Here is a 57,671-nt window from a genome sequence, read left to right as displayed (position 1 = left end):
GTTCTATGTCACTTACTGCTACTGAGAACAATCCTGGTATCCGTTCTATGTCACTTACTGCTACTGAGAACAATCCTGGTATCCGTTCTATGTCACTTACTGCTACTGAGAATAACCCTGGTATCCGTTCTATGTCACTTACTGCTACTGAGAACAATCCTGGTATCCGTTCTATGTCACATATTGCTACTGAGAACAACCCAGGTATTCGTTCTATCTCACTTACTACTGAAAATAACCCTGGTATTCGTTCATAAAAAGCTCTCATATGAGAGCTTTTTTCATGCACTTATAACCACCTTCGTCCCGATCGGAACTAACTTAGAAAGCTCCATTACGTGATTGTTGTGCATTCGTATGCAACCTTTTGATACGTATTTTCCGATTGATGACGGATTGTTTGTGCCATGTATTCCATAGTGCGGACGGGATAGTCCCATCCACATTACACCAAATGGCCCTCCTGGATTGGGTGCTTTATTGATAATGGTGTAGGTTCCTGTAGGGGTAGGTGTAAGCATTTTCCCGACTCCAATGGGATAACGTTTAATTACTTTGCCATCCTGTGCTAAGGCGAGTCTCTTCCTGGTTGTTGATACGTAGATCACATAAGGCATAAGGTGATACCTCCCGCTTTAGCTTATGCAGGAAATAACGGTTATGCCCCTCACTGGTCGACTTGCTCTTTGAACATGAAACAGACTTCACTATGTGAGGCGGGTATTCTGCCTGTTGCTTCTAAAAAGCTTTCTGCCGTCGTTAAGCCGAAGTGTTTAAATGTTTTCTTTAGTAACTTCTGTTTTTCTACCTTTTCTTCCGGCAGCTGGTCCAAAAAAGCATCAAAGCTGCCATACTTACTTATAAGTGCTGCCACCCGTTTAGCATTTTCGATCGTGGCCTCTATCTTCTTCCGATGTCTTACGATTCCTGCGTCAGCTACTAATCTTTCAATATCTTCTTCATCAAACTGTTTGACCTTCTCAACATCAAAATCTTTAAACGCTTTCCTGAAGTTCTCCCTTTTATGAAGGATCGTTCTCCAGCTTAACCCTGATTGGAACAGTTCCAGTGTTAAACACTCAAACAGCTTGTTATTCCCTTCTGCCTTCTTACCCCACTCTTCGTCATGATAGAGCTGCAGCATCTCACTTTCTTCACTCCATTTGCATCGGTTCATCTCTTACCTCTCCTTTTTTATGTAAAAGAAAAAAGTACAGCATCGTACCGCTGTACTTTTATTGAGTTGCTCTCATTTCTGAAAATGGATAGATTACCACTTCTGAACGCCCTTCGATCGAATTAATATCGATCAGACCTAATCCATTTCTGGAATCCATACTGTTCAATCTGTTATCACCCATAACAAATACTTTGCCTTTTGGTACTTTCAACGGCCCAAAATCTTCAGTTAAGTACACACCTAGGCTTTTTGCTTCTGATTTGTTTTCCCTAAGATATGTTTCTTTTACTTTTTTATGATTAACATAAAGGACGTCACTCTTCATTTGGATAACGTCTCCCTCAACTCCTATGATCCGTTTAACATATCTTTTATCTTCACCTTTGATAATAACAATATCACCCTTTTTTGGTTCAGAAAAAGCATAAACAATTTTGTTAACATACAACTTATCCTGATCATGAAGGGTAGGTGACATGGATGCTCCTTCAACCATGTAAGGTGCGAAGAAATAAGCTTTCGTTATGAAAACAAAAACAAGTGCAAAACCGATTGCTTTAAGCCAGCTTACCCATTCACTTTTATGCTGTTGGGTCTCTTTTTCTTGTTCGATCATGTCCTCATCACCTCGGCGCTACAATTTCTATTTTAATGCGGTCTGGATCCTCAAAAAATAAAGCGTAATGCCCATCCCCTCCAGCAAAGGGATAGTTCGTATCGTATAAGAAAGATACTTTATTTTCCTTTAATTGTACACGAAGGTAGTCCACATGCGCACGTGATTTAGCCCAGAAAGCTAAATGATTCAGGCCCGTATGTTTACGATGAAACGAATATTCTTTGTATTTGGCTTCTGTTTGTGTAAAGACAAGATACGTTGAACCATTTTTATAACTTATTCCTTTGTCCCATTCTTGAAAGGGTTTGTAACCTAGTTCAGCCATTAACCAGCTGTAAAATGATTTTGTCCGTGCAAGGTCATGAACATTAATTTCAACGTGGTGAAGTCCTTGAGGTGTGCGCATTCTATGAATATCTCCCTATACAACCCTTTAAATTATAAAAAGGTAGTTATTACACTTTTAATCTTATACAAAATAGCCTACAATGGTAAAGATTTCCGTTTTTGAAACAGGAGGGTTACCCATGACCGCAAAAACCAAACACGCAGCAATCTTCCTGGCTATTTTTCTGCTTTGGATGAAAACCTATATTGTTTCTAAAGTTTCATTTACGCTCCCGGCAGATCATTTCCTGCAAGAAATTTTATTATTTATTAATCCGCTTAGTTTTCTTGTACTCTATTTTAGTTTCGTTTACTTGTTTTCACCCTCCAAAAGAAGAAGCGTCATCATGTGGATGGCTTTTATTTATAGCTTTATCCTATACGCCAATGTCGTCTATTATCGTTTTTTTACAGATTTCTTGACCATCCCTGTCCTTTTTCAAATGAAAAACGTTGGAGATATCGGCAACAGTGTGTATGAACTCGTATATCTAACAGATCTATTCTATTTTACCGACCTAATTCTTTTAGCCTGCCTTTTAAAAAAGCCTTTATGGCATTCAGACCATTCCATTCAATCGAAAGAAAGAAGAAAATTTGTTGCCTATGGTCTAGCCGTTTTGGCTGTACACATAATCTTAGCTGAAATTAATCGTCCCCAGCTGCTAACACGCACCTTTGACAGAGAGATTCTAGTAAAAAGTTTAGGAACATTTAATTATCATCTGTATGACATCATGCTTCAGTCAAAAACCTCCATGCAAAAAGCACTGGCAAATAATATCGATGCAGAGGAAATTCTGCATAAAAATAATAAAACAACAGAAAAGAATCCTAAATTATTTGGGATAGCTAAAGGTAAAAATTTAATTGTGGTCTCTCTTGAATCCACACAAAATTTTGTGTTGAATTATGAAATCAATGGTGTGGAAGTTACACCTTTCTTAAACGAACTTGCAGAATCCAGCTATTATTTCTCTGATTTCTATCATCAAACGGGACAAGGTAAAACATCTGATTCTGAATTTCTACTCGACAATTCCTTGTACCCGCTGCCAAGGGGCGCTGTTTTTCAGACCCACCCATTGAACACTTACAACTCAATACCTAAGATCTTAAAGACTAACGGTTATTATTCGGCTGTTTTTCATGGAAACAACAAAAGTTTTTGGAATCGGGATGTAATGTATAAGACGATGGGGTATGATCAATTTTTCAGTGAGGAATTCTATAAGGTTACGGAAGAAAATACGATAAATTATGGATTAAAGGATATACCGTTCTTTCAACAATCCATACCCTACTTAAAGGAACTGCCACAACCCTTTTACGCAAGAATGATTATGCTTACGAATCATCACCCTTACTTGATCAATGAGGAAGAGCAGTGGGTGGAACCCTATCCAGTAGATGATGGAACAGTAAGCCGGTATTTTACTACTGTCCGTTATGCGGATGAAGCCTTAAGGCAGTTTTTTAATGAACTTAAGAGATCAGGTCTCTACGCAGATTCCGTGGTAGTCGTGTATGGCGATCATTACGGGATCTCCGAACGCCATCATACAGCAATGGCTGATGTTCTCGGAAAAGCGTCAATTACACCCTATCACCAAGTTGAGCTTCAGCAGGTCCCTTTATTTATCCATATCCCTGGTAGAAAAGGGAAAGTCATGGAGACTGTAGGCGGGCAGATTGACTTAAAACCTACCCTCCTTCATCTTCTGGGAATTGAAGCAAAGAATGATGTTCGTTTTGGGACAGACCTTTTTTCCAAAGATCATGAGGAATTAACGATACTACGTAATGGTTCTTTTATTACGAGCGATTTTATTTACACGAATGAAACATGCTACATTAAGCCATTTGGCGCACCTGTTGATATCTCAAAATGTGAACCTTATATGGAAAGAGCCAAAGAAGAACTCGATCAATCTGATCAGATTATTTATGGTGATCTCTTGCGGTTTTTAAAAGTAAAGTGACTCGAAAGGTGAATCTCTTCTGACTTTTGGAGGGGATATTTTGATTTTAGGAAGAAGGCTATTTTATAGCATTTCTCATTCTAATCATCGAATAATGCAAAGTAGTTTTCGGCAGTTGATCGCTAAGTGGTGTAAGGGAAGGCAAGATTCTAAGCTCTACACCCTTTTTAACCAATGCTTCTAACAATGATCCTACTGGCTTCACTTCGAGAGGGTGCTCCGTTTCATAAGATACGAAATAACCTGCACCTTCATCCATAATAGTAAAGTGATCGGGGGCAAATGAATATCGATATAATTTTGTCTTTTCTAGACGTTCTAGCCAACCGCTCTCAATGGCAATGATCTTATCTGCTGAGGTTGTATGTAAATACTTTTCACGGTCTATAGCGCTTGTTTCAGGGGTCGCCCAAAATCCAATTCGAGGGCAATCACGCGGAAAAAGATATAAAGGAGAGCGCTCCCCATCGATCGCCCAAACCATAGGTGGACGGTCAGGAAAACTCTGATGTTTCCTTGGATGAAAGATATCGATAGTATCCTCTTCTGAAAAATGGTAGAGCATGTGAAACCTCCTTTTGATACAACTCTAGACGAGGGGTATTTTAAAAAAAGGAATCTTCTATTAAAGAAGATTCTGCATCCTTAAGAAGAAATCTAATTACTAGTTTGTATAAATTCGATCTCCTCACCATCTGGTCCTTCATAAAATACTGTTTTCCACCCGTTTTCTAGGTTAAAAGGTCCTTCGGATGGTGATATCCCAGATTGTTGGAGCTCTGTTATTTTATTTTCCATATGATCTACAGAAAAAGCAATATGAGTGGTGCGGGAATCAGGCATTGTTTCTGGGATTAATTCTAACCTAAAGCCGGCACCTGTTAAAAACATGAGGTCAAAGTTATTCCAATTTACTATCTCTTTTTTCTCAACAGGCAAGATGGTTTCATAGACTTGTAGTGACTTTTCAAGATTTGTAACGTATACCCCAATATGATGAAGCATGCTTATTTCTCCTATAAGATCAGATTCATATCTCCAAATTCGTGCCACAAATAACCCTGTTCGATCGCACCTTGATAAGCTTCATACAACTTATCTTGATCAACAAATGCAGAAAGGAGCTGTAGATGACTCGCTTCAGGTTCGTGCATACCTGTTATCAATCCATCACAGATTTGCAGTTTTGTATCTTTTGTAATGTATAAGTTCGTCCAGCCTGTGTGAGCCTGCAATCTCCCCTTCTTAAGAGCCACGGTTTCTAAAGCTCTGACGACCGTTGTACCTACTGCAACTACTCGACCTCCACTTTTTTTTGTCTCATGAATTAGGTTTACTGTCTCTTCAGAAACCTCATAGTTTTCAAAATTTTCATCTGGTCCCTTTTGCCACTTATCATCCAGAAGATAACTGAGTCCTGTGTGAAGTGTAATATATGCGATTCGGACACCTTTCTTTTGCAGTCGGAAAAGAAGTTCCCAACTGAATGCACGCCCTGCTGACGGCATTTCAACGGAACCCGGAATGGTTGCAAATACCGTTTGATAATAATCTAGATTCCAAGGTTCTTGAATGTACTCGTACCTCACAGGTTCTCCAAGACTATAAATCTGGTTATATAGAGAGGAGCAGCATAAGCTAAATGCGAGGGAAACAAAAGGTGTTTCGGATGATTGTTCGACTACTGTTGCCGTAAGTGTTGGCGAAAATCGAATCACATCTCCTTTCACAAGGTTTCCGCTCACCGGAAGGGCTTCCCAAAGTGACTCATTCTTTCTGTGAGCGAGTCTCACTTCGACTTCTGTTCCGTCAATCTCTCTTATACTTTTTAAAACGGCAGGAACTGTACGGCTCACATTCAGTACGAGGAGATCTCCTTTTTTTAAATAACGGTCCAGCTGATAAAATTTCGTATGTTCTGTCTGACCTGTTGTCTTATTTAATACCATCATCTTCACGTAATCTCGGCGAAGCCCCCTGCGCTCAGGTGGTTCTTTTGCATTTAATTCTTGTGGAAGCTCAAACTTCATAGCAGATTCCATCAGTTTTCACTCCCCTCAAGCTGAAACGCCTCTGCTTCGAATCTTTTGCCAGTGATATGTTTTGATGCGTCTGATGCTAAGTAGCCAAATACAGCGGTAACATCTTCAGGTTTTGCGAGCTCATAATCACAATCTGGAACCGCTCGCTCGTGCATATCTGTATCCATTTCACCAGGGTCCACCATGTTTACACGTACCCCTGAACCATTTACTTCATCCGCCCACGTTTCTGTAAGACCTTCCAATGCAAACTTTGATATGCCATACGCTCCCCATCCTGCATAGCCTGTTGCACCTGCCTCAGATGTGATGTTAATGATACTTCCCTGCTGTTTTTGCAGCATGATCGGGAGCACTCGTCTTGTTACGAGAAATGGTCCGATCGTATTAACGCGCAATACCTCTTCAAAATCTTGTTCAGGATAATCCAGCAGATACGGCATCGGGCTTGGGCCTAATATAGACGCATTGTTGATGAGCACATCAATTCTTCCGAAGTACTCTTCAGACAATGCTACAAAACGTTCCACATCTTTTGTTTTAGACATATCTGCACTTATTGCCAATACGTTAGCTCCCCATGTTTCTGCCTTCTCTTTCACCTTTTGAATCTCTACTTCATTCCTTGCACATATGGCTAGATTGTATCCTTCTCTAGCAAAAAACAGCGTAAGCGCTTTCCCTAATCCCTTTGATCCACCCGTAATCATGGCAACTTTTTTCATTTTTAGCCCTCCCAGAGTGTTTTTCATTCTTATAAACTTTTTATACATTTATGTTTACTAAGTATTTAAATTATAATTCCCAATAATTTCATCCGTCAATGAATTAGTTTTACAAATCTTTCGACAAATTCTTAACATAGAGAAAACCTTGCCGCAACAAGGTTTTATTTAAGCCGGAATGAAGCTCCATCCATAATCTCAACATCTTTTCTTTCTTTTATTTCCCTCATAAGCTGAAAAAGAGCTACATCCTTTTTCTTGGATTCAATCATGCAGTCGATATGTTCCACGCTCCCTTTTACTTCCTTTAGAAAATCAAATAACATCGAAACATCTACATAATCTGCGTGATGTCTAAACTGCTTTTCACTTTTAGGACTGGAAATGTGCATCTTTAAAGGTAGCGGGGATCGTTTCCATGATTCTACCACTCTAGGCCAGTGCTGAACCCAATTTTCATCCTGGTGGTAGGCAAGGTGATGGTGATAGTCAAATACAAGCGGTATCTGAAGTTTTTCGCATAAATAAAGAGCATCTGCCATCGTAAAAGACGTGTCATCATTTTCGAGCATAATCATCTTTTGGATCTGAACGGGAACGAAAGCCCAATTTTGTACAAATCTCTCAAGTGCTACATCTGTCTCTTTGTAGTTGCCCCCCACATGCATCACACATCGATGGGTTGGATCAATCCCCATATTTTTTAAGAGCTTATAGTGAAGCTGAAGAGTTTTTAAAGAGTTCTTCAAGACTTCTTTTTTAGGAGAATTGATCAAAACAAAATGATCAGGATGAAAATCCAGCCTCATCTTATGCTTTTGAGCAAAATGCCCCATCTCATGAAGAGCATTCGTTAAAGGACTGATATAATCCCAGTCTAGTAAATCACTGTGATTGGCAAGAGGTATCAACCGTGAAGTCATCCGATAAAAAGTAACATCATGAGCGACTGCATGTTTTAAAATCCTCAATGTATTGGTTACATTTGAAAGTGAAATTCGTTCAAGTTTTCGTAATCCCGCTTCTCTATTCTGAAGCTGGCTAAACTGTTTATATGTCATTGTCTGTGAGGGAGAAGCATTCTTCAGTTCCATGCTCATCGCAACAAATCCAAGTCGAATAATAGTCATTGGTCACACCTCTTTTCATCATTAACCAGTATGACCTTATGAAGGTGTCGTTTAACCTAATTTCATACAAAAGGGCTTAATTGCTGGCATTTTTACTTCAAAATAAAAAACACTGTCCTCCTAATCTTGAGAGCAGCGGTTTAAATCTTTACATTTGCGGTAAATATCGTCGGGCTCCTGCGTAACGATCTTTCCAATACTTTGTGTTTAATGATTGAATGCGTACCCCTTTAGAGGTAGCCGCAAATTCTTCGTTCCCAAGATAAATGCCAACAAATGAAATGCTTTTGCCGTTTATTTTAAAGAAAACAAGATCTCCCATTTTCTCCTTTCCTTTCACAACAGCCGTTCCTCCCTCATATTGTGCAGCTGTCGTTCTTGGAAGACTTTTATCCACTACATTTGTTCTAAAAATATATTGGGTAAACCCTGATGCATCAAACCCTTTAGGTGGTACCGCCCCATGGAGTCCCTTTGAAAGAGTTTAGCCGTTTCTGTTACTTCTTGATCATAGGATGGTGAAGCTTTTACTATGTTTACACCACCTAGAATTAATAATGCAGCGAGCCCTAATGAAACAAATGCGATAAGTATGCGTTTCATCTCATACATCCTCTCTAAAATTAGCTCTTACACTCTATTAGTCGATGGGCTGAAACGCAAAGTTACTTTTTTCCCATAAGAAAAAGACTGCAAATTGCAGCCTTTTTCGATATTTTTATTGATAGTGATATACATTTTGTCCTTTAATACCTTCTATTGGTTTATTTAGCTGATAAGGTCCGATGGCTTCTAATCCCGTATTGTTAAACTTGACGGTATCGTAATCATAGCTTTTCGCAGTAAGCAAGATCGCATCAATCATCATCTGATGTTCTTGATTATCTGGCTGAAGTTTAAATGAATCAGGGAATGTTATTTCAACTGAATGTTTTCCAGTTATTTTAACTTCTAATTCTAGATTTTTGGGAAGCAATGGCTTCAAACCACGTTCTTGTTCTTCATCCATAACTTCAAGGGCATCATCGAGATCAGCTGGCATGTCATCCGCTTCCTGACCTGCAGAAAAAAGGCTGACAATAAAGGTGTCTGTTGTTGGTGCATCATATCTGAAATGAGGAGCACCAGGAACTTCTAGGTTCCACCCTTTCACTAGTCCATAGTTTGGGAATTCGTAACCCGTTTTGCCTTCTGTTCTGAATTCAACTTTATATTTTTGATTTTCATTTGAGAAGGTTAAAGCAATCAGGTTTTTGAGCAATGGCTCTTCTGCTTCATAAATGGATCCTGCCGGCCAGTCGATGATTACCGTTTCCTCTTCTTCCGTAATCTTGGCGCGCTGCAATGGACTTTCCATAAGTCCAGCTGATGCTGGCTTAAATTTCTGTAGCTGTTCGTTTACTTTATCCAAGTATTGATTTGGCTTCGTTATAAAGCTTACTGGTATTGCAAGCTGGGCCTGCTCATCCAAGTATCCTACTGTAACCCAATCCCGCTCTGTCTCGGTGCTTTGCAGGGAGCTCTCTTGAATAGGACCATGATATGAAACAGGCGCTGTTTTATTATCAAATTTCAAACTAACTTCTCCGTCTGTAGTCATGGTTGTATTCATTTCATTAGACTCTTTCTTAGCTTCATGCTGCACCACCTTATTTTGCTCCTTCGTTCCACCATTCTTCACAAGTTCAGGAGCAAAAACACCAAAAATCACAAGTGCACAAGCAGTCGCAAGAGCGGGAAGACTCCATGTCGGAAGCCGCTTCCCTTTATTGTTTTTATATTCAACCTTCGCCTCTACCTTTAGATACAGTTCTTGTTTGGATTGGCGGTCTTTTATAGGCGGCAGACTTTTAAGATGTTGTTCAATTTTTTCATCGTTCCACTTAATTGGTTCCATCTTTCAATTCCTCCTCCAGGCCCGGTTGTTGATCCAGCCATTTGCGCAGTTCTTTTATGGCCCGGTGCTGGGTGGTTTTCACTTTGCTTTCTGTCCAACTTAATACTTGCGCAGTTTCTGAGATAGATAATGACTGAATGTACCGAAGCACGAGTACCTGCTGCTGATCTAACGTACAGCGTTTTAGCATTTTATATAAATCTTTATAAGACTCTTTTTTTGCTAATAACTCATCTGGAAGGGGGTCCTGATCTTTTAGCAAACTTTCACTTTCTTTAATGTCAAAGATCAAAAATCGTTTGTTGCGTCTTGATTGTTTTCTAAGCCAGTCAATGGCCACATGCCTAGCTATCGAATACAACCATGTTTTTTCTGAACTTTTTCCTTCAAAACTTTTATACGCGTTTAGTACCCTGATATAAACTTCCTGAACAAGATCCTCCGCCGATTCACGGTTTCGGACCATGTAAAAGAGAAATTGGAACAACGCGTGGTGATATTCATCGTATAACCGGTCGAACGTTTCCTTCACCAGAATGGCCCCCTGTCTATCTATATATGTAGTCGTGATTATTCGTAAAAAGTTACATTACAAACATGTTACTCTATTAGTCTACTCTTATTTCCAGCTACACGAAAGGACTATTTTGTCGATAATTCCCAACAAAAGGGGTATTTCTTAGACAAATAAAGTCGTTAATTAGGGGGGCTTTTAAAAAGCATTAAAGTTAAATTAGAGTTGCTACTGATTTACCAATCTCTACAGATTTTATGACTATTAGACCTTATATGGATATAGGGACTTTATATTCTTTCCCCTTATACACCTCTCATTTGGTTATTTAGCCAAGGGGTTTCAAATGTCTATGATATTCTTACGGGTTCATCTGGTTTCACACAACCTACGATACTTATCGTACTCATTGCATCTCTCATCATTTTTTGGGTGATTCGAAAAAGTCATTAATACCAATCGTTCATAAATTAATGAAAAAAGACGCCACTGTTGGCGTCTTTATTGCTGCACGTAGTTTAAGAACATTTCTTCTATAGTATCCCATGCAATTTTGTATTGCTCTTCTTCTCCTAAAAAGGAATAGTGCAATACATTGCCATCACGGATCGCCCAGAAGATTCGTGAGATATTCTGGGGATCGATTTCTTTCTTGATCTCTCCGGACTTCTGGCCGTCTACTACTATATTTACAATATAATCGATAAAACGGTTGTATCTCTCCGCAAGAATTTTCCTTAAATCCTCTTGTCTTGATCCATAAAGCCAAAACTCAATATAAACACGCATAGTCTGCTGATCTTCTTCTTTTAATCCTTGTTTTTTGAATCGTTTAAATAGATTTGTTAGTTTCTCTTTGGCACTTGTAAGGTTGGCATTTATCTCATCCATTTCTTCAAAAAACGAATTCGTTCGCTTTTTTAGAAGCTGTAAATATATCTCTTCTTTACTTTCAAAATAATTATAGATAGCACCTTTGCTAATATTTGAGTCTTTCACGATATCATCAATAATTGTCGCTTGATATCCTTTTTCTCCGAAACATTTTAGAGCACTTTCGAGTATGTGGTTTCGTTTCTCTTCTTTATACTGATCTGAAACTTTAGGCATGATGCTTCCTCCATTTATAGCACGTTATCCATTTCAAGTATAACAGAGTTTTCAGTCTATTCGGAAAAAGTTTTTGCTGCCTTTGTTTCTGCTACCTTTTTTAATAGGGCGTTCCATATGCACTTGTTCAACGAACGTAGTAAACCCTGCTTTCTTCAACAAGCGGCTTAAGGTATCCTGCTTTTTAGGAAGATTCATCGTCAATCTTCTTATGGCTCCTGCTTCTGGTGCAAAAGCGAAATTGATCAGATTTGCGGTTGTCTCTTCTTCTAAGTCACACTTGGTATCTATTGCACACTGATAGAGAACAATTCCTGCGAGCTCTCCCGTTTCTTTGAAGCTCTTTTTATACACTGCATACCCAACCGGCCGTCCACCATCCACTGCCAGTGCACATGAAAAGTCTTTTAAACTTTGAAATTGGGTTTGCCAGGCCGTAAGCGGCTCAAAAAATGATAAGGATAATACCTCTTGTATCGTTGCATTTTTCACTACGACATTTGAACTTGACCCTTGAATGACCGAAATCTCGCCTTCATGCAGCAAAAAAGACAGCTCTTCAAACGTTTGATAACCCATCTTCTCATATAACTTTATGGCTTTTTCGTTCTCTTTAATGGCTTCTAAACGTGCAAAATCAACGTTTTGCTCTTCGTAGATCTCCAAACAGGCTTGGATTAGTTTTTCTCCGATTCCCATTCCTCTAAAATCAGGGGCAATCGCAGTTCCGCCGTTCCATACAAATCGCTTGCCATTAATTGTTCTAAAACTATTCAGTGCAAATCCTGCGAGCTTTCCCTCATAAACAGCGACAACTGAATGTTCTAAGGAGATTCCCTCACCCGTTACTTTTTGCAAAAACCGGTTAAGGTCCATTGTCATATCTGAGAAGTAATGTTTCCAAGATTCATTCCATAAAGTTATTGCTTCTTTATAAGATATCTCATCAAAACGTTTAATGACTAGCATGGATTTCACTCCCTGATCTTTATTTAAAACGACTGGTCATTTTATTTAATTTTATTGTATAAAATGCACCGTTAAATAACTACCTAAATCGTTCGACAAAATCCTGAATCGTTTTTACCTTGAGCTTGAGCTTGCTATATCCCTTTTTCACGGTACGTGTTTTTATATTTATTACACGTTCGCTCAAAAACTTCGATCTACGCTCAAAACATCCCCCTTTTCGCTCAAGATTACTACGCTACGCTCAAACAAGATTCACCTTCGCTCAGAATCTTCATTTTTCGCTCAACCAAATGAATTCGTGCTTAAAATCCATAAAAAAAAGACCTAAGCCGGTTCGCTTAGATCATTTTTCTTCAAATAAGGCTTTAAAATGCTCATGGTATTCTTCAAGTTTTCGACCTTCCTGCTTTATAAATGCTTCTCTTTGCTCATCAGAATTAAAATCCAAAGCTTTACCTCCGAGTTCGCTTAGATCATCTAGCACTCCAGAAGTTTTTTCTCCGATTTCAATATCTTCCTTTAATAATTGGCATATTTCGGTTAAACGATTAAATTCTTGTTCAGTCCCGCTCTGTTTTTCAATGATTTGTCCGAGCATCGAATAAACAAGCTCGGCACGTTCTTTTGTCTGTGGTTTCATGGAATCACTCCTCTTTTTTATTTTTCCCCTATCTTCGATTACCTAAACTGTTTTATTCAGGAAGAGAATGGGTAAATCAAGGATAGTATCCAAAGAAAGGAAGAGTGCTGTGGCAAATCGATCAGAGCTCCGTCAGCAAAAGAAAAAGTCACGCTGGATTCGGCGAACTGCTCTTATTACTCTTATATTATTCTTATCCAGTGTATCGTTCGGTGGTGCCATGATATACGCCTATGTCAATGGTACTCCAAGATTAACAGAAGAAGCCTTAACCGACCCGCAGTCTTCCATGATCTATGACATGAATGATGAGTTTATTACTTATGTTACAAGCAACGAACGGAGAGAGTACGCAAAAATTAATGACATTCCTGAACTTGTGCAGCAAGCGTTTATCTCAACAGAAGATACCCGCTTCAGAGACCACATGGGTGTTGATGTAAAACGAATATTTGGAGCTGCATTAGCAAACGTAAAGGATGGCTTTGGAGCAGAGGGCGCAAGTACAATCACTCAACAAGTCGTGAAGAACAGTGTCCTTTCCCCTGATAAAACGCTTAAGCGTAAAGTTCAAGAGGCATACCTTGCGATTCAGTTAGAACAAAAGTACTCCAAAGACGAAATCTTAGAGATGTACTTAAACAAGATCTATTTTGGGAGCGGAGCTTATGGAGTTGCAACCGCTGCAAAAACGTACTTCAATAAACCACTGCAAGATCTAACTCCAGCAGAAGCTGCATTATTAGCAGGACTTCCTCAGCGGCCAAGCGGTTATGATCCCTTCCTTCATCCAGAGGCTGCAGAAGAAAGACGTAATACCGTACTCGAATTAATGTACAAAAATGGTGCCATCACGAAAGAACAGAAAGAAGAAGCTGTAAAGACACCCGTTAAAGAGTTGCTAGTTAAAGAAAAAGCGAAACAATTGAAATATGAATCGTTCATTCAGCAAGTCATCAAAGAGTTAAAAGAAAAAGGTGTTTCAGAGCGTGCGATCTATGAAGGCGGTCTGAAGATCTACACGACCCTGGATCCAAAAGCACAGGCACATACGGAAAGAGTGCTGTCTAATGATGAATTCGTGAAGTATCCAAGTAAGAAGTTTAAAGCGGGTGTAGCGCTACTCGATACAAAGACTGGAGTCATCCGAGCTCTAGGAGGAAACAGAACGAGCGGTGATGAAAATATCGCAAATGGATTTAACTATGCTACTGACACGAAAAGACAGCCAGGATCAACGATCAAGCCCATTCTCGATTACGGCCCTGCCATAGAAAAATTAAAATGGTCGACATACAAACAAATAAAAGATGAAGAATTAAAAATCGGTGACTGGGAAGCAGGTAACTGGGATGATGAATTCCATGGAGACGTTTCTATGCGTGAAGCACTCATGCACTCTTACAATATCCCTGCGATAAAGACCTTTATGGAAGTTGGATCTGAAGATGCCGTTAAGTTTGCCAATAAGCTCGGTATCTCGATCAAAACAGCTTACCCGGCCTATGCGATCGGCGGGTTTAAGCATGGACCTTCACCTCTCGAACTTGCAGGTGCGTATACAGCCTTTGGTAATAAAGGTATATATCATCAGCCGACGACATTGAGAAAAGTCACATTTCCTGATGGCTATGAGAAAAAGTTCGAATCAAAACCGGTAGCAGCGATGCATGACTACACCGCTTATATGGTGACTGATATGTTAAAAGACGTTGTGAAACGAGGAACGGGAACTTTAGCCGCGATCCCTGGATTAGAAGTCGCCGGTAAAACGGGTACAACCAATATGCCTGATGGACTGGACATTGAAAAAGGCTCCAGCGATTCCTGGTTTGCAGGTTATAGGACAAATTACACAGCAGCTGTTTGGACAGGATATGATAAGACGAACGCCGAACAATATTTAACACCAGAAGATCAAAAAATCGCAAAATACATCTTCAAATCCATCGTTTCAGAGGTTTCGAAAGATAAGAAGACACCTGCCTTTGAAAAGCCAAAATCGGTAGAAGAGATCTATATCAATCAAGATACTGGCTATATCACAAAAAATAAGAATGGTTCCAACACGATTAGAGAGCTTATTGTAAAAGGAACATCGATGAGGGAGCTTATCGCACCTATAAAAGAGAAGAAAGCTACAATAACGAAAAAACCAAAAAAGAACGAATACAAAGATCGAAAAGTGAAAGATGAAGAAGAAGCTAAACAAAAAGAAGAAAAAAGAAAAAAAGAGGATGACAAGCAGACAGATCCTCCACCAACTAAACCTAAGGAAGATGATGACCCAGATCCTCCACCACCACAGGACGATAAGCCGGACGATCCTGGAACAGGCCCTGAACCAGAGGATCCGCCAACAGAGCCTGAAGATCCCGAGGAGCCTGAGTCTGAACCAGACACACCTCCAACAGATCCTCCTGCAGAAGGAAATGGAACTGGAACAGAGGCTAACACAACAACAACAGAAACTCAGGCCCAAACGAATTGATCACAAAAAAGTAACCCTATCGTATCTCAGGGTTACTTTTTTATGAACTCAGATAAAAATGATTCTCCATTTCGATAAAACCTTGGGTCATAGATTCCAAGTTTATCATCCTCTTCCACTACAACGACAAATGGAGACCATTTATGAAGTGTTTTCGCTCTTTGATTCTCTTCAAATAGGGGCGCAAGATCTGCTTCATCTTTTGAGAGATCAGACGGTGCTCTATTTCAGGTTCAATAAAAATACTGTCTTTCACAATCTCTACTTGGTTTCCTTCTTTTCCGATCACTATAAATTGAGTAGGGACAAATCCTGCTGCCAGCGCAACATCCTCATACTTTTCTTTCGCTTCATTATAGATTATATATCCTTGAGCAGATTGGATAGCGATATGAGCAAGCATTAACAGCCAAACGACTCTAAATACTTTATATCTCTCACCCGCTACTTTTTTACGGGAAACAATGAAGCCCGCGATCATTAAAAACCAAAACACAAAATCGACAATAGGGATCGTACCAAAAGTAACCCGGTAGCTGGAGAAAGGTTCAATATATCCGGTTCCCCATGTATTAAACAGGTCGCTTGTATCGTGTATAAAAACAGCTAAGAGCGCCCAATAAAAAATTCGCCTGTCCTTCCCTTTAAATAATAGACGGCTTAAGTAATAAATCAGGATTCCCAGATGGGAATTAGAAAAAAGGAGTGTGTTAAGCCCCTATGCCACATTTGCTGCATGATTCGCCCTGTTTCAGTTAGATTCACAACCACATCACTATCAGGGATGTGGCTGCCTACCAATGTAGTAAACAAAAGCGCTCTTTTATGTGATTGATCCATTTTTGACTTATCTATCGCGCCATATAAGGTTAGTCCAAATAACGTATGTGTGATTGTATCCATATGCCCTCTTTGTTTCCTTTTCTTATATGGTAACGAAAAAAAGAGCTTCTGTCTGTCTAGAAGCTCTTACCATTGTTTCAATTATTTCCTGGAATAATTTCCGGGGAAATTCGACTTTATTTCCTACTGCTCTACACTTCCTGTTTCAAAACATCAATCCCCTTTAAATGAAGGAATTCTTCAATTTGTTTCTTATGATGTTCATCATGTTTCACTAAACCACTAATATATTCACATAATGTAATCATTTTTGAACCCATTTCTATTTTTTCCTGCCAAACCGTATTTGGAACTTTTCCTAATTTATCTGAAACAACTTGGCGGCATTCAATCACTTCATCCAAAAGCTGATCTTTCGATATACCAGATCTCGCTTCATATGCAGCATTGCTGTTGATTTCTTCTACATCTACTTTTTTAGGGGGAATTTCAGATCCACTCATAAAATAAGAAACTCTCTCATCCCAAACGAAAACATCCCAGGCCTTAATATGAGCAACAATTTCTCCAACTGACCATTTTCCTTCTTTAATTGGCATAAGCCAATATTCCTGTGGCACCCTTTTAAGCTGCTGAAGCCAATTCGTAAAATTTTCATAATTTGTCAGTACTTCACTCATAAATAGTCCTCCTTTAACAATCAATATTTTTTTAGTTTTAATTAGGGCTTTGTCCCTGTCACTCCTTCTTCTGGGACATACACTATAGATGAAAGCATATGGCACAAGAAAGAAGGAGGAATGACAGCATGTTTGGAAAGAGAAAACAACAACGTAACTGGGGTTACCCTGGATACGGATATGGCTGCTCCCCATGTGGCGGTTATGGATACGGCGGATATGGTTATGGCGGCGGCGGAGTATTCGCTTTGATTGTAGTGCTTTTTATCCTTCTCATCATCATCGGTGCGACGTTGAGATAAAAACAACCAAAAGGCAAGAGGATTCCTCTCTTGCCTTTTTCTTTATCCAATTTTCCGCTCGCTTAAAAATACAAAGGATTCGACTGGGACAGCTCCCTCACTGTCTTCTTCTATCTTCTTCATTTTTTTCCTGCCTGGCAATTGATCCCCGGTACGTTTAATTCCCTCCGCCATAAAGTTAAACGCCATAATAACAGCAGCAAAACTTAATACTGGAAAAAATACTAGCCATGGTGCTAATCTTAGCTGATAATAATAACCACCTAGCAAGCCCGACCATTCGTTTGAAACGGAAACGGGTATTTCGAATTCAGGTCCATATTCCCGATAGATCGTTCCTCCAAAGAAAACGCCCAATATACCAAGGTGAGCAAGCAGTAACAATACGGCAATAACCTGCTGTACATACATAAGGACAAGCTTTGGCCAAAGGTGCGGCATGATGTGTTTAAACAAAATGTGGAACTTGTTTCCTCCCATTAACTTGGCACTCGTAATAAATTCGTTCTGCTGGATTAAACTTATTTCTTCCTTCATTAATATAGCTGTATTAGGAACGGCAATGAGGACGATCAGTAAAACTTGAAAAATGGCTTTTTCCCAAAATGATATTTGTTCAACGGAAATAACAGGTCCTACTATAAAAAAGATTAAAAGGGCCGACGGAATATAATAGAATGATTGGCTTAATCCTTTGATAAGCGATAGAGCCCGACCTGCACTCAATAACAAAATACCACCCAAAAAGGACAAAACGATTCTTAATAAACTAGCAACAAACGCGATCCCTAATGTATATTTTGCACCTGAGATAATTTGATAGAATAAATCAGCTCCCATGCGATCGCTACCGAACCAATACTCAATAGAAGGTTCAAAAGGCGCTTTTTCAACAGGCGTAATGCCGTCGTAAATAATCTGGTTTTCGTAGATTTCATTATTCATGACAAAATGATGATAAAAACTGGAACTGATCAAAGCAAAAACAAATAAAAATCCGGCTAGAAAAAAGGGATTTCTCCAAACGTTCTTTATCATTTTTCACCCACCCACTTGTACGTCAAAATTCTTAAAGCGGTAAAGAATAGAAACATGGGTAAAAATAATAGGAGTATAGATATCGTAAAGATAGCAGGACTCCCCATTTCTCTTACTAGTGTTGTAACGCCATAGATATTAAATAAATATTCCACCATTAACAAATTCGAGAGCATGAACCAAAGGATATTGCGAGATTGATGAAAGACACTTAAAAGCGTGTTTGGCAACACATGCCTCCATAGAATGCGAAGCCTGCCGATTCCTTTGCCCTTCGCAGTATCAATATATTGCTTGTTGAATTCTTCTTCCATATTAATAAGTAATACCTTTAAAATAAGCAGTGTTGGCAATACCGTTAGACAAAAGATCGGGACAAAATATGTTTTCTGGTCAAATAAAGAAACGATCTGAAACAAAAGAATATTCGTTTTTTTAAAAAACCAAATAATAAAAAACTGTATACCGATCGCAATCAAAACATCAGGAATGGATTCAAACATAAATGAAAATACACGAATCTTGTCTTTTAATTGGGAAGGAAACAAAAAAATCACAATGGAAAAGAGTAGCGCTAAGAAAAGGGCAATAAAAAATGCCGAAAATAGGATGGTTAATGAATATCCGACAATGTCCCAAATTCCTGGAAAGAGCGGGTATACACCGGATTTTGTATAATAGACAATTTCAGCAGGATTCATCATCGATTTAAAGAGTTCCTCTATTCCAGTCAAATACCCCTCCGTATTAAAAGACATTCCCATAAACATAAATGGAACAGATCCTAAAAGGAAAATACCGATGACTGATAAGATGAAAGAAAGCAAACTATCTTTTACTATGTAAGGCATGACATCCCCCTATTTTAAAAATTGACCATAACCGCCTCATTTACATCCCCCTAAATCATTCAAAGAATATTCAATCTATTCATTTTAACACTTTTTACAATTTAAGGAAATGAAGCTTCTTTCATTTAGACGAACAAAAGCCCCTCTTTTATTCAAAAAGAGAGGTCTTTTTTTATTTATTTTATAATTCTAGAGTTAGCGGTGTATTTTCTTCACTGTTCATTAGTCTAATTAAACTTGGCTTGATTTTTAGCAACATATAGTTAGGATCATTAGGCCCATCAAAGTAATGAGACATTTGATCAGACCAAAACTTTTCTTTTAATCCCTGATCATCCTGAATCGTTGCAGTTCCTTCTATTTCTAAGTAAGGATCACCGTACCCGTCACCTTCATATCCCACTAATACATGCACATTAGGATTTTCCTGAATCTCTTCTGCTTTATGTGTTTCAATACTGGTTGGCGAATAGAAGGTAAGTTCATCATGGAAAAAAGTCATGTACCTGGAATGTGGCTTATTTTGTTTCACACTAGCCAGCACACCCGTTTGCCTTTTTTCTAATACGCTCAATATTTGTTGTTTCAACTGTTCTTTATCCATTTCATCCACTCCTTTCATTTACTCTACCTTCTAGGATGGAAAACAAAACATCTTGTTATGCATGGAAGGGGCAGACTACTATTTAAACGGGCGTGGATTCTTTCATCACTTCCTCCTCTACTCTATCCATAAAATCTTGAATGATTTTTTGGTTACTTTTCTCACCAGCTAGTTTAAGCATAACTTTTCCTAGAAAGTTTACTCCTTTATTCCTCCCAGTATAAATAAAGCGTGTTCTTGTTTCATCCAATTTTATGAAAGTATAGGCTGCTTCAATCTCAAAAGCTTTTCCTAAAGTAAACCCTATGCGTAAGTGTTTTTTTGATTCCGTGTTTTCATATCCGAGCGTTTCCACAATATATGTTTCTACTCTTTTTCCCTCTTTGTAAGATTGACGATGCTTGGAGCCGACGATGCCTTCTTTTAATTCGATCGGTGTATGTTCAACAACGTTTGGCATGATGCGCTGCATATTTTCATCAGAAAAGAGATCCCAAACCTTTTCAATATGTGCTGAAATTACCCGTTCTTCATTCCAGGTGACCATCTTTCATCCTCCTCATCTCTCCATTTTTAAAAGATTCACCTATTTTGCTATCACAGAATATTAAAAGTTCTTCCATTATTTTATAGTCTTCCTCATGAAGACTTAATATCCTTTTATTTAAAAAAGATTTGGCAGGAGGATAAGAGAATACTGAATTTATTGGAGGTGTAAACATGTCGTTTAAAACATCCGAAGAATTTTGGCCATTTTAGCTCCCGTTGTAGCTTATGATATTGCCTGGGTTAGTCATTTTTTTATTGAGGGAAATAAGCCGGCTACATTCGGGCATCCATTCTGGTCGTTAAGGACGGATTTTCCATGTATTGGATGATTTTATTTGGTCAGCTTTCAGAAGAGATAATATAAACTTTCAAACGAACAACGAATGTAACACTCTCTCTAATCGAAAGTCGCTTACTTAAACACATAAAATCCGAAGGCGTTCTAGTTAAATTACCAGAATCACCTTCGGATTACACTCTTTTTTTCACCAATGATTTATTGTATATCTCGATTTCGGAAACCTACAAAACTGATAATCATTAATCCTACTGCAACAATACTTAAAAGGAATAGCGGCAAAAACGTTGCTTCCTCTATAGGTACTTGTGGAACATGGCCAAATGGCGATAGTTGACCCACCCATTTCGGTAATTCCATCAAGTTTCCTATATACAGGACGAAGAATGAATAAAGAAAATAGATCCAGATAAAAGAAGTCATTTTTGGAAGAAATCCAATCAGGAATGCAGCGATACCAATCATAACGAGCATTGCTGGATAAAATACCAATGCTGAGCTGAAAACCATTCCGAATTCCAGACCTTCTTCCATTGTTGACGTTGCAGCAGACCATAGACCAAGGGCACTAAGCGAAATCATTACACCACCATTTACAATCGCTAGAATTAAATAGGACCCTATAAGCTGTGTTCTCGATACAGCCCTAGATAATAAATGGTCCAATCGATCCTTTTTCTCTTCATTACGCAGTTTATTCATAGCCATTACGGGAGGAACTGTTGCTAATAGAGAAATGACGAGCATGACGGTTGGGATAAATTGTTCAGCGATCGAAGCTCCCTCCGTTTGCTTTAACATTTGTTGATACATTTCGTTTCCTTCAAAAAATGATTCTAAATCACCAAATACAGATCCATAGGAAGCACCGAGCACATACATGCCGATTGCCCAACAGATAAACCCTGTGCGCTGTAATCGAAACGCAAGACCCAATGGACTTTGCAAAAGACGAGTGGCATTTCTCCTTCCTGGTTTAGAAGCTATAAACCCTTGTTCTAAATCACGAATACTATTCAAAAAGTTTGCAAGTATGAATAGGACGAGAGAAACACCTAGCATTAAAACTATGGGCCCCCACTGATTAGATGAATATACTTCTGCTTTCGATACCCAACCTAACGGAGAAAACCATGATAATGCTTCATTACTTATATCTGTAACAGCTCTAAAAAGGTAGAAAAAAAGCAGAATAGAAACCGACCATCCAATCGTACCCCGAGAGCTTTCTGTAAGTTGGGCAAAAACTGCTGTTACCCCTGCAAAAATCAACCCCGTCCCACCTAAAGCGATACCATAAAGGAAGGAACCTTCTAAATCCATACTTTCGATTCCCATCGCATATAACCCAAAACTGATTAATAGCGCTAAAATAATAAACGACCCACTTGTGACGATTAATGTAGCATTTAAGTAAGAGAGACGACCAGATGGTAAGGAGCGGATCATTTCAACTCGACCATCTTCTTCATCTGCTCTCGTGTGACGTGTAACGAGAAAGATTGCCATTAACCCTACAATTACCGCAGTCATTAGTAGCATATTGTGGGCAGTCATCACACCGATGGAATAATTATCGAAATCACTGGTCCCTAACATAGCAATCATTGCTGGATTTTTCATCGTTTCAGTAATGGCAGTTCTATCCTGTTGCGTTTCATATAAATTTTCAAAAGTAGGAGGTACGATGAATGTGAATATCGCTAATCCAATAATCCATAATGGGATTCTTATTTGATCTAGACGAAGAATAAATCGAGATAACTTACCTGTGTTTGCAAAGATATTTAGATCCATTCATGTACACCTCCTGATACTTTGCCCTCTGCTTTATCTTTGCTTTCATAATGACGCATAAATAGATCTTCAAGGGTCGGTGGCGTACTTTCTAACTTTATAATTCCAAACTGACTGATGTGTCTGATGGCATGGTCTAGTTCTTCCGTATCGACTTGAAATGCCAAACCTTTATTTGTTTCTTCTATATCATGGATCCCTTTTAATTCAGATAATGATGAAATAGGCTGTTTGGTCCTAACAAGGATCTGTGTACGCGTTAGGTGACGGAGTTCGTCTAAGGTTCCCGTTTCTATGATTTGACCTTGGCGAATGATCCCTCGTCTGTCCATTGTTCTTCAATGACTTTGGCGGCATTAGAACATATATGTTTAAAGGTGTTAACAATCTCTTCAACTGAAGTTGGAATATTTTCTGCATTTTCGACTTTGTCTATTTTCAATCCGAAATGAGCTAGATATTCAGGAATATTTACTGTTAAATGCCAGGCAATTATTCCTAACGTACGCCCTCCTTCGTAAACCTTTTGTTTTAATGATTCATCCGTTAAACCTTCTAATACCTTTTGAGTTAACATAGATTCACGGTTCCACTCTTTAATAAAGTCTTTCACCGTTACATACATTAAAAATCCCCCTTTACTATTCAATAATGATTTTCCTCGAACGTTTGTTCCTTTTTATATTATCAAAAATTCATACTGGTATAAATGAATATTTGCATGACATTTCGTAATTAGAAAATAAAAAAATCTGCCCGCAAAGTGCGGTGTGAGTTATACTTAATGTTGTCATTTTTAAAGCTAAATTTTATCTAATATTATAATTTGTTTTTAACACATCTTATATCTTATATTGTCGTATTTACCCCGTATTATAACTCTTTTTGTCATTTTTCGTTCTTTCATCAAAAATGTTTGCTTATTTTTTTAATCTCATAGCTTCAATTTCAGCAAGTTTTTTTAATACTAACTCGCTGGTTTGTTTAACCTTTTTCATTGGTGTAACGGCTTATAGTATTAGATGGCTCAGAGGAAATTAATACAACTTTGCCGTTATCAAAGCTTTTAAATTTACTCATTATTTCTACCTCCTATTTTAGAAAGGTTTTATATTTATTGTTTCAAGCAATTCTTGATTTCTGTATCAACAAAAACTCTAAGTTCAGGGTATCTACGTAAATAATCCACACCTAATTGAGCTTCCTTATTAATTCTTGAATAAGCCAGTTTGAAGTTACCTTCGTTTATAATTTTTGAAATTGCTACTTTGTATTTTATCTTATACTCATTTAGCATATTAGTATGTAATATTCCATTAGTCATATTAAAATTTGTTTTAATTAAATCACATATGTCAGGGTGGTTTTTCTTCATAGTGATGTAAGTTGTACCTAAGAGTTTATAAATTACTCTACTATTAGGTCTTAAATTATCCTCAATACAATTTTTAATATAATCATTTATTATAATTTTAAACTTAGCCTTTTCTTCTAATAGTTGTTCGCCTTTTTGTTGATTAATTGCATTTACTACTATTTCATTTAACCCATATTTTCTTAACGTTTTTACATTAATATCTATTCCTTGGGCAACCATTTCCAAAGTTAAGAGCCGGTTTTTCTTTAATATATCATCGAGAAATGATTCTACTCTTTTTTTCAAAATTATTTTCAGTTCTTTACTTTTATTTATTTTCCTATCACGTTTAAGATCAAAAAAAAGATACCGTTGAATTTCAGTAGTATGATAAACGAAAAAAAAATTAATATCATTCCAACCGTACTGTTCCCTTGCCATTGATCTTAAATACGGAACAGATTTAGTTTTGAAAATAAGCTTTTTTAATTGCACTTGTTTTTGATGTAAATTTCTTTTAAATTCATTTATTTCCATTATATTTATTAGTGAATGATTTAATAAATACCCAATAAGAAAGTTCATTCTAAAATCACTTAGTAAGTTATTACATTTATAAAAATCGTCTAGTTTTTTAATACCATAAAGGTTTTGTGAAGAAACTTTATAGTCTTGAATTATTTTATCAATGTTTTCCCAAGTATTATTTTTTTTATTATAACCGTACATTAAATTACATTTTTCGCATATACTTACACGTTTATAATTAGATACTCTGCCCATCTCTGCCTTTTTTAAAGTTCCATTTTTACCAAATCCTTCACACCATGGAGCTAAACAATCTCCTGATTCATCAATAGTTTTTTCCTTAATTTTCTCGATAAAACTTGAAGGTACTTGCAGCTTATAAAAATCTTGAAGTTCGACGTTAAAATATCTTAGTGTTCTAAATAAATTTATTGGTGTTAGATTTCGATTTTTTTTAAACTTGTTACCTTTCCTAATACTTGCTATTAGGTTATTATAAAAATCTCGAAAAAAAGGAATTGGGATATATTCTGTTTGTTTTTGTTGATGTATAAAATATAAATATTTAATTACTAATGAATCTTCAATCGAATACCCACTAATTTTTAGAGGTTCTACTTGTTGAGATAATAAAAATGACCAATCATTGTAAATTCTTTTTTGTTCTTCAATTTTCTCGTGGGACAATAACTCTTCCTTATTAATATTTTTTATGGAGTTTTTACATTTTCCGCAAATTTGATTTAGCATTAGATCTTTTTCAGTATTGAAATTCTATACCGCATTTTCCACATCTTTTCTGTAGCTTCACTAAATGTTCATTACATATATCAATTTCTTTCACTTGCCAAATCAATTTAAAATATTTCTCTTTACTTATGCAAAGAGGACACACTTTTCTCACAGCAGTCTCAAATTCCTTATTTAACATATTTATAAACAGATCGAATTTTGTATGATAAGGAACAATAGTCAGCGACAATAAGCTTTCAATTGATAAACCTGTAAGGTCAGCTAAGATCTCGATATTATAATTATTTTTTATAGATAAATCTAAGTTAATAATTGAAAACTTACTTGAACGTTTTTTTCCAGGTAATACAACAGTATTTGCTAGATTAATTAAATTTGTTTTATTCTCACTTGTTAATCTATATAAATAGCTTGTTAAACTTTCTCCTACCTTAGGTTTAATTCGAATAGTAAACATTTGACCTTCCTTTATGACTTTAATTATTTTAATGCTGAAGGGCATGTTTTTGAGTATCTAACTTGTAAGATATATAGTTTGTCAATTGCGGATTTTTTCTCCAAAGTATAGACCTGCTAATATTAATGTACTGATACAAACTCTTTGAAGTGATTTCTGGTTCTGGGGTTATTTCGAAATATTTATCAACCTTACTGTAAATTTCTTCTTTTAATTTTTCCATTCGATAATTTTTTTGTTTATCTTTGAATTCTTTAATTATCTCCTTAAATCCCCAATTTCTGAGTGTCTCAGTACTCACCTTTAGTTCCTTACAAATATTAGATAAGGTAATATCGTTATCTAACTCATACATTTCATTTAACAAAATAATTAAAGTCTCTTTTTTATCAAATTCTTTTTCGCTTATATATTCTTTTGGTTTATCATATTCAAAAGATGAACAAATGGCTTGAATATGATATCGATATGTTAGAAATTCATCATAACTACTCCAACATTTCATTGTCTGTATGTCTTTAATTTGGCTTCCTTTACTTACTAATTTTATAAACATATCTAACTGGTTTTTTTTAATCTCTATAGATGGGATTGGGTCACAATTAAGAGGAATTCTTGTTCGGAAAAATGCCATCACTCTTCTCAACTTTTCACGTGTAAGATTAAGTAGATCACTTAACTGAGAAAAGCTGTACTCTTTATTTGAAACCATTTTAATTTTTTTATATATACTTATGAAATTTGTTCGTTCTACAAGCTCATTCATCGCGTTAAAGGCGTATTCACAACCACATGAAGAACAAAACATATAGTATTTAAGGACTTCACCATTTGTTTGTCTTCTCAATGAAACTCCTGTTTTAACCAGCGAACCTTCCTTCTTATAAAATTCACACCATTGCGCTAGACAATGATTCTTTTTATATTTAGGAACCTTTTCACATAGTATCGTGTTAATGAACTCTTTAGGCACTTTCATATTGATAAATTCATTTATAGTGATGTTATGAGTGTAAAGTATATCTATAAGTGTTTGAAGATGAACAATTCTTTTCTGACTTAAAGAGTTTCTGCTAACTTGTAATAAGTTTGCTAATTTATTTTTTGAAATCTTATTTTTAATATAGGTACGATTAAATTTTGTTTCAAATCCATTCATTAGAAATAATAGCTTCAAAGCTACTTTTTCAGGGCTTAAATAAATTAATTGTTCTTCAAGCAGCACCTTAAAAAAGTGATATATCCACATTTGCTTTTTTATGTTTGACTCCATAAGGTTTACTTTTTGTTTTGATAAATCTGCATTACAATGTGGACAAAATCCAATTTTATGAACTACCTTTTTATCAATTGAATTAACACATTTATCACATTGGTTATTTAAAGCTATTTGATGCTTTAAACAGATATTCATTTCATCTATCTCCCAAAGTAGACGATAATACTTTTGATCTTTAAGGCATAGAGGACAAAATTTCAAGGTATCTGTGAAAATACTAGAAAAAAACCTTGAGTGAGTTAGATCATTATTTGGAGTGAAATTTACTAATCCATAATAAAAAGTCATCCTTAATGGATCACTACTTTGTCTACTAAACTTTTTCCATTTTTCAATATCAATCATTATTGTTGGATTAATATTAATTACCCTTAGTTCACTTGCTTGGATGTTTTTAACCACACCCACTTCATTATTTAAAAAAGATATGAGGTTAATATGGTTACCCTTAGAAACTCTCATCAAATAACTTAAAAGTGATTCATCTGAAAAAGGATTAACCTTTATAGGTAACTCAAACAAAATTACCACTCTCCGTTTGTTTTTTATTAATTCTTTCCAAACAAACGGAGAAGATTTCTTAAAAAGTTAAATTATCATCAAACTTATCTCCCTGAATTATTTCAAATGCTTCTTTTATTACTTTTGGACTTAACCTTAAGTTGGAAATATCATTACACTCTTCATTAAAAAGTCCCAGAATATCGTATGCTTCTTGGATTATAGGAATCAAGAACCCTAGTTTACCTTTACAAAACAAATGTAGTAGTTGTGGATACTTTAAGTTCAAATCTCCAAGTCCAATTCTTTGGGGTGGTGCCAAATATGTCTCTATTTCTTCTAATAGTCTACAAAACTCATCGTCACACTTCTCAAAACGATTTAATGATTTAGGTCTGTATCTTGACTTATATTGGTCATCTAATTCTCTTAACTTTATTGCTTCAGGAGTTCCCATAAGAACAAGAGTGACCTTAGTTTTATTGGCCATTTGTTTAATTGTATCCATGGCTTTACTAGCGTTAAATCCTGATGTCAAAATATTATTCACTTCATCAATAATTACCATCTTTACTTCTTGTCTTTTCATTAAATAATATGCCCTGGTTTTTAAATCATTTATTTTAGGTACTCCTTTTAATCTAGGTGATCCCAAAGCATCTAATAACTCATGATAAAATTCCATAAGCGTAAAAGGATGTGGGGTTTCCATATAGATTACATGTTTTACTGTTATTTCTGTTTCGTCAGGTTCAGTAATAACATACTCTGGATATTTTTTTAGATATATCTCAGCCAGTTTTGTCTTACCAATATTAGATGAGCCTGTAACAAATAAATGTCTTGTCTTTCCTGGTCTCTTCATATGAGAGTCCATTATTTTAAAAATTGACTCCATTTGTGGGTGCAGCACTTGGATATTCTTTACTCTTTGAGCAAACTCTTTGTGGGGATTCATAAAACTTTCCTCCATATATATATATTTATTTACTCATTCATTAGTTGATCTTCGTATGCTTTCATAGCTTCTTCCAATAATAAATCAATAGATGCTTCTTCTTTGGCTGAAACGTTAACTGTTGGTATCTTTACATCAATGTCTAAATTCATTCTTTTTGCTTGTTGCCTAACGCCACGATTAAGTTTGTATTTTTTATTTATCACTTCTTGTAATGCTGCCTTCGCATATAAGAGATCTTCTTCAGAGACTATTTTATTTCTCTTATTACGACCTTCTTCTGCTAGTGATTTAAGTAAAAGTTTGTATGTATATTGATTTATACCCTTCAATACATCAGCAGACGGAGAATAGCAAAATACCTTTACATACTCACTTGAATCAGGAAGTTGAATATAAATATAAGAAATATCATCGATATCATATTTCACTTTATATTTAATCTCTCTCTTATTAATCAACAGAGACAATTCACTTTTTCTATATAAACGGTTGTCTAATCTAACTCCATCTCTTGTGTATGGTTTTAAAACTGTCGGCAACAATTCAATTTTAAATTCTTCCTTCTCATCTTCTAATACAAATTCTGGATAACCGCTTAGCTGTAACCCCTCATAATAACGGACTATAGGTGTATTAGATTCTAGAGGAAGACCTCTATGTTCCTCGAAATGATAAACATCTGTAATGTATCTTGTTAATATCTCAGTGATATCCTCTAACGTCAGAAGTGCATTTGATTCAGCGTCATACTCGCCTAAGTCCTCAATATTACTTTTTCTAGTACCTTTTAATTGATGGATTAATTTCATATTTATTGTTCTGAAAAGCCTTTCGATTGTACCACCATATCTAGGAGTTGCAATTGGTCTAAAACGTATATTTGATTTAAGCACTTCATCTACTATTCTTTTAACCTCTGCATTATTAAATTCTGTACCATTATCAAATACTATACTTTTGGGAATTCCAAATAAATCCCATTCCTTTAAAGTATTATATTTCTCTTTTGTGCCCTTAAAAAGTACCCCTTGTTGAATTGCTTTTCTTACTTTATTTGCAGATGGTGGCTCAAAAGAAATATGTAAGCACCATACCATTCTTGTATAAAGATCAATACCTAAAGTGATCCAGGGTCGTCCGGTTACATTTCCTTTTTCATCTAGTACATCTATATCTAACTTAGTATGATCAATTTCTACTACGTGGAGTGGAAATAAGGCTTCTTCATTTGCATATCCTCTTATGACATCCTCGTACTTTTGTCCAGCTTTTGTTCCATATCTCATTCTTTCAACTATTTTAGAAGGAATTCTGTTCAACAGTTTATAAATTGTAATTTCTTTAGGGATTTTAAGCTTCATTTGTAAACATTGAATGGCAATTAGATCATATATTTTTCTTTTGCTAATTTTATGGGTGTTTAGATACTCTTTTTCAATTACCGATTTAATAATAGAGACATATTTTTCGTCGAGACGAGTATGAAGAGTATGTAAGATTAAGTCTGGTTTATTAGGATGGCAGAGATCAATCACTTTGTTATCCGTACGATATTTATACCCTTCCCCCCCTTGAGATATTAAACCTTCCTCACCTTTATTTGGTTTTATCGCGTCCATCTTTTTATAATTTGATAAATACCGCTGAATACTCCTTTTTGATATCCCAAAATGGCTTTCTAATTTTGTAAGCAGCTGCTCTTGATTCAAATATTCAACATCATTATTCTCATCTAACAAATGTTTATAATTATTTATAAACTCTACATATGCTGTAAAATCACCAGACTTTAACTTTTCGAATACTAATAAGGGACGAATAATCAAGAACCGTTTAGATACTTTTTCTCTTTTGTTTTCATTAAGGTTATCTAAAATAGAATAATAATTCTCATTATCTTTTTCGATAGTATTCAAAATATGATTGCTAGGGATAAAAGACTCATTTGTTATTAAATCATAGTAATTAATAATTATTGGATCAGTCTTACCATCCTTTTGAAATATGGTAATATTGGGAGGGTTTAGAGCGAGTATAATGAACTTGAGACCGAAATATTCGATTTCTGAATTAATTTTCAAACTCGTAATTTTCACTATATCTATTCTCCTCTAAAATATTTAGTTGCTCCATAATTGATCCAATCGCAACTTCACTTTCCCTATTAATTAACTTTTTTAGATCCACCAAAAGAGACCCATTTGCTATTAAATAATATATAGCAGGTAATGCCATTAATTTTTCATGGCTATCTTCTAACATATTTAGTAAATTTTCTATTGTTATCACACCTTCGGAATTTACTTTGCTAATGATGTCGCCTACAAGACTCTTAAAATAGCTTCTTTCTTTACGATTACTGTGTAAAAACTTTATATTTTTCATAATGACTTTAGGGATGTTTACAATATCAACAACTTTATAGTTCCAATTTTGTTTTGCGGAATACAATTCACAGTATTTATTAATTAACACTTGTCTTTTATCTTCCAAAATTTCATATTTAACCTGAAATAACGTTGGATATGTTTGATCTTCCCATCTTACTAAAACATCCGGAACATGTAGCCAAAACCCACTTTCTCCCTCTTTGTTTTTTGTTGGAATTTTAATCTCTACTGGCTGAGGATAAAAAGCTTGAACATTGGGATTTAAGTCTAGAAAAAAATAAAAATAACATTCACTTAAAGATTCATAGTGAATAACGTTTTTCATTTTACTACTATAAAACGACCCAACAATGTGGGGGACACTTCTACTTTGTTTGTTATTCACTTTCCGAACGGGAGGATAACTTGAATTTTTCATGCTTTAACTCCTTTATTATTATAGTTATATCTATATTATGTATAGATTTATCTATATTATTCAATGTGTAAAAAGTAATAATTCTTTATAGCACAAAGTCCCTACTCTAACTATTGATAAAATTTACTGATAATATAAAAACAGCTATAATTTTTAATATATTTAACACCTGTAGGAGTTAAATATAGGGGCGCATTAAAAAAGTTTGAGAAAGGGTGTTTGTATGTGCGATATCGCACTACGCTATAAGGAATTAAGGGAGGTGAATAGACTCAATCAAAAAGAGTTTGCTTTTAAAATTGGTATTAAACAGAGTTCTCTTAGTGATATTGAAAAAGGTAAAACTAGGCCTTCTGTTGATACAGTAATATCTACTAGTATTAATTTCAGCGTATCAACAGATTGGATACTTTTAGGGAACCAAAGTAAACTCATTGATAATAAGAATAAAAAGTTATTGACAACATTTAACCAATTGTCTATTAAAGATCAAGAAGAAGTACAAAAAATTATCGATATTAAAATACAAAACACCTAGTAAAAAATCTCGCGTTTTAGCGAGATTTTTTACTAGGTGTTTTATTAAATTCCAACTTTTTACAGGAATGATTTGTTTTTTGTCGAAATATAAAAAAAGGAGGGATACGGTGAAATATTTCGTTTTATATACTGGGGATGCAAGTAATGATCATGTTCATGAATGTTATTTAAAAGGACAATCAACAGATTACGTGGAAAAGTGCATTGATAAATATTCTAATGGATTTTTATCTACTAATAAATGGACATTAATTACCTCAAATATTGATTATGGTTTTTTAAGGGAAATTGATCAAAAGGAATTACCGTTATTAACAAATAAGAATTTTGCTGAAATCGATGAAAGTAGCTGCTTCTAATTTATATTAAAAAATTCAATCCTGTATTTATTTATGTGAAAATTTTTATAGCGATTAATTTCAACCTAAACGAATACAAGACATTATTGAAAATTGTCGATATAAATGTAAATTAACAAATAATAATTCACCATTTTAATACTTGGTTAAGTGTTCAATTAAGATGCCTTTTTCCTGCTAAAAACCGCAATGCATTTGGTTTTTCAAACTAATAACATCTCTTATATCAAATTGAAGCAGACATTGCTCTTTAGCAATGTCTGTTTTTTGATCAACTTTTTAAATCAACTGCAGAAATATATATATATTCAATCAAAAAAAGAATCCGTTTGATATAATTAACATTGGAGAAATATGAAAGATGGTGAAGGATTTGGAGCAAAAAAATCATAAAAGTTTTGTCGCTTTAATAAAAGAGATTGATGCTAAAAAGCATGAACAACGTAATAGAGGAACACTATTTGAGTTATTAGTCTCTGCTTACTTAGAAAAAGAACCAATGTATGCTCGTTTATTTGATAAGGTTTGGAAGTTAAACGAAGTTCCTACCGAATATCATATTCCAAAAAGGGATACGGGTGTTGATTTAGTAGCTAGAAAACGCGAAACTGGGGAATTAGTTGCTATACAATGTAAGTATTACTCTAAAGATACAGTAATTCGAAAAGAGCATATTGATTCATTTTTAAATGAAGTGGGAAAGAATTACTATTCTGAGGGCATTATTATAACTACTACTGATAAATGGAGTAATAATGCAGATGATGCTCTTAAATTCCGTAATAAAACAATTGTGCGTATATCATTATCTGACTTGCAGGAAAGTAAAATTGATTGGTCTGCATATTCTTTTAATAACCCTAGAAATGTGAAGCTTCAAGACAAGAAAACTCCTCGACCACATCAAATTCCGGCTATTGAATCTGTAATAGATGGATTTAAAAATACAGATCGCGGAAAATTAATTATGGCTCCTGGTACAGGAAAAACTTATACATCAATGGCTATTGCTGAGAAAATGGCAGCTGAGAAAAACAATGTCTTTAGAGTTTTGTACTTGGTGCCGAGCATTCAATTATTATCACAAACCTTACGCAGTTGGAATGCTGATACAAATTTTAACATAGATTCCATAGCAGTGTGTTCTGACAGAAAGGTTACGAAAGAAAAAGGTAATAATGAATTGGAAGACATTGCAGCTGCAGATTTAGGTTATCCTGCGACTACAAATTTTCAAAAACTATTGGATTATCAGATTCAAATTGAAAATAGTGATTTACAGGGAAACTTTTTGACTGTTTTTTCAACTTATCAGTCAATTGATGTAGTGGTTGAGGCTCAAAAGAACGGTTTCTATCATTTTGATTTGATAATTTGTGACGAAGCCCATCGTACTACTGGGGCAACTGAAAATGGAGAAGAAGCAAGTGCTTTCACCAAAGTTCATAGTAATAATAATATCAAAGCTACTAAACGCTTATATCAAACTGCAACACCTCGAGTATATGGTGAAGATGCAAAAAAGAAAGCTGAAGAAAAGTCAGTTTTAATTGCTGACATGAGCGATACTGAAATTTACGGGGAAGAATTTTATCGAATTGGATTTGGCGATGCGATTCGTAAAAATATTTTAACAGACTATAAAGTAATGGTTCTTGCCGTAGATGAAGAAGTTATTGCTCGTAGGTTCCAACAAATGTTAGCCCGTGAGTCTGAATTAGAATTTGATGACGTAACAAAAATTATTGGTTGTTGGAATGGCCTAGTAAAAAGGAAAAGTCATTCAGATGAAACTCTCGGAGAACCTATGAAACGAGCAATTGCGTTCACCGGTACAATTAACGATTCTAAATTAATTACTAATATGTTCTCAAAAGTTGTTGATGAGTACATAAATGATGTCAATGACCAAACAGATATATTCTCAATAGAAATTGAACATGCTGACGGCTCAATGAACGCACTTCAAAAAAACGAAAAAATCTCATGGCTAAAAGCTGATGTTCCTGATCTAACCTGCCGAATATTATCAAATGCAAGATTTTTAACAGAAGGTGTAGATGTTCCTGACTTAGATGCTGTAATGTTTTTGAAACCACGAAAATCAAAAATTGATATTGCGCAAGCAGTAGGACGTGTCATGCGTAAAGTATCTGGGAAAGATTATGGTTACGTGATTCTACCTATTGGAATTCCTGCGGGAGTTGATCCTAACACAGTCTTAGATAATAACGAAAAATATCGGGTGGTCTGGGAAGTATTAAATGCTTTACGTTCTCTAGATGAACGTTTCGACGCGACTATCAACAAACTAGAATTGAACAAAAAGAAACCAGATCAAATTCAAGTTATTGGAGTCGGAGATGCACCTGAAGATGGATTAGTAATACCAGAGCCCCAAGATAAACAATTAACATGGTCACTTACTGATGAAGATTGGTCAGAGCTCGAACGAGCAATATATGGAAAGATTGTAAGAAAAGTAGGAAATGTACGTTATTGGGAACAATGGTCTGAAGACGTAGCTGAAATTGCCCGTAAGCACATGATGCGTATTCGTGTCATGATAGAAGATAAGAAAGGCGAAGCATATAATGAATTTCAGAAATTTTTAGCGAGTTTACGTCACAATATAAATAACTCAATATCCGAAAACCAAGCAATTGAAATGTTGGCTCAACATTTAATTACAAAACCGGTATTTGAAGCTCTATTTGAATCGTATAGTTTCGTTCACAATAACCCTGTCTCGAAAGCAATGGATTCGATTTTGAATGTTTTAGATAAACAAGGACTTGTTAAGGAACAAGAAAAGCTGCAAGGCTTTTATGATAGTGTTCGTGTCAGAGCAGAAGGAATTGATAATTTAAAGGCAAAGCAGGAAATTATAATTCAATTATATGACAAATTTTTTAGAGTTGGATTTAGAGAAACGACAAACAGATTGGGAATTGTATTTACACCAATTGAAATAGTAGACTTTATTATTCATTCTGTTGATGATGTATTGAATAAACACTTCAACAAATCATTAGGAAGTGAAGGTGTTCATATTCTTGATCCGTTCACTGGGACAGGTACATTCATTACTCGTCTATTGCAAAGTGGCTTAATTCAAAAGGAGGCTTTGATCCGTAAATATACTCAAGAACTTCATGCTAATGAAATAGTTTTACTCTCTTACTATATTGCTGCTATAAACATTGAGGAAACGTTCCATGCAATATTAGGAGATAAATATTTACCGTTTGAAGGTATCGTTTTAACAGATACATTTGAGAGTACAGAGCATAAAAATTCATTTATGGATGAATTGTTTGATGAAAACAATTCAAGGTTAAAAAAACAACAAGAAAATCCAATTTTTGCGATCATCGGTAATCCACCATATAGTGCCCGACAAAGAAGTGAAAATGATAATAATGAAAATGTATCTTACCCTGTACTAGATAAAGCAGTTGAAGAGACTTATGTAAAAACTTCAAGAGCAACTGCCGTTCATTCAGTCTATGATAGTTATATTAAAGCGATCAGATGGGCAACAGACAGAATTGGTGAACAGGGTGTAATTGGCTTTATAACTGGCAGCTCATTTATTGATAAAACTAGCACTGACGGGGTACGTTATTCGTTATTTAATGAATTTAATCATATATACGTCTTAACGGGGAGCTATTCGTGCAAAATCAGGAGATGAGTCAAAAAAAGAAGGTCAAAACGTCTTTGATATAATGGCAGGGGTAGCAATTATTATATTAGTTAAAGATGGAAGTGATGATCACGAGATACACTATGCAGATATTGGAGAATATTTAAGCAGAAAAGATAAACTTGATAAACTGAAAGAGTGGCATTCGATTAGTGGTGTTAATCTTGAAAGGATAATTCCAGATGAAAAAAATGACTGGATTAATCAAACTGACAAAAAGTATGATGAATATCCAAGCCTAAATGAAGATGAAACAGCCATTTTTTATGAGAGACAATTAGGCGTAAATACTAAGCGTGATAAGTGGGTTTATAGTTTTTCAAAAGAAAAATTATATGAAAACCTCGAAACTTTTATTAGTACTTATAATTCAGATGTAGAGAGAACGAAAAATTATTCAAATCCTCAAGAGAAATTAACTAATATTACTCTTGATGAAAAGGAAATTAGCTGGAGTGATGAATTAAAGAGACTGTTAGTTAGAGGAGAAATTATTTCTTTTAATTCGCAGAATATTTTAACTGCACAGTATCGACCATTTACAAAAAAACATTTATATTTAGACAAAAAGTTAGTAGCTCGGCCTGGAAGATTTAAAGAACTCTTTTCTGATGATAACCAGATTATTTTAACCCCTGGAAAAAGTAGCCGCCGCGGCTTTTCTACTTTAATTACGAATTCAGTACCTGATTTAAATATTATGGATGCTGGAGCTCAAGGATATTATTTATTTGGAGTTAGCGAATTTTTCGGTGAAAAATTCAATATATCCGACAATAGTAAGTTAATTTATGGATTAGATAAGTTAGACATGTTTTATTACGTATATGGCATACTACATTCTTTAGATTATCGAGTAAAGTTTGCAAATAATTTAATTAAATCTTTGCCTCGTATTCCAGTTCTTAAGAATAAGGATCCATTTGTTGAAATAGGACGAAAATTAGCGGATTTACATTTAAATTATGAGAATGTTCCACCTTATGAAGAACTAAAATTTGAAGGAAAAGCAAATCCATCTTATAAAGTTAAGAAGATGAAACATCCCAAAAAAGGTGTTCTTGATAAAATCATTTTTAATGAAGATATTACCATTACAAATATACCTGAAAAAGCCTATCAATATATGATAAATGGTCGTCCGGCAATTGAATGGATTATTGATCAATATCAAGTTAAAACAGATAAAAAGTCATTTATTACAGATGACCCAAATGATTATTCTGATGACGAAAAGTATATTTTTAATTTATTGTTATCAGTTATCAATGTATCTGTTCAAACAGTTGATTTAGTAAATAGTTTACCACCTTTGGAAATTAAGGAATAAAGAAGTTTTGTTATTTATGGATTTTAATATGCACTTCCTCTCAATAATTTCCCTCTTAAAACTAAATAAAAGACTCACCAAATTTGGTGAGTCTTTTTCACTAGTGTATATAAGATGTTTGCACAAACTCATTATCATTGTTTAAAAAGACATTTTTATAATTATGCTCCACCTTTTGTAAAGGCCTTTCTTTTCATTAATGAGAAACTTTCTAAATTCTAGTTATTAATGTAAGTAAAGATTTATATTCTGGATTAAAAACAGAACTTTCATATACATATTCATTATCATGTGCATTCTCAATCCAAGTTGTTGCTCTTACCATATCCTCTTTAAATTCTTCTACATCGCTTTGACGTTTTAACAATTCAGATGCCATACTTCTTTTATCTATATCAGAACCAATATCTTTTAATTCTATACTATTTGAAAATGTTTTAGTTATTTTATTATTACAATCTGAAAATACTACTGCAAAACGATCATTATATTGTTCAACTAAACGATTACATATAGAAGTTAAAGATACTTCATATTTTCCTTCAGCTAACTCTTTAAGTTCAGTTAAGCTTGCTTTTTTAGATTTAAAAACATATAAATCCTTCTCTAGTTCTTCTGGAGGGGTAATTAAATTAGTTGTGAAGGAGTTAGCCTCCATTTCTTCTGTATTATCTGTTAAAAGCGTTGATTTACCCTTTTTTCTATAATAGTAAATTTCATCAGTATGCCAAGGAATTATTAGATGACCTATTAAAGTTGTTACGGCAAATTTAATCCTTGCATTATGTTTGAGTTCAGAATCTAGAATTATCGTATTATTTCTTTTAAATAATATTGCTTCCGCTTCTTTGTTTATGTCGCCAAAAATGATTTTTAAATCCAACTTATTTGCTAGTTTAAAAACGTCAATAGGTAGTTTTTTTTCGAAATATTGTTCATAAATATATTTGGAATATTGCTTAGGATCTGATGACAATGCTTCAATGTGTTTTTTTTGACCTGTAGTAAGAAGAATATAATTGAATATTTCTTCTTTCTTAAAGACTGTTAACTTACTGAGTATCTTAACAAGGACCTCGCTCATTGGGTCAAGTAAATAATCTTTATCAGTCTCAATTCCTGAAATTAAGTAATCAACCTTTACTCCTAAGGCATTAGATAATTTAAGCATCGCTTCATAAGAAGGATTTCTTACTCCAGATTCATACTGACTTATTGCAGGAGGTTTTAATCCTGCCCTTTTAGCTAACTCAGTTTGGTTTAATCCTAATTCTTTTCGTTTTTGAATAATTCTTTCTTTAACATCCATTAAATTAAATTCCCTCTCTATTTAACATGTTGTTATTAACTAAAATAACATATGTTATTTTATGTTGACAACCTTTATAACAAATGTTATTTTATTTATAACAAACGTTATAATAAGAAAGGGAGATAATTATGAAAAAACTAATTACAGTAACCATTAATGGTGAGGAAAAACAAGTTGAGAAAAGAGACTACTCTTTTCAAGAAATAATTGTACTTGCTTACGGAAGCTTTGATGATTCGCAAAAATCCTACACTCTGGTGTCCACATTAAAAAATGATGATGGTGAAAAGCACAGTCGAGAGTATTCTTTTGGAGACATGATTAAGATAAAGGAAGGAATGAGGATTAATGTCGACTCAACTAATAGATCATAATGAGGATTTAAAAAAGTTAAAAGATGAAGGCTTCAATATTTCTCTAATCAATCAGAATATTGTAATAAAAGGAATTCCCTATATAAATAAAGAGAAAAAGATATTATTTGGTACAATTTTTTGTCCTTTTACATTATCAGGAGAAAAAACTGTATTACAACAAGATCACACAGTAAGGTTTTCAGGTGAACATCCATGTGACCAATTTGGAAAAGAAGACAACTCTTATGTTAACAGTCAACAAACTTTTCCGCTGACACAAGATATTGTTGGAACTTATTATTTTTCATCAAAACCTGAAAGTGGAAGCTACCCTAATTTCTATATAAAGATTAAGAGGTATGTTAATTTGTTATCAGCCCCAGCAAAATCAATTGATCCAGGTGTAACTGCTCAAAACTTTGATTATAATAGTTACAACGAAGATAGTGTATTTAAGTACCCTGATACAAATACCGCAAGAGCTGGTTTTTCACATGTATCTGAAAAACTTAAGGGACAAAAAATTGCTATAGTGGGACTAGGTGGCACAGGTTCATTTGTGTTGGATTTCGTCAGCAAAACTCCGGTGAAACAAATTTCACTGTTTGATGGCGATTTTATGTATAATCATAACGCCTTTAGAATACCAGGTGTAATGAGTGAAGAAGAACTAAGTGAAAGACCTAGTAAAGTATCTTTTTTTGAGAAAAGATATGAAAAATTACGAGACGGGATTATAACATATGAAGTTTTTCTTGATGATTCAAATGTGAATTTATTAGAAGGACATGATTTTGTTTTTTTAACATTGGATAAAGCAGAAGCCAAAAAGGCAATCACAGAATTTCTTATGACTTCAAAAATTCCATTTGTTGACTTAGGAATGGGATTAACTCTTGTCGGAGATTCAATAAGAGGAACCATAAGAAAAACACTTATAACACCAGAGAATAGTTCATCATTAAATAAAATAGCAATCGGTCCAGCAGCGGATAATGATGTATATGCACAAAACATTCAAATATCTGAGTTAAATGCTTTAAATGCAGCACTTGGGATAATAGCATGGAAAAAGATGAATGAATTTTATTTATATGAAAACACAATTAATAATTCAACCTTTATAATTGATGTTCAAAAAGATTCCTATACTTAAACGCAAAAGAGAGTGGATTGATGATCCCAATCACGAAGATGGTTTAACGTCCGCATAAAAAAGGTATATTTCTTTTGTAAGCGAATAATAATAGTAACAGGATATATCCCTGCGGGAAAAAATAGCGTTGGACTTCCCGATGACTAATTTTTTCTCGTAAACTTTGTTGACATTCATGTACGTACGTGTTAACATGTTTTTACAGCTATTGAGACTCAAGGAGTTGGACTTTCCGACTGCTTGAATATCGTACATATTGGGGATTGGACATTCGATCGCCATTGAAAAAACACTACTTAATAGTAGTGTTTTTTGTTTTGTGGCGACTCATACTCCGTTACCCTTAAACCAATTAACCTTTTCACTTCGATAGAAACCGTAGTCCCCAGCCCAGCTTCTCTGTTAATTTCCCAATCCTTGATCGGTTCATCATCTTCTCTTTTGAAAAGAAAGCATGTCTTCCGCTACTTCTTGAATGTATTTCATCTTTTTGGCAACTTAACCGCCTTTTTCTGAAACAGAGTTAATTTGTTCATTTTTCTAGCAATGGAACTAATGGTTATTTTTGTTGATTTAACCGCCTCTTTGTCCCAATCTTGAACTACTTCTTTGACTAGTCCCAATATTCTCGGTCTCTTCTTCCAGTCTACTCGTCTATTCTGATGCTGTACGTGCCTTTTAGCAGGTGAATAAGCTTGAATCCACTCCTTATCATATCGATACAGATACATATAAACGACTTGTGCGATATCTCGTAATTCAGTTTTGGATTTCTTGGGTACTTCTGTTGAATTTCCATCCATCTTTCCTTTGAACAGTTAACAATGCATCGGTTTGGTCTAATTTTTTTTGGTAACTTTTGGTACAGGGGCTTTCCAAGGAACTTTCAAATGCAACCCGGCTGCATATTTTTTTTACTGTTGATTTATCCGCTCGTAATTCTTTAGCGATATCTTTTAAAAGGTTTCCTTCAGCAAAAAACAATATAAATATAACAAGTAAAAAACCCAATCAATATAAACTTGATTGGGTTTTTAAATTAATAATTAAGTATAAGTTATTGAATACAGTACCCTGATTGTGAGACTAGAGATTTACATCCACAGTCAGAAGTATATTTAGTCGTTGTACTTGCTCCTTTCGTACAGTCACAGCAAACATAATAGTTAGAAGAGCCAGAACAACTTGAGCACCAACAACCGGTACTTGCATAGCCCCAGGCTTTACTTAATTTATATCCTGAAGGGCAAGATGCAGATGAACCACATCCGGAGCAGTATTTCCCATTTGGCGGAGAACACCCACACCAACTTCCAACATACCAGCTTTGACATTTGTCACATGCTGCTGCAAATGCTTTATCAGCAAAAAATGTTAATCCAACTACACCACCGACAACACTACCAACTATTTTTGATAATGCTTTTCGTCTAGTAGTGGTTCTTGCTAATTTTATACTGGTGATTCTTGAAAGATCATCTAGAAAGTTTTTCATAGTTTCACCTCCTTTCACTTAAGAAAAGTAACTATAATAAAAGCAAAATAAAGCCACCACAAATAAGAAGAACACTACTGACCTTCTTCCATATATTTGCTCGTAAGAATACTAATTGGCTAAATGTTGCTACGTTACTTTCTTTGAAATGTAAGGAGAGACCACCAAATATAAGTGGTAAACTTCTGCCTAAACCATAAATAATTCCTAGAATAAATCCATATAAAGGATTTCCTAAGTACAGGGCTAATAGAAGCCAGACATAAAAACCTGAGTAGGTAATATAGGTTAGATATCCTGCCCCAATAGTTAACCCATACAAAAATGCACCTACATATTTGCGATTAATGATCCAAGAAACAGGAACTTGCCATTTTCTTTGTGGCATTGGTAATTTAATATACCCTACTTCTCTAAGTCCGTATAATATAGATATAATACCTACGATGAGAAGACTCCACTCAATAACTTTGAGATTTAGGGTTTCTCCAATAAAAGCTACTATTAATCCAGTAAATCCGCTAGATAAAGCAGCTGCTACGGTATATAGTATTGCCTGATAAAACCAACTTAACCAATTTGATAACCTTCCACCGGAAGGTCTGATCACATAGATCATATTAATTCCTCAGGCAGAATGGGTCATTAATATACCTGAAATGAGTGCAATGGATGCTCCAACAGTTACCTCAATAAACATCTTCTCACCTCCTTAGATAAAAACTTATTATTATACTGCCGTTTGTTGCTCCATTACTTCTTTTAAATCTTTTTTCCTTGAAGTATCAAAAAGGAATTTAATTGAATTGTTATCATTGATAACACCTTTAGAAACTACTTTTCTATTTTCATCAAGTAAGAAACCAAATGGAGTAACTTCTCCTTTAAATACCTCTTCAAATAATTTTCTATCTTCTAAGGCAATTACTGGACATCTTAAGGTTGGCAAAGTATCTTCCTTCTTTGAATCAATACTAAATACAACAATATTGAGTTTAGGAAATTCTATAATTAAATCATTTAGATTCGAAAGCAATTTTTTACATGGTCCACAAGAAGGTGATGTAAAAAGTAAAACCACTGGGTCCTTGTATTGTGATAACTTTATTTCATTGTCAAATGTAGTGTTAAAACTCAAATCTGGTACTGTATTACCGATTTTCAATCCTCCACGAGAGACCCCTTCTGCAGTCTTTAGATAAACTAGACCGAATTGCCTATAAACGAGTAACATCAGAAAAGATAGACTAATAACTACAACCCATAAAACTATGTATGAGCTAATAAATAACGTCCCCATAAATAACTCCCCCTCTAATTTCCGTATTCTTTCACAACTTGTTTATAAGTTTCTAACCCTTTTTGTACTAACTCGTTAGCCAACAGCAATGTTATCGTTAATAATCCGTATAAAACTATATCCTCCACAGAACTTTTAAACACTGTTTCTGAAAGCTCACTATTTACATATACATAGGCATGTAAGGAAATTAATAAAACAACTCTTATTAAAGTCGCTGCAGTTAATTTAGAAGCTCCGAAAGATTCAAAACAATGACAGTTCATATCTTTTTTTCTAACTATTGAGATCGTAATAGCTACACCATAAATCGACAGTAATATTACAGCAAAGAGTGATGCTAAAATAATGAATTTCTGGAACAAATAAGCGTAAGAAACAAATAGTTCAATTAGAATAGTACAAATAGCGAAAACCGGTACAATAGTAGTAGGTAATATTTCATACTCTTTAATTCCGGAGATAAAGTCCCGTAAATTCAATACCTTAGAGACGCTAGACCCTATAAAAATAGCTGCTAATATAACTAGCGAAGAATAAAATAATGACAATATTTCCACCTCCTTACATTTAAAGAATAATTTGCAAAAACTACTTTTCTAATATATACTATTATCAGAATATTCACAACAAAAATTTTGGAGAAATTTGGAGGAATTTACATGTTAAATAGTTTAGGTCCCGTTGGAATTATATTAATAGTAATGGTAGCATTTCTCATTTACGGTCCGAAAAAGTTACCAGAAATGGGTAAAACAGTAGGGCAAACTATAAAATCTTTTAAAGGTGGATTAATTGAAACTAAGGAACAAATTGTTGTGGAAACTGAAAAAGAGAATAAGGAAGAAAACAAACTAGAGGGGTAATACAATAAGATGAATGAAAAAAAAGATGACCTACAAGAATTTACATGGTTGGATCATTTAAATGAACTAAGAAAAAAAGGTTTTTATATCGTTATTGTTTTTCTTTTAACTTTTATTGTGGGTTTCTTTTTTGCAAAGCCAGCTTTTATGTTTATTAAAACTAGCCCAGGATTAGAAAACGTTACATGGAATGTATTTCACCCTGCTGATGCTTTCAAAATATATATGAAATTCGCTCTAGTAAATGCTCTCATATTCAGTATTCCTTGGACATTATTACAAATTTGGTTTTATATTAGACCCGGTCTTCACAAATATGAAAGAAAAGAAGTTTTATTTTACATACCATTATCTTTCTTATTATTTTTAATAGGATTGGTTTTCACTTACTTTTTAATAGTTCCATTTATATTTTCTTTCATTTCATATTTAAACAAAGACTTAGGTTTTGTTGAAACATATGGTGTAACTCAATATTTTTCGTTCTTGTTTAATATATTGATCCCTATATCACTTGTTTTTCAATTACCTGCATTGTTAGCTTTTTTTACACGTATTGGGCTTTTAAACCCACAATTCTTAGTGAAGATTAGAAAACATGCATATATGGCTTTAATTGTTCTTGCTGCACTAATTACTCCCCCTGATCTAACGATGGATATAACAGTTGCATTATTGATGATTATTTTATATGAAATAAGTGTAATTATGTCGAAATATATTTTTAGAAAGCATGTGCAAAGAAAACGCGGACATATAAAATCTATAACTCAGCAGCTTTAGGAGAAAAGAAATGGTTAGATATATATTAAATTTATTATTTACAATACTAGGTATTTGTATAATAGCCAGTTTGCCAACACTTTTCAGAAATGATATAGGCCTATTAAACTTTAGTTTATTTTTTCAAAATCTAAGTACATTATTAAAATCATTGCTTTCTCCTTTTGAAGTCACTTATCTTTCTGGTATGACTGAAAGAAACTTATTAGAAAATATTTTACCTTATCTTAAATATTCCATCGTTATACTTACCTCTGCGTATATAGCTGCACTATTATTAGGTATTACTTTTGGAATAATACTAACATTCAATATAAACAACTCTATAAGAAAAATAATTAATGTTTTAGGTTCTATTCCTGATATTACGATCTTTTTCTTTTTACAATGGATTTTCCTCTTAATTTATAAAAAGACTGGAATTTTATTATTTCAAATTGCTGGTGGGTTCGAAAATTCCTATTTTATACCGATAATTTCCCTAATGTTTATACCTTTAATATATTTTTTTAGGATTACTATCTTACTTTTAAGCGAAGAAATGCCAAAAAACTATATTGAATTTGCTAAAAGTAAGGGTATTTCAAAAACTCAACTAATTAAAAATCATTTATTTCCTAACATTAAGTTAAAACTATATAACTATTTAAAACCTGGGTTTTGGTACACTTTCTCAAATTTAGTTATCTTAGAGTTGATTTTTAATATACAAGGAATCATATGGTTTATATTAAATCACCAAACTGCAGAAGTAATTGCGTTTTCTTTGATCCTATTTTTAATACCCTGGAATATATTTTTTGTAGCTGTTGAAGCTTTTATGAAAAAGACAAAATTAAGGATGAATAACTAATGGTGTTTAGAAAAATTTTATATTTTTTATCCATTGGATATGTTGGTACTTTGTTGTTAATTAGTATTTTTTATTATTTTAAAACAGGAGATGTTATTCCCGAGGTAAAGTTACAATTCGAGAATGGCAATGCTTTGAGTCCACCCTATTCTCCATTAGAACACTTTCCACTCGGTACGGATAATAAATCAAAGGATATTTTTTATATTATACTAACTGGCGCGAAGTACACTTTGGGAATCGCATTATTAATTACATCTTTGAGAGTAGTGATCTGTCTTTTTTTAGGAGCTGTGTTTGGTACTTACTTAAGTCGAGGACTTAAGTATATTAAAGGGTTAGTTGACTCCTGGCACTATTTCCCTACTACACTTGCTGTATATTTAATTTTATATTGGATTTTAATACAAGATGCCTTGATAGATGGACAATTCACGCTTACATTCTCAGAAAGAGTATTAATACAAATTACTGTAATGGTTTTGATTGGGATTCTACCATTGTTTTATCTCTTAGCAAACGAATTTGCTAATATAAAAAATCTTGAGTTCATTGAAGGAGTCAAAGTTTTAGGTGGAAAAAAAACGTATATTTTATTTAAACATGCTCCCAAATTTATACTACCTAAATTAAGATTTATTTTTCTTCAGGAAGTAATTCATGTTTTATTATTATTAGTCCATCTTGGTGTAATGGGAATGTTATTAGGTGGAAGTGTTTTAACAAAGGATCTTTTTGAAAACGAAATTTTTACTTCATTAACAAATGAATGGTCTGGTTTAATTGGTTTGTGGTCTCGTTTCTTATGGACCACTTATGCGTGGATGCCCTTTATACCTATTACTCTCCTAACAGTAACAATTCTTAGCATGCAATACATTGTTGATTACTTAAAAGAATTAGAATTAAATAAACAAGTTAAGGACTCTTATGTAAAGATAAATAAAAAAAATTTAGAAAAGAATAAAATTACAACAAATCCTTCTAATGAAAAATTTGTATACCTTCAAAAAAAGGGAAGCTAAAAAAGCTTCCCTTTCCCCATATATTTACTTTACTTCAATTACCATATTGTCTATATACGTTTCTCCTATATATACTAATAGTTTCCATTTTCCTGGATTCTTTATTGACATATTTGAGGGTATATGAGCATTTGCACCATTGTTAGGACCACTTAATTCTCTAGAAGCCCATACAAGTTTGCCATCAAGTTCTAGTACGGGTTCAGCAGTTTTGCTCCCCTCTTTGAATCCTAAAACTGTTAACTTTCCACTAGGCAGATTCTCCCCCCAAAAATGCCACATATATTTTGAAGTTTTCTCGCTTTTAAAGGGTTCATTAATAACTCCCATTTTTTGTGGTTTTCCTATAAATTCAAACCCTCCAGATTCAAATGTTGGGCTTATATTCCAACTAGTGTTAGTTAGTATTTCTTCATTAAATTCAACTGGTGCTTCAGACTCTTCTTTTAACGGACTATCTGATACCTCTGTTTTTTTATTACTCTCCTTCTGTAGAACCTTTGTTTCTTCCTTATTGGTACATCCAATTGTAATGATGATTAATAGTAATATTTTTAATAATAATAAAGCCCACTTCAAAATTAATAACCTCCTTCCTAATACTTATAAATACGACAAACTGCTAAATTTCACCTTTATGGATTCTAAAAAAACAACTTTTCCTATATTAAATTTAACAAATAACATAAACTGTTTTATGGAGTGTTCATTGATCGGATATCCATTGGCAATCCATAAAAAATATCCATTTTTTGTTAATATTAAATTATTTACCTAATAAATTCTATTCGCAAGGGTGCACCTTAGTGGATGATTGGAAAGAGTGATTAACCAGAGAGAAAATTTATTAACAAGTTGCTTTTACAAAAGGAAAAGCGTTGGTCTAATGGACCAACGCTTCCTCTTTTTGTTGTATTTTTAACCAAATTATATTCACAACAAGTTTTTTGATTCACACTTGTATTGTTCACGATATAGTTATCTCAAAACATCAGTACTTTAAAATCATTAACGATAAAAATGACATTAAATATATTGAATGTCATTTTTAATTATTTTTTGTGACATTATTAATTATAACTCACATGCGGACAGATCAAATTAATTTATTCTACTGTTACTGATTTAGCTAGGTTACGCGGCTTATCTACGTCACAGTCGCGGTGAAGCGCTGCGTAGTAAGAGATCAGCTGCATCGGAAGTACAGATACAAGCGGAGTCAAGTACGGGTGAATTTTCGGAAGAACGACGCGGTCGCTTTCTTCTTGCATTCCATCCATAGAAATCACGCATGTGTACGCACCGCGTGCCGCTACTTCTTTTACGTTACCACGAATGCTTAAGTTAACGTGCTCTTGTGTAGCTAGAGCAATAACTGGCGTACCTTCTTCGATCAACGCGATCGTACCGTGCTTAAGTTCTCCACCAGCAAATCCTTCTGCTTGGATGTAAGAGATTTCTTTAAGCTTCAGTGCAGCTTCTAAACATACATAGTAGTCTGCAGCACGACCGATGAAGAATGCGTTGCGCGTTACAGCTAAGAACTCACGAGCAATTTGTTCCATCTCTTCTTTTTGATCACATAACACTTCCATCGCGTTTGCTACGATCGCAAGCTCTTGAAGCGGGTTAAAGTCTAACTCGATGCCTTTCGCACGAGCAGAGTCAACTGCTAAGATCGCAAGTACAGCGATTTGTGCTGTGTAAGCTTTTGTAGAAGCAACTGCGATCTCAGGACCAGCATACAAGCTAAGCGTGTAGTTCGCTTCACGAGAAAGTGTAGATCCTGGTACGTTTGTAAGAGTTAAGGCTCTATGACCTAATTTCTTGATCTCAACTAACACGGCACGGCTGTCTGCAGTCTCTCCTGATTGAGAGATGAAGATAAACAACGGCTTTTCAGATAAAAGCGGCATATTGTAAACGAACTCACTTGCGATATGTGTTTCAACTGGAATGTTAGCAATGTTTTCAATAAGCTGCTTCCCAACAAGCCCTGCATGGTAGCTCGTTCCGCAAGCGATGATGTAAATACGGTCTGCTTCTTTCATTGCAGCACGGATGTCATCATCAAGTTTAAGGTCACCATTTTCGTTTTGGTACTGGTTAATGATGTTACGCATTACGAAAGGCTGCTCATCAATTTCTTTTAACATGAAATGAGGGTATGTGCCTTTTTCGATATCGTTTGCATCTAGTTCTGCTGTGTAAGGTGCACGTTCAACCACTTCACCATCAAGAGTCTTGATTGTATAGCTGTCACGTGTCACGATTACGATTTCTTTATCCATTAATTCAACATACTGATCTGTTTGAGAAAGCATAGCCATTGCATCACTTGCAATAACGTTGAAGCCTTCACCTTTACCCACTAACAATGGGCTCTTGTTCTTACCAACATAGATGGTTTCAGGGTTTTGGTTGTCAATTAGACCGATCGCATAAGAACCTTTTAGTTCAGACAATGTACGGCGGAATGCTTCTTCCACTTCCATGCCTTCTTTTACAAAATGTTCAACTAGCTGAACAATAACTTCTGTATCTGTTTCAGACAACAATTCTACACCTGGAATGTATTGTTTCTTCACCTGTTCATAGTTCTCGATTACACCGTTGTGTACAAGTGTAAAGCGTTCTGTTGAACTTTGGTGTGGATGTGAATTCACTTTGCTTGGAACACCATGAGTTGCCCAGCGTGTATGCCCGATCCCTACAGATGCTTCAACACCTAGATCAACGCTCTCACGCAAGTTAGCAATACGGCCTTTTTCCTTGAATACATGAACTCCGTCTTCGTTCAGTACAGCGATTCCTGCTGAATCATATCCGCGGTACTCTAATTTCTCAAGACCACGCAATAAGATTTCTTTTGCATCATTATTTCCAATATAACCTACGATTCCACACATAAATAAACGTCCTCCTTAAGCCATCACACTCTGCTGACGGCTTACATAAGGGGGCCGTGAGCGGGGCTCACAACCCCACCTATGTTTTCTATTTTTATTTTGGTTTTCACTTGCTTTCGTCTTTGTACAGGAAGTCGCCTTGCCTGGTTTAAACAAAAGCTTACGGAAGTGAAAGTTCCGAGAGGCATCCGCCGAAATATCGATGAACCTCTTCCTCGTCAACTGCTTTTTTCCGCTCAGCAGTTCAGGCGCTTTGGATGAATGATTACTAGTAACTCCTTTCTCTTTTAGAGTAAACAAAAATAATCATACACGGGTTTTTCAAAACCGTCAATTATTATTCTTTCCCTAAATAAGAAAAAGTTGAAACAACATACAGCTCCATAATAAAAAATATGCATAAGCAACCCTTTTTGTGAGCCGCATATGCATATGTTTCGTGCCCTTTTTCATTTTGTGTCGGAAAATGATCTTCCTTTTTATACTAACTCTTTTTTAACAACCTCAACGATTGTTTCTGCATGCTTTTGGCATAGTTCTTCTGTTGGCGCCTCTACCATTACTCGAACAAGCGGTTCTGTTCCAGAAGGACGAACAAGTACTCGGCCGTTTCCTTCAAGTTCGGTTTCCACTTGATCGATAGCTGTTTTGATCGCTTCATTTCCGTTCAGCTTGGATTTATCCGCTACTTTAACATTGATCAAAAGCTGAGGGAATTTTTTCATCTCTCCCGCTAGTTCTGATAATGGCTTTCCTGTTGCTTTTAAAATGGACGCAAGCTGGATGCCGGATAGAAGTCCATCACCTGTTGTTGTGTAATCCAAGAAGATAATATGACCTGACTGTTCTCCACCAAGATTATAGTCGTTCTTACGCATCTCTTCCATTACATAACGGTCACCAACAGCTGTCTGTGCAGACTTCATGCCATTTGCTTCAACTGCTTTATAGAAGCCAAGATTACTCATTACAGTTGAAACCACGGTATCCTGCTTCAGACGGCCTTGATCTTTAAGATGTTTCGCGCAAATGTACATAATTTGGTCACCATCGACAATGTTTCCTTTTTCATCGATCGCGATCAAACGGTCTCCGTCACCATCAAACGCTAATCCCATGTCACAGCCTTTTTCTTTTACAAGCGCTGCAAGCTTCTCTGGGTGCGTGCTTCCAACACCATCGTTGATGTTTAAGCCGTTCGGACTTGTTCCCATCGTTGAAATATCTGCTTCCAGGTCAGCAAATAAGTGCGGCGCATGTGAAGATGTCGCACCGTGAGCACAGTCTAGGGCAATATGGAGCCCTGAGAAGTCTCCTGGTATTGTTTGCTTCAGATATTGCATGTACTTCTGTCCGCCCTCGAAATAATCGCTGACAGAGCCTAAGTCGCCTCCTACAGGACGAGGCAGTTCATCTGTTTCTTTATCTAAAAGTGCTTCGATTTCTGCTTCTTGTTCATCTAAAAGTTTGAAGCCATCAGCACCAAAGAATTTGATCCCGTTATCTGCAACTGGATTATGAGAAGCAGAGATCATGATTCCCGCTTGTGCACCCAAAGCTTTTGTAATAAAGGCAACTCCAGGTGTTGAAATAACACCTAAGCGCATAACTTCTGCACCAATGGATAAAAGCCCAGCAATAAGAGCCCCTTCTAACATTTGTCCTGAAATACGTGTATCACGACCGATTAAGATTTTTGGCTTCTCTGTATCTTTTGTTAGGATATATCCTCCAAAACGCCCTAATTTAAACGCAAGTTCAGGCGTTAGCTCTGTATTTGCAACTCCTCTTACTCCGTCGGTACCAAAATATTTTCCCATTATTGCTCTCTCCTTCATCTATTGACTGCTAGTTTCTGTTTGAATTTCCACACTGGCTTCTTGAACTGTATCCGTCAGATCAATATCAGCAGGATTTTTCCAATCAATCTTAACCTCGTGTGTTCCCTCTTCAAGCTGACTTATATCTAAAACACCTTTGAGGTCAGACTTTTGAAGCCCATCCAGTACACTCTTCTTGCCTTTCACCGTCACATCCACGGTTCCATCTACTGGATCTATGATCGTCGCTTTTTTCTCATCGGTTGTCCCGAGCAAAGTTAATGGAACATCTTTAAAGGTTCGTGTAACCTCTTGGTCCTGGTCGTTCACTTCTTTTGCTTCGACATCAACATCAACCGATACGTTTACCTCTTTTACAGATACAGAATCAATTCCTTCTGGTACAGGAACATCTACTGTGAGTGTTGTATCTTTTTTAATTTTACTAAGATCTATCGAAATCTCATTAAAGGTATCATATTTTTCTAAAGACGTTGTTGTACCAGTCAACGTTATCTCGTTAGGATCAGTCGTTATTGAAGCAAGTGAGAGGCCTTCTTCCAGCTCACCTTTTGTACGGACCGAGATCGGTACTGTTTTTTTCGGTTTGCTTATCGGCACAGTAACCTTTGCTGTTTCTGGATTAACTTGTACATCAATCAGATCACCTTGTTGATTGTATGCACGTAAAGGTACTTTGGTCTCTATCGTTTCCTCTGCATTGCCTACATCTACAAATCCCGTAATAAATGAGATCTGGTTGATCATTCCTTCTGGCCCTGTGACGTTGACTGATCGTGGAGAGAATTCAACATCCCCGGCCGTATAACCCTCTGGAAGTTTTCTTACGTTTTTCAGATCAACATTTACTGGCATCTTTTTCGTAACTTTCTTATGAAGCATGACATCAACGTATTCAGGCTTCACTTTCGCTTTAACACCTTCAGGAAGACCTCGCACGTTTACTTTAACTCGTTTATTTCCCGGGTCCTCATTTGTTAGATCGATATAGGCTTCAACATCTTTATCTACCTTTATCGCTTTTGTAATCAAACGACTCGAGCCCGTTAAGGTAATATCAACGGAAGATGGTAAATCTGTTAAGACATAATCTTTTTCATTAAAATACGGTGTGATTTCAACGTCCTGAATGGTCTCGCTCTCCGTATACATTTTCGAAAAAATAGAACGGTTCGTTTCTTCTTCCTGCGTTTCCATGGTTACGATGGTGTACATCATTAAAGCAAGGAGGAAAGCAATGATTTTAACAAACCATGAACTATTAAGGAGTTTGTCCATTTTTCTTTCCCCTCCAATTCCAGCGAGATGAGGAAGTGGACTTATTCGCAATAATCAATTCTGCATGCAACAAATTTCTTAAAGACTCTTCGTCCAAATTCCGATAAATTTCTCCGTTTTTTGTGAGGGAGATCGTTCCTGTCTCCTCAGAAACGACAACGGTTATCGCATCTGTCACTTCACTGATCCCTAATGCAGCCCGGTGTCTAGTCCCAAGCTCTTTGGAGACAAAAGGACTCTCTGTAAGCGGCAAATAACAGCCAGCTGCAAAAACCTGACTTTGTTTTATAATGACAGCTCCATCATGGAGCGGTGTGTTCGGTACAAAAATATTCGTTAACAGTTCGGATGTCAAATGCGCTTGAATCGGAATCCCTGTCTCTACGTATTCACTTAATCCTGTTTCTCTTTCGATAGAGATAATCGCCCCGATACGGCGTTTAGACATATAGTTCGTAGACTTCACGATAGCTGAGATTGTTTTCTCTGTTTCTTCTTCTTCAGGAATCCCTGTTCTTGAAAAGAATCTGCCCCGGCCAAGTTGCTCTAGCGCTCTTCTCAGCTCGGGCTGGAAGATTATAATAATAGCTAGTAAACCATATGTAATGACTTTATCCATCAACCAAGACATCGTACGAAGATCGAACGAGCTGCTTAGGAACCAAACGACAATGATCACACTTATCCCTTTTAACAATTGAACAGCTTTCGTTCCTCGGATAATCATGATCAATTTATAGATGACATACGTCACCAATAAAATATCAATGATTTGTGTAAGGTAATTAAAAATATTAAAATCTGCGATTGGTAACATAACTTCCCTCCCAACTCGGGTATGTGTTCCAAGTTGAAATTTCATAATAGATTTAACTTATTTATTATAGCATACCTCAATTTAAAGAAAACTGAGCATGCTAGTCTCAATTTTCATGAAATTGCGGCCAATCCTGGTAGTAGTGGAAAGGAAACTGCTTACGTATAGGGAGAATGAGAGCCTGTCAAAAATCCCACGAAAACCGGGATTAATCCCACGAAAAATGAGCTTTTCCCACGTTAATCGTAATAAATCCCACGTTAATTTGAAAATAACCACGAGAAGACATTCTACGACAAATTTAAGCGCTGTTGTTGATAGTGCCCACCTCACGTCTTCACCCATTAAAAAAAGCCGTCTCTAAACGGCTTTTATCGTTATTTTGCATCGTTTCTTCTTTTGTACTAACCAATGATTTCAACTTGTACCATACCCATTCGACCACTTGACCGATTTCTTGACTGTGTCCGGTTACTTCTCCTGCTGATGCAAGATATTGATTTCCTTTTATAACGGTTACATTGCCCTCTACTTTTCCTTCAATACGGACGTCTGCATTCTCTACAACAAGATCACCTTTTATCGTTTCACCAGCCGGAACCACAACCACTCTTTCAGACTTTTTGATCTCAAGGTTACCTTCACCTTTTACTACGGCCAAATCTTGTTGATTATAGCTTGTAAAAACGGATGCGGCCATAAAGAACATAAAGATCGCCGCTGCTGTTAAAGCAGGATGGCGCTTCATCCATCGTCTCCATTTGATCTGCTGCTTCTCTTTTGGCAGCTTAGCCATAACAGCTTGTGTAAATCCTTCAGGAGCTTTTATGGTCGAGTTCTGATACTGTAATTCTTTTAGGGTCTCTAAAAGCATCTCGTATTCTTCTTTACACGATTCACATTCTTCTAAATGAGTATAAAAAACATGCTCTTCTTCTTGCGTTGCTTCACCATCGAGTACCTTATTCATCAATTCATCCAATACAGAAGCTTCACACTGCATTTTTATCGTCACCTCGTTTTAACAACCATTTGAAATACTTTCTTCAGCGCTTCTCTGCCTCGATGTATACGAGTTTTTACAGTTGGTACGGGTATGTCCATAATATGGCTGATTTCTTCAAGTGATAAATCTTCAACATACTTTAGTACAATTGCTGTTCTATACTTTTCGGGGAGCTTCATGATCTCTTCTTGCAGTTCATTCCATCGTTCATTTTCAGTAACCACTTGTTCAGGAAGCGGTTCATCCGTTGAGAGCTGATTATACATCGTAGCTCCGTCTGTGCCAGGCACTTCAGCATCTAAATAGTAATCCGGTTTCTTTTTCCTGAGCCTGTCGATGCAGAGGTTCGTAGCAATCCTGAAAATCCAAGTCGAAAATTTATATTCATTATTGTATTTACTTATATTACGGTAAGCTCTTAAAAAAGTTTCTTGTGCTAAATCTTCTGCTTCGTGCCCATTGCCGACCATCCGGAAACAATGCCGGTATATTTTATCTTTAAAAAGGTCTACAATGCCTTCAAACGCTTCCTGGTCTCCTTTTTTGACTTGGGAAACCATATTCGCTACTAAGGCGTCCATCTATTATCACCACTCGGATTTTATTTACGTATCAGTTTGACATTGGTTTCAATAATTTCATTATTTTTTTATTTTATCATGTTGCAGAATTTGACGAAATAAAAAGGTATAATTTTCTAGTCGCAGTGTTTCAAACTAATAAGCCCTGGGAATATTAATCATATCAAATACTTTAAACGATTGAAGAGAGGGGTTGTTTGTATGCATAGAGATGTCTTGATCGAACAAATTGAACACTCCAGACAGCAAATGAATGAGCTTTCAAAGCATCTTCCTTTAATCGCAGAAGAAGTCGTTGAACTTTCTCAAGAAATCGACCAACTACTAAATCAATTCCAACGCATAAATGAAAAAGAACAGTTGCTTCCGTAAAGAGGCAACTGTTCTTATTTGTATTTTATAGAAGTTTTTCTCCAAATAAAGATCCCATTAAGGCGACAGCAACGGTTGCTGTTTTATTCTTTTCATCAAGAATTGGATTTACTTCTACAAACTCTGCTGATGTAATGATTTCTGCTTCTGCAAGCATCTCCATCGCCAGATGACTCTCTCTGTAGCTGATTCCGCCAAGTACAGGTGTACCTACTCCCGGAGCATCATGCGGATCTAAACCATCCAGGTCAAGACTAAGGTGAACGCCATCCGTATGTTTCAAGTATTCGATCGTCTCTTCCATTACTTTTGTCATACCAAGTCGATCAACTTCATGCATCGTGTAAACTTTAATCCCTTTTTCTTTTATGAGTTCTCTTTCCCCTTCATCCAATGAACGTGCACCTATGATAACGATGTTTTCTGGCTTAACTTTTGGTGTATAACCGCTGACGTTCGTTAAGGCATCATGACCAATTCCGATCGAGGCAGCTAAGGGCATTCCATGGATATTACCGCTTGGAGAAGTATCCTCAGTATTTAGATCACCATGCGCATCATACCAGATGACGCCTAGGTTTTCGTAATGCTTAGAAACCCCTGCTAACGTTCCGATCGCAATACTGTGATCTCCACCTAGTATTAATGGGAACTTTTTGTTATCGATTACGCTTGATACCGATTCAGAAAGCTTTTCACTCGCCTCCAAAACGCCGCTCAAGTTTTTAAGGTTACCTTCGTTCTCAATCCTTTGTTTTTCAGGACGTGCAATCTCTATATCCCCTAAATCCTCAACTTGATAATTAAGGTTTTCTAAACGCTCAATAATACCTGCATATCGTATTGCGCTCGGCCCCATATCTACGCCTCGGCGCATTTGTCCTAAATCCATTGGAACTCCAATTACGGAAATATCCTTTAACCACATTTCTTCTTCCTCCCTTATAAAAAACAAAAAACTAACAATATTCCTACTACTATTGTAGCTGTAAGGCTTTTCATGGTTCAACTGGACAAAATTTTGCATAGATATACCAAAAATAGAGTGCTTTTGATTCTGAAATACATATTTATAAGCATGAGATGGAAAAACAAAAAAATAGCATTAATTCGATCCTTTTTAAAAGGGTAAAACGATCGTGTTTTTTTTTGACAATAAAAAAGAAGATGGACAAAACCATCTTCTGAATTTTTTGATATAAAAAAAATCAGACCATTGTCTGATATCCATTGTTTGTTATGTATATGGTGGAGCTTAGCGGGATCGAACCGCTGACCTCCTGCGTGCAAGGCAGGCGCTCTCCCAGCTGAGCTAAAGCCCCAGAGTTAAAATGGAGCGGGTGATGAGAATCGAACTCACGACCAGAGCTTGGAAGGCTCTTGTTTTACCACTAAACTACACCCGCGCATAAATGCATTATAGACTTTTTTCTTGTTTTATATACAAGATACAAGATGGTGGAGGGGGACGGATTCGAACCGCCGAACCCGGAGGGAGCGGATTTACAGTCCGCCGCGTTTAGCCACTTCGCTACCCCTCCACATAAAAAAAGAATCGATCTCGCTATGTTACTGCATCTATCAGCAGTTTCATAAAGAATATTCTTCGTAACAACAATTTTATCTTTGTTTCGGTAAAAATAAAATTGTGGTGCCGGCTAGAGGACTTGAACCCCCAACCTACTGATTACAAGTCAGTTGCTCTACCAATTGAGCTAAACCGGCAAGTAAAAAATGGTGGAGGATGACGGGATCGAACCGCCGACCCCCTGCTTGTAAGGCAGGTGCTCTCCCAGCTGAGCTAATCCTCCAAAGGTTAGTATTCAGTTAAAGAAAAGTTGGTGACCCGTACGGGATTCGAACCCGTGTTACCGCCGTGAAAGGGCGGTGTCTTAACCGCTTGACCAACGGGCCAATCATATTGTTATTATGGAGCTTCCAACCGGGCTCGAACCGGTGACCTCTTCCTTACCATGGAAGCACTCTACCTGCTGAGCTATGGAAGCAAAAAAGGAATGGCTCCACAGGTAGGACTCGAACCTACGACCGATCGGTTAACAGCCGATAGCTCTACCACTGAGCTACTGTGGAATAATAGAATTTAAAATATTTTGAGATGAAACCCAGCGACGTCCTACTCTAACAGGGGGAGACCCCCAACTACCATCGGCGCTGAAGAGCTTAACTTCCGTGTTCGGTATGGGAACGGGTGTGACCTCTTCGCCATCATCACTGGACCTTATATCTCAAAATGTTTTGTCCGGTTGGGACAAGATAAATTTTATTATATTTCCATACATTTTGCAAGAGTTTTTTTAATGATTTTCATCATTTTATGTTCTCTCAAAACTAGATACGACGTTTCCAAACGTTTCATACAATAGTAAGGATAAGCCCTCGACCGATTAGTATCTGTCAGCTCCACGTGTCGCCACGCTTCCACACCAGACCTATCAACCTCATCATCTCTAAGGGGTCTTACTCACTT

The 57,671-nt window shown here is 35.7% G+C and carries 57 protein-coding genes, 8 tRNA genes, 2 rRNA genes and 4 pseudogenes (1 of these 71 running past the window's edge); 16 read left to right on the top strand and 55 right to left on the bottom strand.

The genetic code is table 11. From position 1 onward, the window contains the following. A protein-coding gene (locus tag M3206_RS13950; protein ID WP_251313136.1) for a hypothetical protein crosses the window boundary here: on the top strand, positions 1–257 show its 3' portion. 151 nt of this gene lie to the left of the window's left edge; the window shows 257 of its 408 coding nt (coding positions 152–408); the start codon falls outside the window, past its left edge; the stop codon is at positions 255–257. 24 nt (positions 258–281) lie between these two features. Here M3206_RS13950 and M3206_RS13945 read toward each other — a convergent pair whose 3' ends face one another. From M3206_RS13945 to M3206_RS13930, 4 genes are read right to left on the bottom strand one after another with little or no spacing between them, the layout of a single operon-like run. After that, entirely contained in the window at positions 282–617 is a 336-nt protein-coding gene (locus M3206_RS13945; protein ID WP_251313135.1) for a L,D-transpeptidase, read from the bottom strand. A 50-nt stretch (positions 618–667) separates the two neighbouring features. Further along, entirely contained in the window at positions 668–1,177 is a 510-nt protein-coding gene (locus tag M3206_RS13940) for a DNA-3-methyladenine glycosylase I (RefSeq protein WP_251313134.1), read from the bottom strand. 58 nt (positions 1,178–1,235) lie between these two features. Further along, entirely contained in the window at positions 1,236–1,793 is a 558-nt protein-coding gene (gene lepB / locus M3206_RS13935) for a signal peptidase I (protein WP_251313161.1), read from the bottom strand. A gap of 10 nt (positions 1,794–1,803) precedes the next feature. Further along, positions 1,804–2,205, bottom strand: coding sequence for a VOC family protein (locus M3206_RS13930; protein ID WP_251313133.1), 402 nt, complete (start codon positions 2,203–2,205; stop codon positions 1,804–1,806). 121 nt (positions 2,206–2,326) lie between these two features. On the opposite strand from M3206_RS13930, the gene M3206_RS13925 reads away from it, so the two are divergent. Then, positions 2,327–4,168 carry an LTA synthase family protein gene (locus tag M3206_RS13925; protein WP_251313132.1) on the top strand — a complete coding sequence of 614 codons (1,842 nt, stop codon included), beginning with the start codon at positions 2,327–2,329 and terminating at the stop codon, positions 4,166–4,168. 58 nt (positions 4,169–4,226) lie between these two features. Here the strand turns inward: M3206_RS13925 and M3206_RS13920 are convergent, their stop codons facing one another. The 12 genes from M3206_RS13920 to M3206_RS13865 all read right to left on the bottom strand — a co-directional run bounded on the left by M3206_RS13920 (position 4,227) and on the right by M3206_RS13865 (position 13,198). After that, the gene (locus M3206_RS13920; protein WP_251313130.1) at positions 4,227–4,733 is read right to left on the bottom strand and encodes a DUF6886 family protein; all 507 of its coding nucleotides are present in this window, start codon (positions 4,731–4,733) and stop codon (positions 4,227–4,229) included. A 92-nt stretch (positions 4,734–4,825) separates the two neighbouring features. Next, positions 4,826–5,173: a VOC family protein gene (locus tag M3206_RS13915; protein ID WP_251313129.1), complete on the bottom strand. Its 348-nt coding sequence runs from the start codon at positions 5,171–5,173 to the stop codon at positions 4,826–4,828. Positions 5,174–5,184: 11 nt separating this feature from the next. Further along, a complete protein-coding gene (locus M3206_RS13910; RefSeq protein WP_251313128.1) occupies positions 5,185–6,210 on the bottom strand; it encodes an S-adenosylmethionine:tRNA ribosyltransferase-isomerase in 1,026 nt (341 codons plus the stop codon). Next, on the bottom strand, positions 6,210–6,935 hold the full coding sequence (locus M3206_RS13905) for an SDR family NAD(P)-dependent oxidoreductase (protein ID WP_251313127.1): 726 nt from the start codon (positions 6,933–6,935) through the stop codon (positions 6,210–6,212). Before M3206_RS13905 ends, M3206_RS13910 begins: the two co-directional genes overlap by 1 nt. Positions 6,936–7,099: 164 nt before the next feature. Next, positions 7,100–8,065 (bottom strand): UV DNA damage repair endonuclease UvsE, encoded by a 966-nt coding sequence (gene uvsE / locus M3206_RS13900; protein WP_251313125.1) that lies wholly within the window; start codon positions 8,063–8,065, stop codon positions 7,100–7,102. Positions 8,066–8,213: 148 nt separating this feature from the next. Next, positions 8,214–8,480, bottom strand: coding sequence for a C40 family peptidase (locus M3206_RS13895; RefSeq protein WP_251313160.1), 267 nt, complete (start codon positions 8,478–8,480; stop codon positions 8,214–8,216). Then, positions 8,462–8,668 (bottom strand): hypothetical protein, encoded by a 207-nt coding sequence (locus M3206_RS13890; RefSeq protein ID WP_251313124.1) that lies wholly within the window; start codon positions 8,666–8,668, stop codon positions 8,462–8,464. Before M3206_RS13890 ends, M3206_RS13895 begins: the two co-directional genes overlap by 19 nt. Before the next feature lie 115 nt (positions 8,669–8,783). After that, complete coding sequence (locus M3206_RS13885) at positions 8,784–9,962, bottom strand: hypothetical protein (RefSeq protein WP_251313123.1); 1,179 nt, start codon at positions 9,960–9,962, stop codon at positions 8,784–8,786. Continuing rightward, complete coding sequence (gene sigX, locus M3206_RS13880; RefSeq protein ID WP_251313122.1) at positions 9,949–10,494, bottom strand: RNA polymerase sigma factor SigX; 546 nt, start codon at positions 10,492–10,494, stop codon at positions 9,949–9,951. The genes M3206_RS13885 and sigX overlap by 14 nt, the downstream gene beginning before the upstream one ends. 483 nt (positions 10,495–10,977) lie before the next feature. Next, positions 10,978–11,586 carry a TetR/AcrR family transcriptional regulator gene (locus M3206_RS13875; protein ID WP_251313120.1) on the bottom strand — a complete coding sequence of 203 codons (609 nt, stop codon included), beginning with the start codon at positions 11,584–11,586 and terminating at the stop codon, positions 10,978–10,980. A 51-nt stretch (positions 11,587–11,637) separates the two neighbouring features. Further along, on the bottom strand, positions 11,638–12,555 hold the full coding sequence (locus M3206_RS13870; protein ID WP_251313119.1) for a GNAT family N-acetyltransferase: 918 nt from the start codon (positions 12,553–12,555) through the stop codon (positions 11,638–11,640). 346 nt (positions 12,556–12,901) lie between these two features. Then, the gene (locus M3206_RS13865) at positions 12,902–13,198 is read right to left on the bottom strand and encodes a hypothetical protein (protein WP_251313118.1); all 297 of its coding nucleotides are present in this window, start codon (positions 13,196–13,198) and stop codon (positions 12,902–12,904) included. Positions 13,199–13,307: 109 nt separating this feature from the next. Here M3206_RS13865 and M3206_RS13860 point away from each other — a divergent pair, with 109 nt between their 5' ends. Next, a complete protein-coding gene (locus M3206_RS13860; protein WP_251313117.1) occupies positions 13,308–15,689 on the top strand; it encodes a transglycosylase domain-containing protein in 2,382 nt (793 codons plus the stop codon). A gap of 118 nt (positions 15,690–15,807) precedes the next feature. Here M3206_RS13860 and M3206_RS13855 read toward each other — a convergent pair. Continuing rightward, a pseudogene (locus M3206_RS13855) lies at positions 15,808–16,592 on the bottom strand (metal-dependent hydrolase). A gap of 131 nt (positions 16,593–16,723) precedes the next feature. Then, positions 16,724–17,212: a DinB family protein gene (locus M3206_RS13850; protein ID WP_251313116.1), complete on the bottom strand. Its 489-nt coding sequence runs from the start codon at positions 17,210–17,212 to the stop codon at positions 16,724–16,726. Between the two features lie 128 nt (positions 17,213–17,340). On the opposite strand from M3206_RS13850, the gene M3206_RS13845 reads away from it, so the two are divergent. Next, complete coding sequence (locus M3206_RS13845; protein ID WP_251313115.1) at positions 17,341–17,514, top strand: YjcZ family sporulation protein; 174 nt, start codon at positions 17,341–17,343, stop codon at positions 17,512–17,514. A 42-nt stretch (positions 17,515–17,556) separates the two neighbouring features. On the opposite strand, the gene M3206_RS13840 is transcribed toward M3206_RS13845, so the two are convergent. From M3206_RS13840 to M3206_RS13825, 4 genes are all read right to left on the bottom strand, one after another. Further along, the gene (locus M3206_RS13840; protein ID WP_251313114.1) at positions 17,557–18,552 is read right to left on the bottom strand and encodes an ABC transporter permease; all 996 of its coding nucleotides are present in this window, start codon (positions 18,550–18,552) and stop codon (positions 17,557–17,559) included. Continuing rightward, a complete protein-coding gene (locus M3206_RS13835) occupies positions 18,549–19,403 on the bottom strand; it encodes an ABC transporter permease subunit (RefSeq protein WP_251313113.1) in 855 nt (284 codons plus the stop codon). The genes M3206_RS13840 and M3206_RS13835 overlap by 4 nt, the downstream gene beginning before the upstream one ends. Before the next feature lie 181 nt (positions 19,404–19,584). Beyond that, positions 19,585–20,007 (bottom strand): pyridoxamine 5'-phosphate oxidase family protein, encoded by a 423-nt coding sequence (locus M3206_RS13830; protein ID WP_251313159.1) that lies wholly within the window; start codon positions 20,005–20,007, stop codon positions 19,585–19,587. An 82-nt stretch (positions 20,008–20,089) separates the two neighbouring features. After that, positions 20,090–20,554 (bottom strand): SRPBCC family protein, encoded by a 465-nt coding sequence (locus M3206_RS13825; protein WP_251313112.1) that lies wholly within the window; start codon positions 20,552–20,554, stop codon positions 20,090–20,092. A 211-nt stretch (positions 20,555–20,765) separates the two neighbouring features. Between M3206_RS13825 and M3206_RS13820 the strand changes: the two are divergent. Next, positions 20,766–20,920: pseudogene (locus M3206_RS13820) on the top strand (Mpo1-like protein); the annotation flags it as partial. 132 nt (positions 20,921–21,052) lie between these two features. Here M3206_RS13820 and M3206_RS13815 read toward each other — a convergent pair. The 9 genes and pseudogenes from M3206_RS13815 to M3206_RS13775 all read right to left on the bottom strand — a co-directional run bounded on the left by M3206_RS13815 (position 21,053) and on the right by M3206_RS13775 (position 31,295). Further along, positions 21,053–22,651, bottom strand: a complete 1,599-nt coding sequence (locus M3206_RS13815) for an ABC transporter permease (RefSeq protein WP_251313111.1) — start codon at positions 22,649–22,651, stop codon at positions 21,053–21,055. Continuing rightward, positions 22,642–22,980: pseudogene (locus M3206_RS13810) on the bottom strand (DUF4162 domain-containing protein); the annotation flags it as partial. The pseudogene M3206_RS13810 and the gene M3206_RS13815, both read right to left, overlap by 10 nt. Further along, positions 22,971–23,276: pseudogene (locus tag M3206_RS13805) on the bottom strand (DinB family protein); the annotation flags it as partial. The pseudogenes M3206_RS13810 and M3206_RS13805, both read right to left, overlap by 10 nt. Before the next feature lie 489 nt (positions 23,277–23,765). After that, positions 23,766–25,286, bottom strand: a complete 1,521-nt coding sequence (locus M3206_RS13800; RefSeq protein WP_251313110.1) for a hypothetical protein — start codon at positions 25,284–25,286, stop codon at positions 23,766–23,768. A 10-nt stretch (positions 25,287–25,296) separates the two neighbouring features. Beyond that, positions 25,297–25,746, bottom strand: a complete 450-nt coding sequence (locus M3206_RS13795; protein ID WP_251313109.1) for a TniQ family protein — start codon at positions 25,744–25,746, stop codon at positions 25,297–25,299. Positions 25,747–25,774: 28 nt separating this feature from the next. Continuing rightward, positions 25,775–27,547, bottom strand: a complete 1,773-nt coding sequence (locus tag M3206_RS13790; RefSeq protein ID WP_251313108.1) for a TniQ family protein — start codon at positions 27,545–27,547, stop codon at positions 25,775–25,777. Positions 27,548–27,605: 58 nt separating this feature from the next. Continuing rightward, on the bottom strand, positions 27,606–28,484 hold the full coding sequence (locus M3206_RS13785) for a TniB family NTP-binding protein (RefSeq protein WP_251313107.1): 879 nt from the start codon (positions 28,482–28,484) through the stop codon (positions 27,606–27,608). A gap of 29 nt (positions 28,485–28,513) precedes the next feature. Further along, complete coding sequence (locus tag M3206_RS19110; RefSeq protein ID WP_251313106.1) at positions 28,514–30,583, bottom strand: Mu transposase C-terminal domain-containing protein; 2,070 nt, start codon at positions 30,581–30,583, stop codon at positions 28,514–28,516. Next, on the bottom strand, positions 30,558–31,295 hold the full coding sequence (locus tag M3206_RS13775) for a TnsA endonuclease C-terminal domain-containing protein (RefSeq protein ID WP_251313105.1): 738 nt from the start codon (positions 31,293–31,295) through the stop codon (positions 30,558–30,560). The genes M3206_RS19110 and M3206_RS13775 overlap by 26 nt, the downstream gene beginning before the upstream one ends. A gap of 223 nt (positions 31,296–31,518) precedes the next feature. Here M3206_RS13775 and M3206_RS13770 point away from each other — a divergent pair, with 223 nt between their 5' ends. The 4 genes from M3206_RS13770 to M3206_RS19105 all read left to right on the top strand — a co-directional run bounded on the left by M3206_RS13770 (position 31,519) and on the right by M3206_RS19105 (position 37,233). Then, a complete protein-coding gene (locus M3206_RS13770; protein WP_251313104.1) occupies positions 31,519–31,833 on the top strand; it encodes a helix-turn-helix domain-containing protein in 315 nt (104 codons plus the stop codon). 109 nt (positions 31,834–31,942) lie between these two features. After that, positions 31,943–32,194: a hypothetical protein gene (locus tag M3206_RS13765; protein WP_251313103.1), complete on the top strand. Its 252-nt coding sequence runs from the start codon at positions 31,943–31,945 to the stop codon at positions 32,192–32,194. A gap of 361 nt (positions 32,195–32,555) precedes the next feature. Continuing rightward, positions 32,556–35,891, top strand: coding sequence for a DEAD/DEAH box helicase family protein (locus M3206_RS13760; protein WP_349774018.1), 3,336 nt, complete (start codon positions 32,556–32,558; stop codon positions 35,889–35,891). Positions 35,892–35,925: 34 nt separating this feature from the next. Further along, positions 35,926–37,233, top strand: a complete 1,308-nt coding sequence (locus tag M3206_RS19105; protein WP_349774017.1) for a type ISP restriction/modification enzyme — start codon at positions 35,926–35,928, stop codon at positions 37,231–37,233. 211 nt (positions 37,234–37,444) lie between these two features. Here the strand turns inward: M3206_RS19105 and M3206_RS13755 are convergent, their stop codons facing one another. Then, positions 37,445–38,542, bottom strand: coding sequence for a helix-turn-helix domain-containing protein (locus tag M3206_RS13755; RefSeq protein ID WP_251313102.1), 1,098 nt, complete (start codon positions 38,540–38,542; stop codon positions 37,445–37,447). A gap of 131 nt (positions 38,543–38,673) precedes the next feature. On the opposite strand from M3206_RS13755, the gene M3206_RS13750 reads away from it, so the two are divergent. Continuing rightward, positions 38,674–38,919, top strand: a complete 246-nt coding sequence (locus M3206_RS13750; RefSeq protein ID WP_251313101.1) for a hypothetical protein — start codon at positions 38,674–38,676, stop codon at positions 38,917–38,919. Next, positions 38,894–40,057, top strand: coding sequence for a ThiF family adenylyltransferase (locus M3206_RS13745; RefSeq protein WP_251313100.1), 1,164 nt, complete (start codon positions 38,894–38,896; stop codon positions 40,055–40,057). Before M3206_RS13750 ends, M3206_RS13745 begins: the two co-directional genes overlap by 26 nt. A 482-nt stretch (positions 40,058–40,539) precedes the next feature. Here M3206_RS13745 and M3206_RS13740 read toward each other — a convergent pair whose 3' ends face one another. From M3206_RS13740 to M3206_RS13720, 5 genes are all read right to left on the bottom strand, one after another. Further along, the gene (locus M3206_RS13740) at positions 40,540–40,860 is read right to left on the bottom strand and encodes a TnsD family Tn7-like transposition protein (RefSeq protein WP_251313099.1); all 321 of its coding nucleotides are present in this window, start codon (positions 40,858–40,860) and stop codon (positions 40,540–40,542) included. A 254-nt stretch (positions 40,861–41,114) separates the two neighbouring features. Then, positions 41,115–41,552 carry a hypothetical protein gene (locus tag M3206_RS13735; RefSeq protein WP_251313098.1) on the bottom strand — a complete coding sequence of 146 codons (438 nt, stop codon included), beginning with the start codon at positions 41,550–41,552 and terminating at the stop codon, positions 41,115–41,117. A gap of 31 nt (positions 41,553–41,583) precedes the next feature. After that, entirely contained in the window at positions 41,584–42,171 is a 588-nt protein-coding gene (locus M3206_RS13730) for a hypothetical protein (RefSeq protein WP_251313097.1), read from the bottom strand. A gap of 111 nt (positions 42,172–42,282) precedes the next feature. After that, on the bottom strand, positions 42,283–42,852 hold the full coding sequence (locus M3206_RS13725; protein WP_251313096.1) for a TlpA family protein disulfide reductase: 570 nt from the start codon (positions 42,850–42,852) through the stop codon (positions 42,283–42,285). 14 nt (positions 42,853–42,866) lie between these two features. Beyond that, a complete protein-coding gene (locus tag M3206_RS13720; protein WP_251313095.1) occupies positions 42,867–43,403 on the bottom strand; it encodes a MauE/DoxX family redox-associated membrane protein in 537 nt (178 codons plus the stop codon). 111 nt (positions 43,404–43,514) lie between these two features. Between M3206_RS13720 and M3206_RS13715 the strand changes: the two genes are divergently transcribed. Genes M3206_RS13715 through M3206_RS13700 form a run of 4 tightly spaced genes read left to right on the top strand, consistent with a single transcriptional unit; the run spans position 43,515 to position 46,379 of the window. Next, positions 43,515–43,718: a twin-arginine translocase TatA/TatE family subunit gene (locus tag M3206_RS13715; RefSeq protein WP_251313094.1), complete on the top strand. Its 204-nt coding sequence runs from the start codon at positions 43,515–43,517 to the stop codon at positions 43,716–43,718. 9 nt (positions 43,719–43,727) lie between these two features. Next, positions 43,728–44,501: a twin-arginine translocase subunit TatC gene (gene tatC, locus M3206_RS13710; RefSeq protein ID WP_251313093.1), complete on the top strand. Its 774-nt coding sequence runs from the start codon at positions 43,728–43,730 to the stop codon at positions 44,499–44,501. Positions 44,502–44,511: 10 nt separating this feature from the next. Continuing rightward, on the top strand, positions 44,512–45,354 hold the full coding sequence (locus M3206_RS13705) for an ABC transporter permease subunit (RefSeq protein ID WP_251313092.1): 843 nt from the start codon (positions 44,512–44,514) through the stop codon (positions 45,352–45,354). Beyond that, on the top strand, positions 45,354–46,379 hold the full coding sequence (locus M3206_RS13700; protein WP_251313091.1) for a peptide ABC transporter permease: 1,026 nt from the start codon (positions 45,354–45,356) through the stop codon (positions 46,377–46,379). The genes M3206_RS13705 and M3206_RS13700 overlap by 1 nt, the downstream gene beginning before the upstream one ends. A 24-nt stretch (positions 46,380–46,403) precedes the next feature. Here M3206_RS13700 and M3206_RS13695 read toward each other — a convergent pair whose 3' ends face one another. The 7 genes from M3206_RS13695 to sigW form a co-directional block, all read right to left on the bottom strand. Further along, entirely contained in the window at positions 46,404–46,958 is a 555-nt protein-coding gene (locus tag M3206_RS13695) for a DUF4871 domain-containing protein (protein ID WP_251313090.1), read from the bottom strand. A 527-nt stretch (positions 46,959–47,485) separates the two neighbouring features. After that, positions 47,486–49,288: a glutamine--fructose-6-phosphate transaminase (isomerizing) gene (glmS, locus tag M3206_RS13690; RefSeq protein ID WP_251313089.1), complete on the bottom strand. Its 1,803-nt coding sequence runs from the start codon at positions 49,286–49,288 to the stop codon at positions 47,486–47,488. Between the two features lie 479 nt (positions 49,289–49,767). Continuing rightward, positions 49,768–51,108, bottom strand: coding sequence for a phosphoglucosamine mutase (gene glmM, locus M3206_RS13685; protein ID WP_251313088.1), 1,341 nt, complete (start codon positions 51,106–51,108; stop codon positions 49,768–49,770). 18 nt (positions 51,109–51,126) lie between these two features. Then, positions 51,127–52,407: a CdaR family protein gene (locus M3206_RS13680; protein ID WP_251313087.1), complete on the bottom strand. Its 1,281-nt coding sequence runs from the start codon at positions 52,405–52,407 to the stop codon at positions 51,127–51,129. Then, positions 52,391–53,224, bottom strand: a complete 834-nt coding sequence (gene cdaA, locus M3206_RS13675) for a diadenylate cyclase CdaA (RefSeq protein ID WP_251313086.1) — start codon at positions 53,222–53,224, stop codon at positions 52,391–52,393. Before cdaA ends, M3206_RS13680 begins: the two co-directional genes overlap by 17 nt. A 337-nt stretch (positions 53,225–53,561) precedes the next feature. Continuing rightward, complete coding sequence (locus tag M3206_RS13670; RefSeq protein ID WP_251313085.1) at positions 53,562–54,227, bottom strand: anti-sigma factor family protein; 666 nt, start codon at positions 54,225–54,227, stop codon at positions 53,562–53,564. Positions 54,228–54,235: 8 nt separating this feature from the next. After that, positions 54,236–54,811: an RNA polymerase sigma factor SigW gene (gene sigW / locus M3206_RS13665; RefSeq protein ID WP_251313084.1), complete on the bottom strand. Its 576-nt coding sequence runs from the start codon at positions 54,809–54,811 to the stop codon at positions 54,236–54,238. A gap of 201 nt (positions 54,812–55,012) precedes the next feature. Here sigW and M3206_RS13660 point away from each other — a divergent pair, with 201 nt between their 5' ends. Further along, the gene (locus M3206_RS13660) at positions 55,013–55,183 is read left to right on the top strand and encodes an aspartyl-phosphate phosphatase Spo0E family protein (protein WP_251313083.1); all 171 of its coding nucleotides are present in this window, start codon (positions 55,013–55,015) and stop codon (positions 55,181–55,183) included. A gap of 25 nt (positions 55,184–55,208) precedes the next feature. Here the strand turns inward: M3206_RS13660 and rocF are convergent, their stop codons facing one another. The 11 genes from rocF to M3206_RS13605 form a co-directional block, all read right to left on the bottom strand. Then, positions 55,209–56,111 carry an arginase gene (rocF, locus tag M3206_RS13655; RefSeq protein WP_251313082.1) on the bottom strand — a complete coding sequence of 301 codons (903 nt, stop codon included), beginning with the start codon at positions 56,109–56,111 and terminating at the stop codon, positions 55,209–55,211. Between the two features lie 318 nt (positions 56,112–56,429). Then, positions 56,430–56,505: transfer RNA gene (locus M3206_RS13650), tRNA-Ala, on the bottom strand. A gap of 10 nt (positions 56,506–56,515) precedes the next feature. Continuing rightward, positions 56,516–56,589 (bottom strand) — tRNA-Gly (locus M3206_RS13645). 50 nt (positions 56,590–56,639) lie between these two features. Beyond that, positions 56,640–56,724: transfer RNA gene (locus tag M3206_RS13640), tRNA-Tyr, on the bottom strand. Positions 56,725–56,832: 108 nt separating this feature from the next. Further along, positions 56,833–56,908 (bottom strand) — tRNA-Thr (locus tag M3206_RS13635). Positions 56,909–56,918: 10 nt separating this feature from the next. Further along, positions 56,919–56,994: transfer RNA gene (locus M3206_RS13630), tRNA-Val, on the bottom strand. Between the two features lie 28 nt (positions 56,995–57,022). After that, positions 57,023–57,097, bottom strand: a tRNA-Glu gene (locus M3206_RS13625). Positions 57,098–57,113: 16 nt separating this feature from the next. Beyond that, a tRNA-Thr gene (locus M3206_RS13620) sits at positions 57,114–57,189 on the bottom strand. 10 nt (positions 57,190–57,199) lie between these two features. Continuing rightward, positions 57,200–57,274 (bottom strand) — tRNA-Asn (locus tag M3206_RS13615). A 30-nt stretch (positions 57,275–57,304) separates the two neighbouring features. Further along, positions 57,305–57,420 (bottom strand): 5S ribosomal RNA (gene rrf, locus M3206_RS13610). 148 nt (positions 57,421–57,568) lie between these two features. Beyond that, positions 57,569–57,671 (bottom strand): 23S ribosomal RNA (locus M3206_RS13605); the annotation flags it as partial.

Source organism: Fictibacillus phosphorivorans (assembly GCF_023715845.1).
Classification (GTDB): domain Bacteria; phylum Bacillota; class Bacilli; order Bacillales; family Fictibacillaceae; genus Fictibacillus; species Fictibacillus phosphorivorans_D.
This window is presented reverse-complemented; position numbering and strand designations above follow the sequence as displayed.

What these genes read in the sequence shown, in the direction of transcription:
- M3206_RS13945 (WP_251313135.1), bottom strand. Translation starts at nt 617, where the DNA reads ATGCCTTATGTGATCTACGTATCAACAACCAGGAAGAGACTCGCCTTA.
- M3206_RS13940 (WP_251313134.1), bottom strand. Translation starts at nt 1,177, where the DNA reads ATGAACCGATGCAAATGGAGTGAAGAAAGTGAGATGCTGCAGCTCTAT.
- M3206_RS13930 (WP_251313133.1), bottom strand. Translation starts at nt 2,205, where the DNA reads ATGCGCACACCTCAAGGACTTCACCACGTTGAAATTAATGTTCATGAC.
- M3206_RS13925 (WP_251313132.1), top strand. Translation starts at nt 2,327, where the DNA reads ATGACCGCAAAAACCAAACACGCAGCAATCTTCCTGGCTATTTTTCTG.
- M3206_RS13920 (WP_251313130.1), bottom strand. Translation starts at nt 4,733, where the DNA reads ATGCTCTACCATTTTTCAGAAGAGGATACTATCGATATCTTTCATCCA.
- M3206_RS13915 (WP_251313129.1), bottom strand. Translation starts at nt 5,173, where the DNA reads ATGCTTCATCATATTGGGGTATACGTTACAAATCTTGAAAAGTCACTA.
- M3206_RS13910 (WP_251313128.1), bottom strand. Translation starts at nt 6,210, where the DNA reads ATGGAATCTGCTATGAAGTTTGAGCTTCCACAAGAATTAAATGCAAAA.
- M3206_RS13905 (WP_251313127.1), bottom strand. Translation starts at nt 6,935, where the DNA reads ATGAAAAAAGTTGCCATGATTACGGGTGGATCAAAGGGATTAGGGAAA.
- uvsE (WP_251313125.1), bottom strand. Translation starts at nt 8,065, where the DNA reads ATGACTATTATTCGACTTGGATTTGTTGCGATGAGCATGGAACTGAAG.
- M3206_RS13890 (WP_251313124.1), bottom strand. Translation starts at nt 8,668, where the DNA reads ATGAAACGCATACTTATCGCATTTGTTTCATTAGGGCTCGCTGCATTA.
- M3206_RS13885 (WP_251313123.1), bottom strand. Translation starts at nt 9,962, where the DNA reads ATGGAACCAATTAAGTGGAACGATGAAAAAATTGAACAACATCTTAAA.
- M3206_RS13875 (WP_251313120.1), bottom strand. Translation starts at nt 11,586, where the DNA reads ATGCCTAAAGTTTCAGATCAGTATAAAGAAGAGAAACGAAACCACATA.
- M3206_RS13870 (WP_251313119.1), bottom strand. Translation starts at nt 12,555, where the DNA reads ATGCTAGTCATTAAACGTTTTGATGAGATATCTTATAAAGAAGCAATA.
- M3206_RS13865 (WP_251313118.1), bottom strand. Translation starts at nt 13,198, where the DNA reads ATGAAACCACAGACAAAAGAACGTGCCGAGCTTGTTTATTCGATGCTC.
- M3206_RS13850 (WP_251313116.1), bottom strand. Translation starts at nt 17,212, where the DNA reads ATGAGTGAAGTACTGACAAATTATGAAAATTTTACGAATTGGCTTCAG.
- M3206_RS13845 (WP_251313115.1), top strand. Translation starts at nt 17,341, where the DNA reads ATGTTTGGAAAGAGAAAACAACAACGTAACTGGGGTTACCCTGGATAC.
- M3206_RS13840 (WP_251313114.1), bottom strand. Translation starts at nt 18,552, where the DNA reads ATGATAAAGAACGTTTGGAGAAATCCCTTTTTTCTAGCCGGATTTTTA.
- M3206_RS13835 (WP_251313113.1), bottom strand. Translation starts at nt 19,403, where the DNA reads ATGCCTTACATAGTAAAAGATAGTTTGCTTTCTTTCATCTTATCAGTC.
- M3206_RS13830 (WP_251313159.1), bottom strand. Translation starts at nt 20,007, where the DNA reads ATGGATAAAGAACAGTTGAAACAACAAATATTGAGCGTATTAGAAAAA.
- M3206_RS13825 (WP_251313112.1), bottom strand. Translation starts at nt 20,554, where the DNA reads ATGGTCACCTGGAATGAAGAACGGGTAATTTCAGCACATATTGAAAAG.
- M3206_RS13815 (WP_251313111.1), bottom strand. Translation starts at nt 22,651, where the DNA reads ATGGATCTAAATATCTTTGCAAACACAGGTAAGTTATCTCGATTTATT.
- M3206_RS13800 (WP_251313110.1), bottom strand. Translation starts at nt 25,286, where the DNA reads ATGCTAAATCAAATTTGCGGAAAATGTAAAAACTCCATAAAAAATATT.
- M3206_RS13795 (WP_251313109.1), bottom strand. Translation starts at nt 25,746, where the DNA reads ATGTTTACTATTCGAATTAAACCTAAGGTAGGAGAAAGTTTAACAAGC.
- M3206_RS13785 (WP_251313107.1), bottom strand. Translation starts at nt 28,484, where the DNA reads ATGAATCCCCACAAAGAGTTTGCTCAAAGAGTAAAGAATATCCAAGTG.
- M3206_RS13775 (WP_251313105.1), bottom strand. Translation starts at nt 31,295, where the DNA reads ATGAAAAATTCAAGTTATCCTCCCGTTCGGAAAGTGAATAACAAACAA.
- M3206_RS13770 (WP_251313104.1), top strand. Translation starts at nt 31,519, where the DNA reads ATGTGCGATATCGCACTACGCTATAAGGAATTAAGGGAGGTGAATAGA.
- M3206_RS13760 (WP_349774018.1), top strand. Translation starts at nt 32,556, where the DNA reads ATGGTGAAGGATTTGGAGCAAAAAAATCATAAAAGTTTTGTCGCTTTA.
- M3206_RS19105 (WP_349774017.1), top strand. Translation starts at nt 35,926, where the DNA reads ATGGCAGGGGTAGCAATTATTATATTAGTTAAAGATGGAAGTGATGAT.
- M3206_RS13755 (WP_251313102.1), bottom strand. Translation starts at nt 38,542, where the DNA reads ATGGATGTTAAAGAAAGAATTATTCAAAAACGAAAAGAATTAGGATTA.
- M3206_RS13750 (WP_251313101.1), top strand. Translation starts at nt 38,674, where the DNA reads ATGAAAAAACTAATTACAGTAACCATTAATGGTGAGGAAAAACAAGTT.
- M3206_RS13745 (WP_251313100.1), top strand. Translation starts at nt 38,894, where the DNA reads ATGTCGACTCAACTAATAGATCATAATGAGGATTTAAAAAAGTTAAAA.
- M3206_RS13740 (WP_251313099.1), bottom strand. Translation starts at nt 40,860, where the DNA reads ATGGATGGAAATTCAACAGAAGTACCCAAGAAATCCAAAACTGAATTA.
- M3206_RS13735 (WP_251313098.1), bottom strand. Translation starts at nt 41,552, where the DNA reads ATGAAAAACTTTCTAGATGATCTTTCAAGAATCACCAGTATAAAATTA.
- M3206_RS13730 (WP_251313097.1), bottom strand. Translation starts at nt 42,171, where the DNA reads ATGATCTATGTGATCAGACCTTCCGGTGGAAGGTTATCAAATTGGTTA.
- M3206_RS13725 (WP_251313096.1), bottom strand. Translation starts at nt 42,852, where the DNA reads ATGGGGACGTTATTTATTAGCTCATACATAGTTTTATGGGTTGTAGTT.
- M3206_RS13715 (WP_251313094.1), top strand. Translation starts at nt 43,515, where the DNA reads ATGTTAAATAGTTTAGGTCCCGTTGGAATTATATTAATAGTAATGGTA.
- tatC (WP_251313093.1), top strand. Translation starts at nt 43,728, where the DNA reads ATGAATGAAAAAAAAGATGACCTACAAGAATTTACATGGTTGGATCAT.
- M3206_RS13705 (WP_251313092.1), top strand. Translation starts at nt 44,512, where the DNA reads ATGGTTAGATATATATTAAATTTATTATTTACAATACTAGGTATTTGT.
- M3206_RS13700 (WP_251313091.1), top strand. Translation starts at nt 45,354, where the DNA reads ATGGTGTTTAGAAAAATTTTATATTTTTTATCCATTGGATATGTTGGT.
- glmS (WP_251313089.1), bottom strand. Translation starts at nt 49,288, where the DNA reads ATGTGTGGAATCGTAGGTTATATTGGAAATAATGATGCAAAAGAAATC.
- glmM (WP_251313088.1), bottom strand. Translation starts at nt 51,108, where the DNA reads ATGGGAAAATATTTTGGTACCGACGGAGTAAGAGGAGTTGCAAATACA.
- M3206_RS13680 (WP_251313087.1), bottom strand. Translation starts at nt 52,407, where the DNA reads ATGGACAAACTCCTTAATAGTTCATGGTTTGTTAAAATCATTGCTTTC.
- cdaA (WP_251313086.1), bottom strand. Translation starts at nt 53,224, where the DNA reads ATGTTACCAATCGCAGATTTTAATATTTTTAATTACCTTACACAAATC.
- M3206_RS13670 (WP_251313085.1), bottom strand. Translation starts at nt 54,227, where the DNA reads ATGCAGTGTGAAGCTTCTGTATTGGATGAATTGATGAATAAGGTACTC.
- sigW (WP_251313084.1), bottom strand. Translation starts at nt 54,811, where the DNA reads ATGGACGCCTTAGTAGCGAATATGGTTTCCCAAGTCAAAAAAGGAGAC.
- M3206_RS13660 (WP_251313083.1), top strand. Translation starts at nt 55,013, where the DNA reads ATGCATAGAGATGTCTTGATCGAACAAATTGAACACTCCAGACAGCAA.
- rocF (WP_251313082.1), bottom strand. Translation starts at nt 56,111, where the DNA reads ATGTGGTTAAAGGATATTTCCGTAATTGGAGTTCCAATGGATTTAGGA.